Source organism: Bradyrhizobium sp. 23AC, from assembly GCF_054863025.1.
In genome coordinates this window covers 169376-225694 of the sequence record NZ_JAVAYN010000001.1, presented here as the reverse complement: position 1 = coordinate 225694, position 56319 = coordinate 169376, and the positions used below count along the sequence as shown (strand labels likewise).

The following is a 56319-nucleotide window of genomic DNA, read 5'->3' as shown; positions in this document are numbered from 1 at the left end:
CGCGGTGAACTGGTCGGTGCCCGGCGCGCGGCCGAGCCCAAGATCGATCCGCCCGGGGTAGAGCGTTTCCAGCGTGCCGAACTGCTCGGCAATGACCAGCGGCGAATGGTTCGGCAGCATGACCCCGCCGGAGCCGACGCGGATCGTCCTGGTGCCACCCGCGATATGCCCGATCACCACCGACGTCGCCGCGCTCGCGATGCCCGTCATGTTGTGATGCTCGGCAAGCCAGAACCGCTTGAAGCCCCAGCCTTCCGCATGCCGGGCGAGATCGAGCGAATTGCGGAACGCCTGCGCGGCGTCGCCGCCTTGGCAAATCGGCGCGAGGTCGAGCACGGAGAAGGGGATCATGGTGACGGTCCGGGTGGAGGGCGATATGCGCCGGGCCTTCATATGTAGTGCCATCCAACGCGAATGTTAGCATGGCGCGGTCGCATGACCGTCGGCGCAACGATGCCATTCGAAATTGCCGTGCCGGCCGCTCCAGGAGGCGGCCATCACGTTCTTCCGCGCGTATCCTTCAAGAGGTCCGGTTTGACGCGACCGCCGGCGCCGAAAGCGTTGAGAACCTCGCTGCAGAACGCATCGATCTCGGTGGCATCGGCGCGCACTGCATATTCGGCATCTCCTTTTTCCCCGGCGATGTCTTTCGCAATCCCTTCCGGCGTCGCATGTTGCGAGTTTGGTCCTTTGCGCAAGAACTCGGTCCAGGATGATCGTCCTGTCGCGATGATCGCTTCCGCGGCCTGTGCGTTCGCCTCGATGCCCGGGCATTTGCCGGGGACGGCAAGTGCATAATACGCTGCGAAAACGGAGTTCAACGACTTGTCTGCACCGGGCTCCTGGTCCGGTCGCAGCCCGACTCCGGCGATCGCGTCGGCCTTCGTGCATCGGGCCAATGTCTCCGGCGGATCGCGCCGGGACAGGGACGTAATTTCAATGCCCTTGTCGAGCAACTTCACCCTGACGCGCCACCCCGACGGATTGCCGGGGCTTTTGAGATTGAGGATGTATCCGTTCTTCAGTTTCCGGTGCGACACGATGTCGGCGCCGCACATGGAGCCGCCGCAAAACTCGTAACTGGTCGCGCTGATCGAAGTGATGTCGTCGGGCTTGCGGTGGTAGGACTGGCACTGAGCCGGACTGTTGCCGTATTTGCCGATGAGATCGCGGGGGCCATTGGGATAGGCTTTTCCCTCTCCGGCCTCCGCCGCTATTTGTCCGGCGAAGACCGACAGCGCGGCGATCGCAAGCAGTTGCTTCATGGTCATATCCCCCAATCTTCGTACACGCTCCGGTGTCGTGTCCGGATGATGCCACCGTCTCCACGGAAAGCTACGGCAAAGCCGGCTGCCCATGAAGACGGATGCGCGGCATCGGAGCCTCGCGCGCGCCGTTCACAACACTGTTATTGCGACCCGTTGCGCCCTTCGCCGCAACTGGGCGTTTCAGGCCTGTTGTTGTATGTTTTGCGCAGCCATTGCCCGGTAGGCGCGTGTCCCGGACGCGGTGCAGCGTGAAACGCTGCTCCGCAGAGCCGGGACCCATCAGGCTAGGCCCCGGCTCTGCGGCGCATCACTGCGTGCTGCACCGCGTCCGGGGCACGAGAAATCATCGTACGGCGCGCGATCGCGCAGACCGCCCGGAGGAACTGACATGACCATTGTCGTACTCAACCGCCGCAATCTCCTCGTCGCCGGTGGCGCCGTTCTGGCAACCGGCGTGTCCGGCCTCCTGCTGCCGGCCCGTGCGGCTGGCCTCGCGCCGACCGAAACGATGTCGGGCGGCGCCAACAACTACCGCAAGGGTGCGGCGATCGTGGAGCGCATCGGCAAGGGCGGTTTCTGGATGAGCGGCACGGTGCGCCGCGCCGGCGACGGCGCGCCACTCGCCGGGCAGCGTATCCAGATCTGGGCCCACACGACCGAAGGCCAGGAGCACGAGCCGCAGAGCCACGGCGCCACGCTCACCGACAAGGACGGCAAGTTCCGGCTCGAGATGCCGCAGATCATTCCGATCTTCGGCCAGCCGCATGGTCACCTCGCCTATGACAGCGGCGAATTCAAAACCGTCTTTCTGCGGCCGGTGATGCGGAGCGCCAAGGAAACCAGCCTCGAAGCGCACTTCGTCCTGCAGCCGGCCTGATCGGGCCAGCGAATGACGGGGTGGAGATCGGCCCGGGCGATCCTGATCTGGGTTGCCCTCGCCCTGGCCATCGGCGTGCCGATCGCAGCTGCTGCGGGCAGCGAGCAACTCGCATGGCGTGGTCCGGTCTATATCCTCGCCGGATTCGCCGGAATCATTGCGCTCGGTCTCGTGCTGGTTCAGCCGCTGCTGATCGGCGGATATCTGACGCCGCTGTCGGCCTATCGCGGACGGCGTGCCCATCACTGGATCGGCGGCGTGCTGGCCCTCGCGGTCGTGATCCACGTCGCCGGCCTCTGGATCACCAGCCCGCCTGATATGATCGACGCGCTGACCTACGCATCGCCGACGCCATTCTCGCCCTTCGGCGTGACCGCGATGTGGGCGATCTTCGCCGTTGCCCTTCTAGCTCTTATGCGCCGGCGGTTAGAGCTGCGGCCGCGAACCTGGCGCTTGATTCATATGCCGCTGGCGATCGTCATCGTCGTGGGCAGCGTGGTCCATTGCCTGCTGATCGAGGGAACGATGGAGACGATCTCGAAGGCGGTGCTGTGCATGTTGGTCCTTGCGGCAACTGCAAAGGTCATGATTAACCTGCAGGTGTGGCGAAAGCGAAGGACGCTGCGCGGGGAAAGTGTCGCGCGGCAGTAGGCTGGATCGCGTAGGATGGGTGGAGCGACTTGTCCGTCGTAGCTCAAGGAGCGAAGGCGGAAGCGAAACCCATCTCGCTCTGTCTGCGCGGAAGCTTGACGGGCTTCGCGAGTGCTCTCCCCATCCTACGACACTGCGTCCGCGGCCGACAGCCCCGGATTACGCTAACGCTCCATCCAGGCTACGCCGCTCTGCTTGCCGCAGATAGCGGCGGGGCGTATCTTAGCGCAATGGTTGTCACGGCCCCCGATCTGGAAGCGTTCCTGCTTGCGACGCCGTTCTTCGGCGGCCTTCCGGAGCCAGGTCTCGACCTGCTGATGTCGATGCTGGTCGAGCGCCGCTTCGACGCAGGCGCAACCGTCGTGGCGGAGGGCGAGCCGGGCCGCTCGCTGTTCATCGTCAAATCCGGCCGGCTCGCGGTGAGCAAACGGACGAAGGCGGGGAGCGTCATCCCGATTTCCGTGCTGGAGCGCGGCGACTTCTTCGGTGAGATGACGCTGATCGAAATGCAAAACCGCTCAGCAACGGTTGTCGCGGAAAGCCCGACGGTGCTGTACGAGCTGACCGCCCAAAATCTCTACGCCTGCTACAAGGCCGACATCCACGCCTATGTGATCGTCCTGCAGAACATCAACCGCGAACTGTGCCGGCGGCTGCGTCGGGCAGATGAGCGGTTTGCGAGGCGTGCTGCGGGTAACGACAATTGATAGTGCGTAGGATGGGTAGAGCCCTTGCGAAACCCATCATGCTTCGTCACCACCCGAAAGGATTTGATGGGTTTCGCTTCCGTCTTCGCTCCTTGAGCTACGGCGGACAAGTCACTTGACCCATTCTACGGACTTAGGCCGCCCGTTGGCCCGAGTCGTTGAGCCCAGCCCGTAGAAGCGGCTGCGGCGTGCCGTACATGAGCGTTCGCCATAACCATTCGACGGGACCATATCGGTGCCGACCTAACCACCATCCGCTGAAGATGACCTGGGCGACATAGACCACGAGCCCGATCGCGAGCGCTTCGGCGGCGCCGAGATGACCGAAGAGCCCAAGGCCGTAGCCATAGAAGATCCACCCGAAGATGACGGATTGGGCGAGATAGTTCGTGAACGCCATGCGGCCCAGCGGCGCGGCCCAGCCCAGCAACGCTTTCCCCCTGGCCGAGCTGGCGATAGCGATGATGATGGCACCGTAGCCGAGCGCAAGCAGGATCGTGCCTGCGGGAGTGGCCAGTACGTCGAAACTCGTGCCGGCCATCGCGTTCCCTGCTCTCAACAGGATCATGGCTGCAGCGAGACCAATGCAGCCGGCCCCCGCCGTGAGCAGGAGGACGCGATTCGGCTTTTGCAGGACGCCGCTGCGCCACACAAATGCACCCAATAGAAACAGGCCCAGGGTGCGAGGGAAGACATAGATGTGCAGCGGGAGGATCAAAGCGATTTCGCGAAGCCGGAACGCCAGCACCTCACCGAAGGTTCCAGTTGCATAGACGCGGTTCGCCTCTTCCACATTGCTTTGGATCGACGCGAGACTGGGGAACAGCCCGGGTGGCGACCATATCTGCATCGTCAGGTAAAGCCCGAGAAACGCGGCCGCGCCGGCCAGCAAGAGCCAGCGGGGACCAAACAGGAACGGCAGAACGACGAGACCTGCTATCGCATATTCGGTGAGAATGTCGCCATTCCAGATCAGGCACAGGTGAATCAATCCGATTATCAGCAATACGAGCAGACGGCGAAACAGCAGAAGCGCGCGACGCGAGTTCGCCGCAAGATGCTCGAACTGGATTGCGAGTCCCACGCCGAACAGGAGCGAGAACAGCGCAAACGCCTTCATGTCCACGGCCAGCATCAAGACCGTCTCGACAGCTCGATCCAGAGACGATGCAGGCAGTTCAGCCGGCAGGAACTGCTGGAAGATCGAGACGCGGAATTCGGTAACCAGGTTGATCGCCAGAACGCCAAGCAGGGCCACGCCACGAAGTGCATCGATGCTTTCGATGCGGTCGGAAGGGCTTATGGGGCCGGGGAGGCTTTCGTGGATCGGAGCCAAGACCATTGTGCCACGACTATAGATTGTGGCGCGGCTTTGGGCACCCTCATTTCGCCTATGGCCCCCTGCACCGGTGCTCTACGCGCAGAACTCTTCGCGCGTGGGATGGATAGCGCACCTGCGAAACCCATCACGCTGCGTCACCACCCGTAAGGATTTGATGGCGTTTCGTTTCCGCCTTCGCTCCTTGAGCTACGGCGGACAAGTCGACACCCATCCTGCGAGCCGGCGCCCTGATACGGCTACAGCAACGCCAGCGCGTGCAGCGAGTTTCTATGAAAGCCGAAGGCAACGATGCCGGAGAGCAGCAACGCAATCCCAGTCACGATCAGGCAGCACGCAAACACTATCGAAGCCTCTGGTTCGTCATCCACGACAAAGACGATAATAGATAAAATTTTACCGACAATCGAAAGGAAGGATTAACCTTACCAGCGCGGCCAAACCGGCCGGAGCTCGGTATCAGCGCGTAGGATGGGCGGGGCGCAGCGAAACCCATCGTGCCTTAGCCCGAACAAACGGCTGCGCGGGCGGATGAGCGGTTCGCGGCACTGCAGATGAATGGCCGAAAATGGATGGTGCGCAGGGGACAGAGCCGTTGCGAAACCATCATGTCGCCACGGAGATCGGCCTCGACGGATCTTGGCAGTCACGACTTGTCGTGCGCGTACTTCTCCAAGACCAGCCGATTATACTCGTCCCTGACGGCTCTGCGGGAAATATGTCCCTTCCGGTCTTTGGCGATTTTCAGAAGATCAGGGTCGGTCGGTGCCTTCGATTTCCGCCGAAATCTCGCAAAGAGAGGGGTCGTCGGCTCCGACATCCTTACAAACAGGCGGTCGAACCATCCCATTGTGTCCTCCCGGACAGGCCGCGAGCTAAAAGACTATCACCATGAAACGAGGGGTCAACGTACAGTGCGACGGCATCTTTTCAAAAAAAGCGCGCCAGCACACAGTTTGCAGCGGCCGTCCGCGAAAGCGTGACCTGCATCGGGTCAAAACCCGATATTGACCGCAACGCTTCTGACCCGTCGGGCAAAACACCCAAAATCCGTCAATCCCTCCCCGCAAAGATATTCCACTTTACCGAAATTCGGAATTGCGGCATATTCCCGCCATCCCGGCCCGAGGAGAGGGGCGATCGTACGTCGCAACGAACGTGGGCCGGGGTGCGGTGGACGCGGCTGCGTCGGGCACGGGAAGGCGGGACCAGGGCGGGTGAACCTCGTGAGGTCCTTCTCCGTGTGACGAACGAAGCAGTCGCGTACGGCTAAACCATGTGGTCCTGGCTGTCGTTGCTACAGCCAAGCTTTCGCGAAGATGCATCGGCCAACCGGCGTGGTGCATCGCCTTTCGCGAGGTGACGGAGGCCAGCAGGAACTCGGCTCCGGGGAGAGCAGGCATAAGCCGTCAACCCATCGCGCAGGGAAGGCCGGGTGTTTTCCGGCCCACCTGTTTTCCGCCTGCGCATTTGCGTGTGCAAATTCTTCGCGCAGCGGGTCATGGGTGCCAGCCGGCACCCGGTCTTCCCTGCGCCCTCTTCAAGGAAGAGGGGCAAGGACAGCAGCAAAACTCGGACGCTTCGCGCCGCGAGAACGTTGCTTGATGTGTAAACACAGGAATGACGCGCGTTCTCGCGCGAATATAAAAAGGACCGGGCGTTCTCGCCTCGCCCGTGTCGCTCCAGTCAGCGGCGGGCGGCGATCGCCGTCAGCTCCAGCTTGACGCCCGGGCCGAGATCCGCAACGCCAACGGCCGCACGCGCCGGCAGGTGGTCGGCGGTGAAATAGCGCTTCCACACCTGGTTGAACGCCGCCTTGTCGGCGAGATCCGCCACAAAGATCGTCACCTGCAGGACGCGGGAGAGATCGGAGCCGGCTCCTTCGAGCAGGGTCTTCAACTGGCGCAGTACATCGTCGGCCTGGCCCGTCATATCGAGCCCCGCATCTTCAGGGACGATGCCGCCGAGATAGAGCACGCCATTATGCTCGACGATCTCGTGGAGCAGTCCTTCATAGGGCAGGGAACGTGTGATCACGATCGCATCCGTGGGTGTTGCTGGCTCGCTTCGATGGGAAAAATGGTGCTGCCAGACAGGATTGAACTGTCGACCTCTCCATTACCAATGGAGTGCTCTACCACTGAGCTACGGCAGCATGTGCTGGTGAAAGAATCGGGCGCCCGAGGGGCGCTACCAAGCGGGCCGATATCTGCCACAAGCCCCCCTCCTGTGCAAGCTTGCTAGGCCCGTCAAACCGAGAAAATCGGGCCGATATCGAGGGCAAAATGCCCTTTTTGGCGCGAAACCACCGACTTTCCGCCGATTCGGGCTCTGATATCCCCCGCCAACTGGCCAGTTGCCCCAGGCCTCGGATTCGATCCATTTCGCGTTTCGCACGAATGGATCGCGCAGGCCTCTTGAGCTGTCGCCATTCGGTGGCATCCTGCCGCCGATCGCTGATATGGACCCGTGATGGCCGACGAGACCGACAAGAGCACGAACCAGGCGAGGACGTCCCGGGACGACCGCTTGAAATCGGCGCTGCGCGAAAACCTGAAGCGGCGGAAGCTGCAGGCGCGCGAACGCGCCGCAAGCACCGACCCCTCGCAGAACGACGATGGTTCCCTAAATGAGGGGGCCGCCGGGAAAGCCGGCACTTAAGAAATTTGAATGAGTGAGCATGACGATGGGGCAGAACGGACAGCAACCAACCGGTGACGAGGCGCTGATGTCGCGCTTCACCCGCCCCGAGCAGACCTTTCCGGCGCTGACGCCGGCCGAGATCGAGCGGATCAGGCATTTCGGCGAGGTCCGCAGCTACGCGGACGGCGAGTTCCTGTTCGAGACCGGCAAGCCCGGGCCCGGCATGTTCGTGGTGCTGAAGGGCCATGTCGCCATCACCCAGCGCGATGGCCTCGGCCACGTCACCCCTGTCATCGACCAGGGGCCGGGGCAATTTCTGGCCGAGCTCAGCCAGCTCTCCGGACAGCCGGCGCTGGTCGACGGCCGCGCCGAGGGCGATGTCGAGACGCTGCTGTTGCCGCCGGACCGGCTGCGCGCGCTGCTGGTCGCCGAGGCCGATCTCGGCGAGCGCATCATGCGCGCGCTGATCCTGCGCCGGGTCAATCTGATCCAGGGCGGCATCGGCGGTCCGGTGCTGATCGGCCCGTCGAACTCCGCCGGCGTGGTGCGGTTGCAGGGATTTCTCACCCGCAACGGTCAGCCGCATCATCTGCTCGATCCCGATCGTGATCCCGACGCGGGCGAATTGATCGCGCGTTATTCGCCCAAACCCGAAGACTGGCCGCTGGTCGTCGCCGCAAGCGGCGCGGTGCTGCGCAACCCCAGCGAGACCGAGCTTGCCCGCGCCATCGGCATGATCGGCGGCGCCAAGGACGGCCGCATCTACGACGTTGCGATCGTCGGCTGCGGACCGGCCGGGCTCGCCACCGCCGTGTATGCGGCTTCCGAAGGGTTGTCCGTCGCGGTGCTCGACATCCGCGCCTTCGGCGGCCAGGCCGGCGCCAGCGCGCGCATCGAAAATTATCTGGGCTTTCCGACTGGCATCTCGGGCCAGGCGCTGACTGCGCGCGCCTTCACCCAGGCGCAGAAGTTCGGCGCCGACATCATGATCCCGGTGACGGTGAAGTCGCTCGACTGCACGCGCAAGGACGGCGCATTCGCGGTGGCGCTGGACGGCTGCGATCCCCTGCGCTCGCGCGCGGTGGTGGTCGCAAGCGGCGCGCGCTATCGCCGGCCGGAGATCGACAATCTCGACAAGTTTGAAGGACGCGGCGTCTGGTACTGGGCCTCGCCGGTCGAGGCGAAGCTGTGTGCCGGCGAGGAGGTGGCGCTGGTCGGTGCCGGCAATTCGGCAGGCCAGGCCGCCGTATTCCTGTCGGGTCACGCAAAGCGCGTCCTGATGATCATCCGCGGCGGCGGCCTAGGGGCCAGCATGTCGCGCTATCTCATCGAGCGCATCGAAGCGACGCCGAACATCGAATTGATGTTCAACACCGAGATCACCGCGCTCGAGGGCGACGAGGCCGCGCTGCTGCGGCGCATCCGCTGGAAGAGCCGGCTGTCCGATGACGAGGATTCTGCCGACATCCGCAATCTCTTTTTGTTCGTCGGCGCCGATCCCGCCACCGCCTGGCTCGACGGCTGCGGCGTGACGCTCGATCGCGGCGGCTTCGTCGTGACGGGCGCGCAGTCCGAACAGAACCAGGGCAGGCTGGTGGCGCCGCTGGAGACCTCCGTGCCCGGCGTCTATGCCGTCGGCGACGTCCGCTCCGGCTCGGTCAAGCGCGTCGGCGGTGCCATCGGCGAGGGCGCGCAGGTCGTGGCCTCCCTGCACGGCTATCTCGGCGACGCCGCAAAACCGGCGCTTTAGTCAAGGACAAGACAAGCGAATGGCAAGTCGAATGAGGCTTGCCATCGTGCCGCGTCCTGCGGACTATCGCGGCACCCGCGAGGCGTATCGCCCGCGGAACGAACAAGAGATCAATCGGGAGGACTAAATGGCTGAAGTCGTCGTGCTCTACAAGACACCCAAGGATGCTGCCGCCTTCGACAAGTACTACGCCGAGACGCACATTCCGCTCGCCAAGAAACTTCCCGGCCTGAAGAAATACGCCGTCAGCAAGGGCCCGGTCGCATCTCCCGCAGGTCCCTCCGGAATCCATCTCGTCGCCATTCTCACCTTCGACAGCGTGGGCGACATCCAGGCGGCCTTCGGCAGTCCGGAAGGCAAGGCCACCGGCGCCGACGTGCCGAAATTCGCCAGCGGCGGCGCTGACCTCTTGATCTTCGACACCAAGGAAGTCTGAGAGTTCGATTCAACTTTCGTCGAAAACTGCCGTCGTTTGTGACAGCGGTGCAAAAAATTCAGCCATGCGTTTGTCGATTCGCACGACGACGCATGGCTTCGCACATGCATGTGACGACAACGCAGGTGGCAATCCCATGAGGGTCGTAATACTACTCTCCTCAATCTTGACGCCAGACGAGTAGGAGAGATGTCATGGTCCTCGGCTTGAGCTTGCCCGCCCTCACGTTGGTCCATGTCGTCATCAGCCTGATCGCAATCGTCGCCGGCCTCGTCGTGATGTTCGGCCTGCTCGGGTCGAAGTCGATGCCGGGCCTCACGGCGGTCTTCCTGTTGTTCACGATCCTGACCAGCGCCACCGGCTTCCTGTTTCCGTTCGAGAAGCTGCTGCCCTCGCACATCATCGGCATCATCTCGCTGGTGCTGCTCGCCATCGCCTGCTTTGCGCTGTACGGCATGAAGCTCACCGGGGTCTGGCGTCCGGTCTACGTCGTGACTGCGATGATCTCGCTGTATTTCAACGTTTTCGTGCTGGTGATCCAGTCGTTCCTCAAGGTGCCGGCGCTTGCCGCGCTCGCGCCGGCCGTGGCGCCGGCGCCGCCGTCGGGGCCGGTGTTCGCGGCGGTGCAGGGCATCGTGCTGGTGTTCTTCGTCGTGCTCACCATCGGCGCCTGGCGCCGCTTCAAGCCGATGGCGTTTGCCTGATCACACGATTCTCAACATTCCCTGTTGATGCCCGGCATCGCATTCGCGGTCTCGCGCGACTAGCTGCGCATCACCGGCGCGTGCTTGCGCAGGTGCAGCGTCACTGATCCTCACCGAAAGAGAGCAATCCATGCCCACCATCACCACCAAAGACGGCGTCGAGATCTTCTACAAGGATTGGGGAAGTGGCCAGCCGATCGTGTTCAGCCATGGTTGGCCGTTGTCGGCCGACGACTGGGACGCGCAGATGATTTTCTTCGCCAACAACGGTTATCGCGTCATCGCCCATGACCGCCGCGGCCATGGCCGCTCGTCGCAGGTTTCCGACGGCCACGACATGGATCATTATGCCGACGACCTCGCGGCCGTCACCGCGCATCTCGACCTCAAGAACGCTATCCATGTCGGCCATTCCACCGGCGGCGGCGAAGTCGTGCACTACATCGCTCGCCACGGCGAGAGCCGGGTGGCGAAGGCGGCGATCCTGTCCGCCGTGCCGCCACTGATGGTGCAGACCGCAGCCAATCCCGGCGGCCTGCCGAAGAGCGTGTTCGACGATCTCCAGAAGCAGCTCGCGGCCAGCCGCACGCAATTCTATCGTGACCTCCCCGCCGGCCCGTTCTACGGCTACAACCGTCCTGGCGCAAAGCCGTCGGAAGCGGTGATCCAGAACTGGTGGCGCCAGGGCATGATGGGCGGTGCCAAGGCGCATTATGACGGCATCGTCGCATTCTCGCAGACCGACTTCACCGAGGATCTGAAGAAGATCCACGTGCCCGTGCTGGTGATGCACGGCGACGACGACCAGATCGTGCCCTACGCCGATTCCGCGCCGCTGTCGGCCAAGCTTCTGAAGAAGGGCACGCTGAAAACCTACAAGGGTTTCCCGCACGGCATGCCGACCACGCACGCCGAAACCATCAACGCCGACCTGCTGGCGTTCTTCAGGGAGTGAGCGGGATGACTCTTACCCTCTCTCCTTGCGGAGACGGGTGAGGGGTCTCTCTCCGCGTGTGCGGAATCGTAGGGTGGGCAAAGGCGCACTTGCGCCGTGCCCACCACCTGCCATTTGAATACGAAGAAGACGTGGGCACGCTTCCGCCTTCGCTCTGCGAGCTACGGCGGACAAGTCGCTTTGCCCACCCTACGATACTGGAGGGTGAACGCACCATTCACTTCAAGATCGCCCTTATCGCATCGAAGGTGCGCTTGACGAAAGCTTCCGGCCGCTCACGCGCGCCTTCGCCGATCCAGCTCTCGCCGCCGACGCGCATCGCGCCGGTGGCGATCATGGCGACGAGCCGGGCCTGCAGCCGGTCGGATTTGGTTCGCCCGCGTTGGGCAAGGCCCTCGGCCAACGCGCGCTCGAGCTTCTCGTATTTGAGCTGATCGCGCGCCTGCAGCGCGGGATTGTCGCGCTTGAGCCGCGACATTGCCGCGGCTTCCGCCGGATCGAGCCGCTTGACCGCCGCCGCGATCGCATTCTCCGCCGCCGTCAGCATGGATTCGTCCGCGGGCCGCGCGACCACCTCGGCGACCAGCGCGCTGGCGGCATTTTCCTGCCAGGCCGCCACTACGTCCTCTTTCGACGCGAAATAGTGGAAGAAGCTCCGCCGCGACACCTCAGCCGCCGCCGCGATGTCGTCGATGGTCGTGGCCTCGAAGCCGCGCTCCAGGAACAGAGTCATCGCCGCCCGGGTCAGCCGCTCGCGGGTCTGTTGCCGCTTGCGCTGGCGCAGGCCGGGCACGGCCGGGGATTTTCCGCCCCCGGACAATGACTTGACGCGCTTCCGGACCACCTTCGAAGCCTTCAAATTGGTTCGCCTCTTGCAAAATTGCACTAAGTGCACATTTAGACCGGTCGCGGGCCTCGTTCCAGCCCCGAACGGAGACATGGCATGACCGACTGGACCACGGCAGACATCCCCTCTCTCAGCGGCAAGACGGCCGTCGTGACAGGGGCGACGGGTGGCCTCGGTTACGAGACGGCGATGGCGCTGGCAGGCGCCGGTGCCATTGTCATACTCACCGGACGCAACGACGCAAAGGGCCTGCGGGCGATCGAAGGCATCTGCGAGCGTTTTCCCAACGCGCTGATTGCCTATGAGCCTCTCGATCTCGCAAGCCTCGCCTCCGTCGCCGATTTCGCCAGGCGCTTTGCCGCCGGCAACGAGCAGCTAGACCTCCTCGTCAACAATGCCGGCGTGATGGCGCTGCCGAAGCGCCAGCAGACCGAGGATGGTTTCGAGATGCAGCTCGGCACCAATTATTTCGGCCATTACGCACTGACGGCCCATCTGTTGCCGCAGCTTCGCCGCGCGAAGGCGCCTCGTGTCGTCAATCTCTCGAGCCTTGCGCACCGCTCCGGCACGATCAATTTCGACGATCTGCAAAGCAAGCATTCCTATCGTCCGTGGCGCGCCTATTGCCAGTCCAAGCTGGCGATGCTGATGTTTTCGCTCGAATTGCAGCGCCGTAGCGACGCCGCCGGCTGGGGTGTGAGCGGCATTGCCGCGCATCCCGGCTTTGCGCGCACCGACCTCGTTGCGAACGGGCCGGGCGCCGACACGTTCCAGTGGCGGATCGGCCGGCTGCTACAGCCGCTGTTCAGCCAGTCCGCTGCCGAGGGCGCACTGCCAACGCTGCTCGCCGCGACGTCGCCCACGGCAGAGCCTGGCGGCTATTACGGCCCGAACGGATTCTACGAAATGAAGGGGGCGCCCGCGGCGGCGAAGATCATGCCACACGCGAAGGATTTCGCCACCGCTGCCATGCTGTGGGATGTCTCGGTGACGCTGACCGGTGTATCCTTCGACGAGATCGCGGCCGCGGCATGAGCCGCGAGCCCGCCAGGAACATCCCGATGCGAGTGATCATCTTCGGCGCGACCGGCATGGTCGGGCAGGGCGTTTTGCGCGAATGCCTGGTCGACACCGGCATCGCCCGTGTGCTCGTGGTCGGCCGCAGCCCGACCGGGGTGCGCAACGCCAAGCTCACCGAGATCATCCACGACGATTTTCTGGACTATTCGGCGATCGAGGCCCAGCTCACCGGCTTCGATGCCTGCTTCTTCTGCCTTGGCGTCTCCTCGATCGGCATGAGCGAAGATCGCTACCGCCATCTCACCTATGACCTCACGCTTGCGGCTGCGACGACGCTGGCGCGCCTCAATCCGCAGATGGTCTTCACCTACGTCACCGGCGCCGGTACCGATTCCACCGAGCAGGGTTCGCGGATGTGGGCGCGGATCAAGGGCAAGACCGAGAACGATCTCTTGAAGCTGCCGTTCCGGGCCGCCTACATGTTCCGGCCCGGCGCGATTCAGCCCTTGCACGGTGCCCGTTCCAAGACCGCCTGGGTGCAGGCAGTCTATGCCGCAACCGGGCCGCTCTGGTCGGTGTTGCGCCGGCTCTCGCCGCGGCTCGTTACCTCGACCGAGCAGATCGGCCGCGCCATGATCCGCGTGGCCCGGGAGGGGTATCCGCGGAACGTGCTGGAGATGGAGGATATCAATAGCCTCTAGCCTGTCGGCCCGTTAGTTTGAGCGGAAATTTCGGGGCCTGTGCGCGTTGAGCCCTGTCCATTTCGAAGGAGAAGCGTCGGCGATGTCGCCCCAGCTCAAACTGATCGCACTCGACGCCGACGATCTCGCCGTGATCTCGACCCATGTCCAGGATGCCCGTGTCCAGGCTTCCGACATCATCTGGCGACAAAGCGAGAAGCGGCTTGTGGTCGGGATGAGCCGGCTGGACTGGGAGCAGACGCTGGAGGGCGAGGCCGAGCCGCGCCGGCTGGTCGCCGCGCTCCGCTTCGACCGCGTGCTCGCCTGCAAGTCGCGCAACATCGAGCTCGCGGCTCCCGACAAGGTCCTGGACCTCGTCGGCATCGAGTTTCATCCCCGGGACGGGCGCGACGAGGAGCCTGGCGGCAGCGCCCTGCTCTTGTTCGCCGAGGGCGGCGCCATCCGGCTCGACGTCGAATGCCTGGAATGTGAGCTGACCGACCTCGGCGCCGACGCGCTGGGAACGGGGTTGGAGATCGAAGGGGAGGGATGAGGTGACCTGTATACCAGCCGCACCGGCTCAGGCCTGCGCCAGAACGGCGGCTTGCGAGGGTTGACGCCGCTTCCCCGCCGCGCCATTGAGCAGGGGACCTGGGGCGCCAATCCGCCCCAAAGACCAGCCAGAAGCCAAGCCAGACATGCCCGTTCGCCTCGACCGCAGCAGCGCCGATTTTGACCAGCGATTCGCGGCCTTCCTCGCCGCCAAACGCGAGGTCTCGGCCGACGTCGAAGCCGCCGCACGCGCGATCGTCGACGACGTGGCCAAGCGGGGCGATGCCGCGCTGCTCGAGGCCACCGCAAAGTTCGACCGCTTGACGCTGGATGCATCCGGCCTTCGCGTCACCGCGGCCGAAATCGAGGCCGCGAACAAGGCGTGCGATGCCGCGACACTGGATGCGCTCAAGCTCGCGCGGGACCGCATCGAGATCTATCACCGTCGGCAGCTGCCGCAGGACGAGCGCTTCACGGACCCGCTCGGCGTCGAACTCGGCTGGCGCTATACCGCGATCGAATCCGCCGGCCTCTACGTGCCCGGCGGCACCGCCGCCTATCCGTCCTCGGTGCTGATGAACGCGGTGCCCGCGAAGGTCGCCGGCGTCTCGCGCCTGGTGATGGTAGTGCCCTCGCCGGACGGCAAGCTCAATCCGCTGGTGCTGGCGGCGGCCTCGCTCGGCGGCGTCACCGAGATCTACCGTGTCGGTGGCGCACAGGCCGTGGCGGCGCTGGCGCACGGCACTGCGACGATCGCGCCGGTCGCCAAGATCGTCGGCCCCGGCAATGCCTATGTCGCCGCCGCCAAGCGGCTGGTGTTCGGCAAGGTCGGCATCGACATGATCGCCGGCCCCTCCGAGGTGCTGGTGATCGCCGACGACACCGGCAATGCCGACTGGATCGCCGCGGATCTCCTGGCGCAGGCCGAGCATGATGCCAGCGCGCAGTCGATCCTGATCACCGATTCCGCACGCCTTGCCGCCGACGTCGAAAAGGCGGTCGAGGCGCAGTTGAAGACGCTGCCGCGTGCCGCGATTGCCAGCGCGTCCTGGGCCGATTTCGGCGCCATCATCATGGTGAAGAACTTAGGCGATAGCATTCCGCTCGCGGACGCGATCGCCGCGGAGCATCTCGAGATCATGACGGCTGATCCCGATGCGCTCGCTGCGAAGATCCGCAATGCCGGCGCGGTGTTCCTCGGGCCCCATACGCCGGAGGCGATCGGCGACTATGTCGGCGGCTCCAATCATGTGCTGCCGACGGCGCGCTCGGCGCGATTCTCCTCAGGGCTGTCGGTGCACGACTTCATGAAGCGCACCTCGATCCTGAAATGCGGCCCGGATCAGCTGCGCGCGCTCGGTCCTGCCGCGATGACGCTCGGACAAGCGGAGGGGCTGGACGCCCATTCGCGTTCGATTGGATTGCGCCTCAATCTGTCATGACAGTGCTGCCCGAACAGGACGACTCGACCAATCGCATCGTCGGCGTCACGCTCGACGAAGAATCGATCGGCCGTTCCGGGCCTGATATCGAGCATGAGCGCGCGATCGCGATCTACGATCTGATCGAGCAGAACCTGTTCGCGCCCGATGGCGCCGACGGGAAGGGCCCGTTCACGCTGCATATCGGCATCACCGGCAATCGCCTGATGTTCGACATCCGCCGTGAGGACGGCACGCCGGTCGTCGCGCATCTGCTGTCGCTGACGCCGTTCCGTCGGATCGTGAAGGACTATTTCATGATCTGCGACAGCTACTACCAGGCGATCCGCACCGCGACCCCCGACAAGATTGAGGCCATCGACATGGGCCGGCGCGGCATCCATGACGAGGGATCGCGCACGCTGCAGGAGCGGCTGAAAGGCAAGGTGCGGGTCGACTTCGAGACCTCGCGCCGGCTGTTCACGCTCATTACTGTCCTGCACTGGAAGGGCTAGGCGCGATGGCGGGTCCGCCACGCGCACGCGATCCGCAATCGGTGCTGTTCGCCTGCGCGATGAACAGCGTGCGCTCGCCGATGGCCGAGAGCCTGTTGCAACACATGTTTCCGCAAGGCCTCTACGTGAAATCGGCGGGCGCGAGGCGCGGCGAGCTCGATCCATTCGCGGTGTCCGTGATGGCCGAGCTCGGCCAGGACATCTCCGCCCACAAGCCGCAGACCTTCGAGGAGCTGGAGGATTGGGAGGGGCTGAATTTCGACCTCATCATCACGCTCTCGCCCGAGGCGCACCACAAGGCGCTGGAGCTGACGCGGACGCTGGCGGCCGACGTCGAATATTGGCCGACGCAGGATCCAACCACCATCGAGGGCAGCCGCGACCAGAAGCTGGCAGCCTATCGCGACGTCTGCGACCAGCTGCTGATGCGCATCCGCCGGCGGTTTGCCAAGGTCGGCGCGGCGAGCGGGTAGCATTCGGCACCCGTAACACCGGCGTCACAGACTGAGGGCACACGCATCTCGGCATCCCCTCGAATCACCAAAGCTCGGGTTCCCGGGTTGTGAAATCAGCCCCCTTCCGATAGGTTCCGCGCGCAATTCACCCCCTGCTCATCCCCCAAATCACCTGATGCTTGGCCGCCCCAAATTCGTACTTGCCTCCGGTTCGCCGCGGCGCCTGTCGCTGCTCAACCAGGCCGGCATCGAGCCGGACGCGCTCCGGCCGGCCGACGTCGACGAGACGCCGAAGCGGGGCGAGCTGCCGCGCGCCTGTGCCAATCGCCTCGCAAGGGCCAAGGCGGACGCGGCGCTCAAATCGGTACAGCTGGATGACGAGCTGCGCGGCGCCTTCATCCTCTCCGCCGACACGGTGGTGGCGGTCGGCCGCCGCATCCTGCCCAAGGCCAATCTGGTGGACGAGGCCGCGCAGTGCCTGCGGCTGCTGTCGGGTCGCAACCACCGCGTCTACACCGCGATCACCCTGGTGACGCCGCGCGAGGCCTTCCGCCAGCGGCTGGTCGAGACCCGCGTCCGCTTCAAGCGCCTCTCGGAAGACGACATCCAGGCCTATATCGGCTCCGGCGAATGGCGCGGCAAAGCCGGCGGCTACGCCGTGCAGGGCATCGCCGGCTCGTTCGTGGTGAAGATGGTGGGGTCCTACACCAACGTCGTCGGCCTGCCGCTCTACGAGACCACCACGCTGCTCGGCGGCGAGGGCTTTCCGATCCGCTTCGGCTGGCTCAACGCCACCGCGGTGTGAGCCGGCAAGCCGCGGCCCAACAAAATCGCGAAAACAAGCCCATGCACAGTAGAATGGCCTGAGGGGGCGCACGCGCCGCCGGTACGAGGAACCTGTTTGCCGACAGGCTCTTGAACCCCTTCACCCCGTGCAAGCCGCCGACATCATGGACGACCACGTCAAAAAGCCCGCCAGCCCGCTCAAAACCTGCCCGATCTGCGGCAAGCCGCAGTCCGAGGCCACCCGTCCGTTCTGCTCCTCGCGCTGTCGCGACGTCGACCTGAACCGCTGGCTGAAAGGCTCCTACGTCATCCCCGGCCGCGATGACGACGTGGACGATATCGAATAGCTAAACAATATCAATATCTTGGTTGAATGATCGTCGCGCCGCGCGCCAGCCGCGGCAAGCCCGGCGCAGCTTGTGCACAGCCGGGCCGCGCCCGGCGAAGCCACTTGGCGAAGCCGGGTGGACAGGCCGCTTCCGGCCCACTATAAACCGCCCGCTCGATGGGCTTTGGCCCCTCTCTTGGAGCACGCCCAGGTAGCTCAGTTGGTAGAGCATGCGACTGAAAATCGCAGTGTCGGTGGTTCGATTCCGCCCCTGGGCACCAACTCTACGATTTTCTACGCCAAATTACGACTTTGCGCGATTTTGTGCGCTTGACGGTACGCCTGCGGGCTCCGTGAGAGAGGCTTGCGTGGCGGAGCTGTCCTCCCAATGGCCAGAGCGAATTGGAAGAGTGCTCGGCGCTCCGCAAACGCGACTAATCTATTTCCCGGTCAGACCCGGTTGGGATGATCCCGCGCATGGCCCTGACGAGCTTGGTGCCGCTCTGAGCTCGTGGCTGCGCCGATACCATTCGAGGAACGCCTGTCGTGATTGGCGACGATGATCGACAGGAGCTCGCGGCGGGGGCGTCGGTCCGAAATTCACCCATCCTCTGACCCTCGCGGATCACCTCGTTGAGGCCGTCTTAGAATTTTCGACAGGCGAATTATCGGCCACTTCAGCAAGCAGTACGGCAGAAGGCTAGCGGCCGGAGCCGCTGGCGTGAATTTAATTGCGGCGACGGGATGCGAGACAGCAGCTTAACGAAATCTCAGCCTGCTTGGAACCTCTGCCTGTGCTGCGTGTTGCGTGCAAAAGTCTGGCTTCAACATTCGGCAACGGCGAAGGTCCTCCGCGCAGCGGGACCAGCGGATCATTCAATCCTGCTATCGGAACTGAGGCTAAGGCCCAAACGAGCGCCTTTTTTCTTTGAACTATGAGCACGAGAAACGGGGTCAACCGACCAGGACCCGCAAAGGTAGCTTGGCGGTGCATTTTGCGCCTGCCTGTGCTGTCCTCGTTCCGAAAAGACCCGCACCATTCAAAGGAGCGCACCCATGGCTAAGCTGTGTGATATCTGCGGTGTCCGTCCGGCAAGTGTGCGCGCCCGGGTAACGACCGGCGACGGGCAAAGCCAGACACTCGACCTGTGCGAGATCGACTATCGCCGCTTGGCGCGGCAGCAGCGTCCGAGCTCTCGCTTGGAGTCGTTGTTCGGGGGACGCGGGAGCCTGCTCGACGACTTCTTCGGCGATGACTTCTTTGGCGGGACCCCGTTCGGCGATCGAGCGGGGCCGACCGGCCAGTCCATCCCGATCGGATCGAGCCGCGGGCGTCGGACCGGCGATGCAGAGGAGCGCCTGAGCGAACACGCCAAGGAGCTGTTGCAGGTGGCGGCGCGCCGCGCCGTCGACTTCGGACGGCGGGAGGTTGACACTGAACATCTGCTTTTGGCACTCAGCGAGAGCGACGTCGTCCGCACGGTGCTCGGCCAATTCAATATCTCCGTCGACGAACTGCGCCGACAGGTCGAACAGGACGCGCCGCGCGGCGACACCAAGCCAGACGAAAGCGCCGAAATCGGTGTCACGCCGCGCCTGAAGAGCGTTCTCGGTCACGCTTTCAACGCCTCCCACGATCTCGGCCATTCCTATGTCGGCCCCGAGCACTTCCTGATCGGCCTCGCCGAGGAGGAGGAAGGCATTGCCGGCGAAGTGCTGCGCCGCTACGGGCTCACGCCGCAGGCGATCAGGCAGCAAATCGTCAAGGTAGTCGGGCGTGGAGCCGAGACAGGTCAGGTCGAAACGCCCACCAATACGCCGACCCTCGACAAATACTCCCGCGATCTGACGAAGCTCGCGCGCGAAGGAAAGCTCGACCCCGTGATTGGGCGCGCCCACGAGATCGAGACCACAATCGAGGTGCTCGCGCGGCGCAAGAAGAACAACCCCGTGCTGATCGGCGAGCCCGGCGTCGGGAAAACGGCAATCGTCGAGGGGCTGGCACAGCGCATCGTTGCGGGAGAAGTGCCGGAGACGCTGCGAGACAAGCGTCTTGTGGAACTGAGCATCAATTCCCTGGTGGCGGGCTCGAAATACCGCGGCGAATTCGAGGAACGCGTTCAGCAGGTGCTCATGGAGGTGACGGAGCGCCAGGACCAGCAGATCCTGTTCATCGACGAGATTCACACCATAGTCGGGGCCGGCCAGGGTGGCGGCGAAGGCGGGCTCGATGTCGCCAATGTGTTCAAGCCGGCGCTTGCGCGGGGCGAGCTCAATCTCATTGGCGCCACCACGTTGAACGAATATCAGAAGCATGTTGAGAAGGATGCCGCACTGGAACGCCGGTTCCAGCCCATCTTTGTCCCGGAACCAAGTGTTGCGCAGACCATCATGATCCTGCGCGGCCTGCGCGACACGCTGGAGGCGCATCACAAGGTGACTATCACGGACGAAGCGATCATCGCGGCCGCGGAACTCTCGGATCGCTACGTCACCGGCCGTTTCTTGCCCGACAAGGCGATCGATCTGATCGACCAGTCCGCCGCACGGGTGAAGATCTCCGCGACCGCGCGGCCGGTCGACGTACAGGAACTGGAGGCGGAAACGCGGCAGCTCAAGCGTGAGCAGGACTACGCCACCTCGCGCAAGCAGTTCGACCGCGCCGCCGAGATTCAGAGACAGCACGAGGCCAAGAGCAATGAATTGCAGCAGGCGAACGAGCGTTGGCGCCGCAGCCGGGGCTCCGGAACCGCCGAGGTGCGCAGCGAGCATATCGCGCAGGTGGTCTCCAAGCTCACCGGCATTCCCGTCAGCGAGCTGACAACCGAGGAACGCGAGCGGCTGGTCAAGCTCGAGGAGCGGCTGCACCAGCGTGTGATCGGACAGGATGAGGCGGTCAAAGCCGTGAGCGACGCCGTGCGGCTCGCCCGCGCAGGCTTGCGCGAGGGTCGCCGGCCGATCGCCACCTTCCTGTTCCTGGGTCCGACGGGTGTCGGCAAGACCGAACTCGCCAAGGCACTGGCGGAGGCGGTGTATGGCGACGAGGATGCCATCGTGCGGCTCGACATGTCGGAATACATGGAGCGGCACACCGTCGCCCGGCTGATTGGCGCTCCGCCGGGCTATGTGGGCTATGAGGAAGGCGGGCAGCTCACCGAACGCGTGCGCCGGCGGCCCTACAGCGTGGTGCTTCTCGACGAAATCGAGAAGGCCCATCCGGATGTCTACAATGCTCTCTTGCAGGTATTCGATGATGGCCGGCTGACCGATGGCAAAGGCCGCGTCGTCGACTTCACCAATACGATCATCATCGCGACGAGCAATCTCGGTGCCGAGATCATCCAGCGGCAGCTGCGCATGGGAGAGAGGGACGCGGACGACCAGGCGAAGCTGCGGCGCGAGCTGATGGATATCTTGCGCGGGCATTTCCGGCCGGAGTTCCTCAACCGCATCGACGAGATCATTGTCTTCCATGCGCTCGATCGCGAACAGATCCGCAGCATCGTCGATCTGCAGCTTGAGCGCGTGAAGCGGACCGCGCACGGGCAGGGCGTCACGCTTGAGATCGATGACTCGCTGATCGAGCACGTTGCCGCCGCGGGCTTCCGACCGGAGTATGGCGCCCGCGAATTGCGTCGGCTAATCCGCTCCGAACTGGAAACCGAGCTGGCCCGTGCGCTGCTCGCCAACGATGTGCACGAGGGTGACATGGTCCTGGCACGGTGGGACGGCATTCGGCAGGCGGTTGTGCTGGAGCGACGTGCGACGTCGGAGCGGGGCAAGGCGGCCGCTTGAGCGACAGCGTGCCCAGAGCTTGGAAGGGAACGACCTATGGACGTTCAGTTGGGATCTCGGAGACGAGCCGATCTCGAACGCACCGACCAACCCGCTCGCGAGGATGACGAGACCAGGCGAGGGGACGATCGGCGGACGGAACAGAAAGAGATCCCGACGCTCGATTCGGTCGAAGAGGCGAGCATCGAATCCCTTCCGGCGAGCGATCCTCCGGCCTGGACCGGCGTGATCGTTCGCTGAAGGGTGGAGTCAGCCCGCTCTTGCCCGGCAGCGCAAGCCACGTGCCGATCCCCGCTCGGCGAGTACCCGCAGTCTCGCTTCAAGGTTTAAGCAAGAGCCGATCGCGGAGATCGACGACCGGACACCGATTCTGGCTGATCTCGGACGCAAAGCGACCGCGCAAGTGAAGCAAGCGCACGGGTTTCGAAGATGGCCAAGGACCCTGGCTTCCCGTCGATAGGAAGATGCCAAGGGAGATGCTCAAGTTGAGGGGCCGGCGCCGAGTCGTCAGTCGTCGTCTTGGAGCATGAAGGGGAGAGGAGGCGCCTAATGTCGCTGAGAGAGGTGTTCGCTGCCGCGCGTGCGGAATGGACATTGATGACATTCTATCAGAGATTCGAGCACCTCGTGATCCTCGTGCTGACGGGGCTGATCGCTATTGTCGTCGTGTTTGCGGTGTGGAATTTGACGCTGAAGATTCTGATCAGCATCCTGTTGACGAGTTCGTTCGATCCGACCGACTATTCGATTTTCCAGGCGATATTCGGAACGATCCTCACGGTCATCATTGCCCTGGAATTCAAGCGATCGCTATTGGTCGTGGCGGAACGACGCGAAGGTGTTGTGCAAGTCCGCACCGTCATTCTCATTGCTCTTTTGGCCATCGTCCGAAAGATGATTATTATCGATCTCGCGAGCACTGATGCGACGCACCTCTTTGCGCTTGCTGTATCGATTCTGGCACTCGGTGGCGTCTATTGGCTTGTCCGAGATCAGGACAGACGCGAAGATATTTATCAGCGAGAACGCAATCGCCCTTTGCCTCCACGCGCGCAAGGCTAATGGAGGAGTAGCTGGGCGAGGGGAAGCTACGAGCTTGGTCGTATCGGGCAGCCATCTGCAACGACGAACCCCAGCCTCTCCGGCCCGGCGACTGCCATTTGCGTCGCCGACGCGGACTAGGCTCACACTGCTCGCAAGGTCTCCTTCGGCGTTTCGCGGATCAGCGCGTCGAGATCGCTCTGCTCAAGCGTCTCCTTCTCGAGTAGCTTCTTCGCGGCCCGATCGAGGATCGCACGCCGCGCGTTCAGGATGCCCTGGGTACGCTGGAACACGCGCTCGACGATCGCGCGTACCTCGTGATCGACGGCTGCCGCGGTCTCTTCCGCATAGTCGCGCTCGCGCACGGGATAGGCCCGGTCGGCGCTGGCCAGCAAGCTGCCGGGCTCGTGATCATAGGCGACGCTGCCGAGCTTTTCCGACATGCCGTAGCGCGTTACCATGCTGCGCGCGATGTCAGTGACGCGGCGGAGGTCGGCTGCGGCACCGGTCGAGAGATGGCCGAATACGATCAATTCGGCCGCGCGGCCGCCAAGCAGCACCGCCATCTTGTTCTCCAGCTCCTCTTTGGTCATCAGGAAACGGTCCTCGATCGGGCGCTGGATGGTGTAGCCGAGCGCGCCGACGCCGCGCGGAATGATCGACACCTTGTGCACGGGATCGACGCCCGGCAGTGACAGCGCCACCAGCGCATGCCCCATCTCGTGATGGGCCACGATCTCACGCTCCCTGGCATTGAGCAGGCGGTTGCGCTTTTCCAGTCCCGCGACGATGCGTTCCACCGCGTTGCTGAAATCGGTCATTGCGACCGCCTCGGCGCCGCGTCGGGTCGCCAGCAGCGCCGCTTCGTTGACGAGGTTGGCAAGGTCGGCTCCGGTAAACCCGGGCGTCAGAGATGCGACCGCTTCGGCATCGACGTCCGGGGCCAGCTGCACCTTCTTCATGTGCACCTTGAGGATTTCGATGCGCCCCTTCTTGTCGGGTCGGTCGACCAGCACCTGACGGTCGAAGCGGCCGGCGCGCAACAGCGCGGGATCCAGGATTTCCGGCCGGTTCGTGGCCGCGAGAATGACGAGGCCGGAACGCGAGTCGAAGCCATCGAGTTCGACCAGCAGCTGATTGAGTGTCTGCTCCTTCTCGTCGTGTCCGCCGGCGAACGGGCCGATGCCGCGTGCCCGGCCGAGCGCGTCGAGTTCGTCGATGAAGATGATGGCGGGGGCTTTTTCGCGTGCCTGCTGGAACAGGTCGCGCACCCTTGCCGCGCCGACGCCCACGAACATCTCGACGAATTCCGATCCGGAGATCGAGAAGAACGGAACCTTGGCTTGGCCGGCGACGGCCTTGGCCAGCAGCGTCTTGCCGGTTCCCGGCGGTCCCACCAGCAGAACGCCCTTCGGCATGCGTCCGCCAAGCCGGCCATATTCCTTTGGATTCCTGAGGAAGTCGACGATTTCGCACAGTTCGTCCTTCGCCTCATCGACGCCGGCGACGTCGGCGAAGGTCACGCCCGTATCCGACTCGACATAGATCTTGGCCTTGCTCTTGCCGATCGCCATCAACCCGCCGCCAAGCCCCTGGCCCTCGGCAACGCGCTTGCCGATGTACCACCACAGCCCGAAGAACAGGAGCACCGGCATCACCCAGGACAGCAAATCGCGCAGGAACGTGCTCTCGATCTGGCCGGTGAATCGGACGCCGTACTTTTCGAGCTCACCGGCGAATTCCGGGTCGACCCGCGTGGTGACGAATTGCTTCTGACCGCCCGGCAGCGGCTCCTTCAGCGTGCCTTGCAGGAAGCGGTCGGAGACGCCGACGCTTTCGATCTTGCTCTCGCGCAGCAGTTGCTTGAACTGGCTGTAGGGAATCGGCGCCACCTGGCTTGCCGTGGCGACGAAGTACTGGATCAGCAGAATGCCGAGCAGGGCGGCGATCGTGTAGCCGATGTTGAAGCGGGTTTTGCTGGTCATCTCAAATCACTCCGGCCAAACATTCACGCCGCCTCTTGCGATCGAGTCGGCGTGGCTGTTGCATCGCGATGCGCCGCTGTGTCGATGGGGCGCTTGGCAGGATCGTGTGGGATCGCCCGAAGTTCTGGATCCCGCCCGGGTGATCCCAGCATGGTATAAGACAGGCCCTGCCGGTTGGCGTAGGCGATCGCCGATTTCGCCGACGGAAACGAGAGTTCGACCTGCGCCAGGGGATCGTCATCCTCGGTCCAGCCCATCAGGGGTTCGATCCGCAGCGGCGAGCGGCGCTCGAATCGCAGCTTCCACTCCTGCCGGCGCAAAGGGGCCGAGGTCATCGGCGAACGAGCCGGTCGGTAGATCAGCGCGTGCGCGTCGCGGGGAAAAATCGATCGGGTGACGGGCCGGGCCGCGTCATGCGACAGCGAGGTTGAGTTCAAAAAGGCTGAATGAAGCACGTTCATCGGAGCCTCCATCGGGTAAAAGGCGGCGGGCGGGAGCAGCGGGCTGCTCCCGCCCAACCAGCCTTAGTTGCTCTTGATCGCAATCTTCTTCACTTTTTCCTTTGCTGTCGGCGACTTCGGAAGCTTGACCGTCAGAACGCCGTTGTGGAACGACGCGTCAACCTTGTCAGTCTCGATTTCGTCGACAGGGATGCGCCGCTCGAAACGCCCGTAATAGCGTTCGCTGAAGCGACGCTCCTTGTCTTCGGTCTCGCTCTTCTTCTCGCCGCTGATGGTCAGCATGCCGTTGGCGAGTTCGACCGCGACGTCCTTCTGCTCGAGACCGGGAAGCTCGGCCGTCACCTTGACTTCCTTGTCGGTCTCGCTCACCTCGACATTCGGCCAGCCCATTGCGTGAGCCGATCCGAACGGGGCGACATCGAAGGACCGAAATGCGTCATCGAAGAGCCGGTTCATTTCGCGGTGCAGTGACAGGAAAGGGTTGCCCTCACCGCGGTAGGAGCCCAACTCACGAGAGCCGTTGTTCCACGGCATGAGATCGCGAAGTGCCATGTCATACTCCTTTCATTTTTTCTCGACTGTTCCATTCCCAAGGCACGCCAAGCCGCGCGCGGCATCGGCCGACGGCCTGCGCTGCCGCAGCTTGACGAGCCAGTCGTCAGGCCGCGCTCTTCTCGATCTTCCGGTTGTCGTTGCCGGCAACGTCGATCGCGATGCGACGCGGTTTCATCGCTTCCGGCAGCTCCCGCACCAGGACGATCCTGAGCATGCCGTTCTCGAAATGCGCATCCTTCACCTGGACGAATTCGGCCAGGTTGAACACGCGGCGGAACGGCCGCAGCGAGATGCCCTGATAAAGATAGTCGTGATCAACCTTGTCGGCCTTGCGGCCTTCCACCGTGAGCATGTTCCGCTCGGCGGTGACGGTGATCTCATCAGGAGCGAAGCCGGCCAGTGCCAGCGAGATTTCGTAACTGTCCTCGCCGATGCGCTTGATGTCATACAGCGGATAGCTATCGCTGTCGTTCATCGCGCCGTTGACCAGGTCGAAAAGGCGGTCGAACCCGACGGTCGAGCGCCAGAGGTCGTTTAGATCATAGGCTCTCATAGCCACATCCTCCTTTGAGCAACATGGATACAAGTACCCCCGGGGAGTTCCCGTTGGCGTTGGCCGGACCCGTATGGCATCCGGCGCCACGTCACCGTGGCGAGGGATGAATTAGAAAGATCGGATTTCGTTTCAAGGGGGCTAAGTGTATTGCGCGGCAAGGACCCTGACCTAAATCCACGCTGCCGCGTTGAGTAAGGAACGAAACCCGGCGCCAGTGCAGTATTTGATCCATAGCCGCTTTTTTTGCGTTTTTTGCGCAGCCAAGGCGACCGCGAGGCGTCACCATGCGCGACGAAGACCTTGACCTCGCCCTTGAATAGACATTCCCGGCAAGCGAAAAGATACTCCCCGGTGAGCGCCATTATGCGCGGCGTCCTTGAATCTTCTGCAACCGCCCTTAGTGGGCCTCCGCTACCGTGCCAAGCGCTCACGCCACCATACTAAGGACAAACAGCGGTTCGTCGTGTCGGTGGTTGCGTATGATTCCCTCCCTGGGCACCAACTCTACGCTTTTCCACGCTGGAGCACGATCTTGTACGATGGCGCCTCGCCAGATGATCGGCTCGTTGGCGTCGACATCACAGACTATCGCTTCGAGTGAGGTCGGCCGTCGGGACTCAGGCCTGGACGAGGTCTCCCAGCAAATTGGCTGCCACCGTCAGCTTGGCGAGCGTCAAGCCGCTGGCCGCGATCTCCTCGACCAAGCGGCGAACGCGCATCGCTTCAGGATGAGCCGCAAGCCAGTCGCCGGTAGCCTGCTGGCCGGATTCGCCGTTTGCCAGCATGTTGGCGACCAGTGCTCTTTCCGCGGCCGCGATCTGGCCAACGGCACGATCGATGGCGAGACGTTCGTAATTATCGTTGGCCGGCACGCTGCGCGCGGCGGCGATGATCCGATCGAGTCTGAATTCGGCCTCGGCGGCGAAGAAGGTCGTGGCGGCGTCACCGATGGCCCGGTTGGTGCGCTCCGCGACGGTGACGATATCCGGTGCGGAGAGGAGCGCATCGAGATCGGCGAGTTCTGCGGCAAGGCCCGCCGGGACACCGGCATCGATCAGATCCTGCCGCCGCCTGGTGCGCCCAGCCTGCGAATCCTGCGGCAGGGTCTTGTCGAGCCCGGCGGCGATCTCTTGGATTCCGGGGCCGAAGCGTGCGATCACGGCGTCCAGACCGGCCTTGAAATCAGCATTGCGCACATACCAGACCATGCGTGAGAGCAGGAGATCCTGGATCGCCGCGTAGAGGCCGAGTTGCAATTGCCCGTCGATGCGGGTGTCGAGTGCATCGATCCCGGCATTGAGCCGCTTGAGGCCGTAGGATTCGTCCACCGCCACGAAGGCCATGACGATGGTGGCGATATCGGCGTCGGTCTCGTCGGTCAGGCGCACGACACAGGCCGGGCCGCCCCGGTTGATCACGGCATTGGCGAGACTGGTGGCGATGATCTCCCGCCGGAGCCGATGCAATTGTACCGCTGTCGGGAATTGCTCCTGCACCTGGCGCGGAAAATATTGGGATAGTTCGCGGGCGAGATAGGGATCGTCAGGTACGCCAGTTGCAAGCAGGTCGTCGTACAGCGTCAGCTTGGCGTAAGCGAGCAGCACGGCAAGCTCGGGCCGCGTCAGGAGCTGGCTGCGTCTCGTACGCTCAGTGATCGCCGCATCGTCGGGCAAGAACTCCACGGCGCGGCTGAGCAGGCCGCGCTGCTCTAGCGACTGCATCAGTCGGGTGAGGAAGCCGATCTCGGCCACCCCTTTCCGTTCGGCCAGCGAAAGCGCCAGCGTCTGAAGATAATTGTTGCGCAGCACCAGCGCGCCGACCTCCTCGGTCATCGCGGCGAGCAGGCTGTTGCGGTCGCCTGGACTGAGGCGCCCCTCGCGCTCGGGGCGCGCCAGCGCGATCTTGATGTTGACCTCGACGTCGGACGTGTTCACGCCGGCCGAATTGTCGATGGCGTCGGTGTTGAGCTTCACGCCCTTCTGCGCCGCCTCGATCCGGCCGCGCTGGGTGACGCCGAGATTGGCGCCTTCGCCGATCACCCGGGCGCGGACATCGGCGCCTGTGATGCGGATCGGATCGTTGGCGCGATCGCCGGCCTGATCATCGCTTTCCGAGGACGAGCGGATATACGTGCCGATGCCGCCAAACCACAGGAGGTCCACGCGGGCCTTGAGGATCGCTGTCATCACCTCGAAAGGCGTGGCCTGCGGCTTGTCGAGATCAAGCAGTGTGCGCACTTCCGGCGCAAGCGGGATCGCCTTGAGCGAGCGCGAGAACACGCCACCGCCTTGCGAGATCAGGGACTTGTCGTAGTCCTGCCAGCTCGATCGCGACAGGCTGAACAGGCGCTTGCGTTCGGCGAGGCTGACCGCCGGATCAGGCGAGGGATCGATGAAGATGTCGCGGTGATCGAACGCCGCGACGAGCTTCGTCGCCGGCGAGAGCAGCATGCCGTTGCCGAAGACATCGCCCGACATATCGCCTACGCCGGCAACCGTGAACGGCTTGGTCTGGATGTCGGTGCCAAGCTCGCGGAAGTGACGCTTGACCGCCTCCCAGGCGCCTCGCGCCGTGATCCCCATCTTCTTGTGGTCATAGCCCTGACTGCCGCCGGAGGCGAAGGCATCGGCGAGCCAATGGTGCTTCTCGGCCGAGATCGCATTAGCGATGTCGGAGAAGGTGGCGGTGCCCTTGTCGGCGGCGACGACCAGGTAGGGGTCGTCGCCGTCATGCCGCACAGTCGAGTCGGGCGGCACGATGGTGTCGCCGTCGAGATTGTCGGTGAGTTCGAGCAGCGTGCGAACGAAGATACGATAGGCTTCGGTGCCTTCCGCCATGAAGTGGTCGCGACTCGAGGGTGACGGCAGGCGCTTGGGCACGAAGCCGCCCTTCGCGCCGACCGGCACGATCACGGCATTCTTCACCTGTTGTGCCTTCACGAGGCCCAGGATCTCGGTACGGAAATCCTGCGGCCGGTCGGACCAGCGCAGACCGCCGCGCGCGACCTTGCCAAAGCGCAGATGAATGCCTTCGACGCGGGGCGAGTAGACGAAAATCTCGTACAGTGGTCGCGGTGCCGGCAGGGCCTCGATCTTGCGGGCGTCGAACTTGAAGGAGATCACCGGATGCGGATGTCCATCCTGACCGACCTGCCACAAATTGGTGCGGATGGTTGCCTGCACGAGATTGGTGAAGCGGCGTAGGATGCGATCTTCATCGAGCGAGGCGACGGATTTGAGCTGCTCCTCGATCTCGGCGACGAGAGCCATCTCGCGCGCCGAGCGCTCCGCAATCGTGAGTCCAAGGCGCGGATCGAGGCGGCCCTGGAACAGGGAGACGATGTTGGCGGTAATCGCGGCGTTCTTGCGCAGGGTCTCCCACATGTAGTCCTGGGTGAACGGAGCACGGATCTGATGGAGGTAGCGCGACAGCGCGCGGATCGTCGATACTTCCCGCCAACTCAGGGCTGTGCGCAGGATCAGTGCGTTGAACCCGTCGGATTCGGCGCGATCGCGGACCACCGCCATGATCGAGGCTTCCAGACGGTGGTTGAATTCACGGCTGATTGCGATCGGCTTGCCGTCGCTGGTCTCGATCGTCATATCGTGCAGCCATACCGGCGCCTGCCTGGTGCGCGGCACGATCTGATAGGTGCGTTCGTTGACCACGTTCAAGCCGTGATTTTCAATCACCGGCACGCGATAGGATAGCGACAGCGGTGCGGCATCCGAGAAGACCTTCAGGCCGAATCGTCTGGGATCGTCGTCCCCCGCGAGGCGGTAAACCGAAATCGTCACCGGTCGGGCTGAGGTGAGCTTTTCGATGGTGGTGATGTCGGCGATCGCCTGTTCGGCGCTGAATATCTCGGTGTAGCCGCCGGAAAAGGCCTGGGCATAGCGGCTTGCGAGCATGCGCGCCCGCATGCCGTCGGCAGACGCTGCGAGCGCGACCTTCAACTTGTCGGCCCAGGTCTCGGCAATGGCGCTGATCCCGGCTTCGAGTGTCTCGCGCTCGACGACCGGGGTCTTACCTTCATATCGCCCGATGATGTAGTGGACGCGCGCCAGTGATCCTTCGGGGAAGGACACGTAGGAGGCTGACAGGGTCCCCTTGTAGACCTGCGAGAGGAAGGCGCCGACGCGCGTGCGCACGTCGGTATCGTATTTGTCGCGCGGAATGAAGCAGAGGATGGAGACGAAGCGATCGAACTTGTCCACGCGTGCCAGCGCCCGGACCCGGGGGCGCTCATAGAGGATCAGGATCTCCATGACGAAATTGTAGAGCGTGTCGACGTCGATCTGGAACAGATCGTCGCGCGGATAATCTTCGAGAATATGCGTCAGCGCCTTGCCCGAATGGCTGTTCGGGTCGAAGCCGGCGCGCTGTAGCACCTGCGCCACCTTGTGGCGGGCGTAAGGGATTTGCTTGACCGATCGGGTATAGGCGCCGGACGTGAACAGACCGACGAGGCGCAATTCTCCTTCGAGCCGGCCGTCGGGGCTATAGAGCTTGATGCCCACATAATCCATCCGGATGCGGCGATGAACGCGGCTGGACACGTTGGCCTTGATCACGATGAGAAGGCTCGGCTCCCGCATGAACTCGCGAATTTCCGACGTCATCACCACCATTTCGCGACCGCGGCGCAGGACCTTCACCTCGGGATCGCGCAGGATGCCGAGGCCCTCGCCGGTCGTGATGTCATCCGACGCATCGCCGTCGGGGGAGAAGCGATATTCGCGCACGCCCAGGAAGGTGAAATTGTCCAGGCATAGCCAATGCAGGAACTGGCTGGCTTCGGCGATCTCGTCGATCGGCAGCGGCGGCGGATTTGTGGAGAAGATCTTGATCGCCTCCTCGATGCGGGCGCGCATGGGCTTCCAGTCGGTGACGCAGGCACGCGCGTCATTCAACGTCATGGTCAACCCATCGACCAGCTTTTGGCGGTCGGCGTCGACGTCCATGCGGGCGATGTGGAGATGGATGAGGCTTTCGCGCGTGCCCCTTGCTCCCGCCGGCAGGGTTTCGCCATGGAAGCGCATCAGCTTGCCTTGCTCGTCGCGCTCCACGGCGATGATCGGATGGGCGACCAGGGCGACCTCGATGCCCTGCTCGGCTAGCTCGGCCAAAGTGGAGTCGAACAGGAAGGGCATGTTGTCGTTGAGAATTTCGAGCACGGAGATCTCGCGGCCATCCGGCATCGTCGGATTGACGATGCGGATATCGGCGTGCCCCGCCGTGCGCCGCTGTACATGTTCCCAGGCCTGCTCGGCCAGGAAGGCCAGCGAAGCGGCGTCGTGGTTGGCGAGATCCTCGCTATTGGTGTGGCCGAACAGGAGTTCGGCAAAAGTCCGGGGCGCGTTGCCTAGCTGCACGTTGGCCGCAGCATTGCGAATCAGGGTCGACCGGGCCTTGTCGTCACGCCACGCTTCCATAACGTCCTCCATCTCTCGCATCGTCCGATCGCAACCGCGATCATCAGTTTGCTTCTGGAGTTCATCGCTTCGAGCGCCGTTATCTTGACCGAGATCCGGCGCCGCGAAATCTGCCCTCGGCACCTCATCTTACCACCCCGGCGGCCAAGGCGCGCGGAGCCGCGGCAAAAAGGCCTGCGACACGGCCGGGTCGCAGATGCCGCGAGAAATCATAAGTGTATTCAATGACATGCGAGTTCGCAGTTTTGTTCGGAGTGGCGCACCATCCCTCTCAGTTTCGGACGCCCCTAGCTTCGCCGCATGCGTTCGCTGTACGCGTAGGGCCACAGCTGATATGCTTTTCGCCATTGGGTGAACGGCAGCTCGCCAGCCGACTTTTTGCGAGGCCGGCCTTCTGATCGGATTTCGATCCCGCTCGCGGCTCTACGTTTCGCTTCGACATAACGCTGAACAAATTCGTCTCCGGCTGCCGCGTCCCCGCTCACATTGGGAGATGTGCCATGGCTGCATCGGACTGGCGTCTCGAAGGCGAATGGATGAAGAACTGCACCTGCGCGTTTGGCTGCCCCTGCGATTTCAACGCACGGCCGACCCAAGGCTATTGCAAGGGATTGGTCGCCATGCGGGTCACCAAGGGACATTTCGAAGGGACCAGGCTCGATGGTCTCTGCTTTGCGATCACGGTCGATTTCCCTGGGCCGCTTCACGAGGGCAACGGGACGATCCAGCCCATCATCGACGAACGCGCCACGGCGGAGCAGCGTCAGGCGTTGTTCGATATCTTTTCCGGCAAGCATTCGGCCGAAGGCACGCTTTTTCAGATCGTCAGCATGATCGTGACCAAGATCCACGATCCGGTGTTTGCGCCGTTCGAGTTTTCCTTCGACAAAGAAGGACGCGTTGCAAAACTCGTCGCCAGGGGCGTGCTCGAGACCGATGTCGAGCCGATCAAGAATCCGGTGACCGGTGATCCGCACCGCATCCAGGTGGTCATGCCCGAGGGGTTCGAACATCGGGCGGCCGAGGTCGCATCCGCCAACATCCGCTCGACCGGCGCGATCTCGTTCGAGACCCAGGGTACGCATAGCTCGCTCGCCAATGTCGTGCAGACGCCCGAGGGGGTTGCGGCATGATGCGGCGCTGACACCGACACAAAACCTCGGTGTCAGCTCCTCATCGCTATGGACAAGTCGATGCAGGGGCGCTCAATACTGGAACACCTGCTCCACCGCGACCGGCTGATCGTCGCGATCGGGACTGCCGCAGTGGTGGCGCTCGCCTGGGCCTATCTCGCCGCGGGCGCCGGCATGGACACTGAGATGATGGCCGATATGCCGGACATGGCGCCGATGCCGTGGACGCCATTCTATGGCGTGCTGCTGTTCGTGATGTGGTGGGTGATGATGGTCGCGATGATGGCGCCGAGCGCGGTGCCCACCGTTCTCTTGTATGCGACCGTCAAGCGCAAGCAGGAGACTGCCTCCCGCGCCGCAATCGATACCTGGATCTTTCTCGCCGGCTATCTCGTGACGTGGGCGGGGTTCAGTCTCGCCGCGGTCCTGGTGCAAGGAGCGTTCGAACGCTTCGGATTGCTGTCGATGGCGATGGCAAGCACCAGCGCGATTCTGGGCGGCGGCGTTCTGATTGCAGCAGGGGTTTATCAGTTCACGACTCTCAAACAGGCGTGCCTGCGCTACTGCGAGAGCCCGCTGTTGTTTCTCAGCCGACATTGGCGGCCCGGCACCCGCGGCGCATTGCGAATGGGACTTCGCCACGGCAGCTACTGCGTCGGCTGCTGCTGGTTTCTGATGGTATTGCTGTTCGTCGGCGGCGTGATGAACCTGGCCTGGATCATCGGCATCGCGCTCTATGTCGCCGGCGAGAAGCTGCTGCCGTTCGGCCGAAGATTGAGCTATGCGGCAGGCGGGGTCCTCATCCTGTCCGGCACGATCGTTCTTGCGCGCGCAATCTGAAAAGCCGGTCCAAAGGCGGCCAAAAATGTGCGGCTTTCGACATGCCCATGTACCTGGTTGCTCAAGGCCAGCCGACCTCCGTGATGATACGGATGCCTTAAGCTGAAGAATTGAGCTTTGCCCAAACACAAACTTAAGGCTGTTTCAGCTACCTTTGCGCTATGAGCAGCACCCGCGCGCCGCTTTCGGCCGCGGGTGTCCCTGTGCAGTCGACGCGGAGACAAGGCGATGCCAATACTGCGGGCGAGCGCAGTTCTGCCCTGGCGGCCGAGGCGGGGGTGCGCGTCGTGATTCCCGCAGGGGCAGTCCGCAAAGCCGGAAGAACGATCCTGCGGAATGGTCCGCTGCAGATCGCATTGTTCTTTCTGCCCCTGGTCTGGATCGGCTATTTCGCAATCACCGCGTCGGAGCGGATGGATGCGGTCGAGCAGGCGCGGTCGCACGGCGACAGCGTCGCCGAACTGTTCGAGGAAAACACCGAACGCATCTTCGAGCGCGTCGATCAGTCATTGCTGGTGGTACGAGCGCTCTACGCCCAGGATCCGCTCACCTTCAGCTTGAAGTCATGGTCGGACAAGGCCCGCATTGCGACCGGCGACGTGGTTCAGCTCGCATTGATCGGATCGGGCGGATACATGATCGAGACGACCGCGGGCTATTCCGGCCCGCCGCTTTATCTTGGCGATCGCGAGCACTTCATCAATGTCATGGCGCAAACCGACGATCGCCTCTACGTCGCCAAGCCGGTGCTGGGACGGGCCTCGAACAAATGGACGATCCAGCTCGCAAGAAAGTTGTTCGACCTCGAGGGGAATCCGGCCGGGGTGATCGTCGGCTCGATCAGCGTCGACGTGGTCGGCAGGTTCTATGACACGGCAAAGCTCGGCGTCGGAGGAACGCTGGTGCTCAGAAATGCCAATTACGTCGTGCTCGTCGCCCGGGGCGTGGACCAGGGCTCCGTGCTGGGACAACGCACACCCAGCCGCGTCGAGGGCGAGCTCGGTGACGGCTTCTATGTGCAATATTGGAACGAGAACCGACCGAACCGCAGCGACCGGCTGATCACGGCGCGCAGGTCGCGCGCGTTTCCGCTCATCTTCACCGTCGGCATTTCGGAGCAGGAGATTTATTCCCGCTCCGCCGTCAGGCAGAAGGTCTATCTCGGCGGCGCGCTGCTGCTGACGTTCATTATCCTCGCCGCGACGACATTCCATTGGCGACGGCAGCAGGCGCTGGATCGCGCTCACCGCGAGCGGCGCGATTTTGCCAGCAAGTTCGAGGATGCGCTCAGGAACCTTCCCCAGGGCCTGAGCATGTTCGATGGCCGTGACCGTCTGATCGCATTCAACCGGCAATGGTTCGAACTCTATGGCCTCCTGCCGGAAGACATTCGGATCGGCATGCATTTCCGGGATATATTCGCAAAACAGACCGCCGTGCTCGACGTCGAGGCCTATCTCGTCGATTTGAAGAACCGGCTCGCCCGGTCGGAGCAGATCTCGAACACCGTGCAGTTTCCCGATGGACGGGTCGTCTACATCTCCTACGGCCGGCGCGAGGGTGGCGGCTGGGTCGCTACTCATGAGGACATCACCGAGCGCAAGGCGTCGGCGGACCGCATCGAGCGGCTGGCGCATTACGACAGCCTGACCGGCCTTGCCAACCGCAACCTGTTCAAGGAGCGCATCGACGAGGCGCTGGCCAGTTCGCGCCGGCTGGAGCCCGGGTTCGCCGTACTCCTGCTCGATCTCGACAAGTTCAAGTCCGTCAATGATGCGCTCGGCCATCAATGCGGCGACGCGTTGCTGAAGCAGGTCGCCGACCGGATCAAGGCGCAGATTCGTGATGCCGATACGGCGGCGCGAATTGGCGGCGACGAGTTTGCCGTGATCGTGGCCGCGATGCGCGACGGCGCTGCAAGCCTGGCCGAGCGGCTGGTCCAGGCCATTGCCGAGCCCTATCACATCGATGGCCATCCCGTCGTGATCGGCTGTAGCATTGGCCTTGCGCTCGTGCCCGAGCACGGCACGCGGGTCGATGAGATCCTTCGCAACGCCGATCTTGCGCTCTACAGGTCGAAGAATGCCGGCCGAAGCTGCTTCCACCTCTATTCAGCGGAGCTCAAGGCGGAAGCGGATCAGCGCAACGTGCTCGAGATCGAGCTGCGCGAAGCGATCTGGCGCGAGGAGCTGGAGGTATTTTATCAGCCCGTGATCGAGCTCGGCACCGGCCGGGTAAAATCGGTCGAAGCCCTGGCGCGCTGGCATCACGGCACCAGGGGCTACATTCCTCCGGCTGAGTTCATTGCGGTTGCGGAGGCGGGGGGCTTGATCGTCGAGCTCGGCAATCAGGTGCTCGCCCGGGCCTGTCGCGATGCGATGAGCATGCCGGCCGACGTCAAGGTCGCTGTCAACCTCTCTGCCCTGCAATTTGCCGGCACCAATCTCGTCGACACCGTGACGTTTGCGTTGGCGCAGAGCGGCCTTCCGCAAACCCGGCTCGAGCTCGAGATCACCGAGAGCGTATTTCTCGCCGACACCGAGGAGAACCTCAAGACGCTCCAGCGCCTCAAGGCGCTCGGCGTCTCCATTGCCCTCGACGATTTCGGTGTCGGATACTCGTCTTTGTCCTATTTGACGGCCTTTCCTTTCGACAAGGTCAAGATCGACAAATCGTTCATCGACAGGATCGATCGCTGCGAGACCGTCGCCGTGCTGAAGTCCATCGTGCAGCTCGCGAAGACGTTGAAGCTCTCGATCGTCGCCGAGGGGGTCGAGTCCTCCGAGCAGGTCAAACGGCTCCAGTCACTCGGCATCCCGCTCGGCCAGGGATTTCACTTCAGCAAGCCCGTGCCGGTCGCCGGCCTCTCGTGGCAAGGCCTCCCGGCGCGACGGAAACGGCGGGCGGCGTGAGCGAGTGCCTCCGGCGTTTGTCATCATCGCCCGCCGCCCAAGAGCAGGAAAGCTGAGCAGGTGAAGCCTCCCTATTAATAGCTTGGAAGGGAGGAAGACCTGGTGGTCCCCTGGCACGTTCAGCTTCCGCTGAGAGCCGAAGGACCGCACCGCGCGGAGCCAATTCCCGAGCCAAATCGCACCTGCCGATCCTGGCATTCTGCTTGCTCAGTCATGACCAAAGCCGGGCCTCGGCAGAGAGGCCCGTTTCAGGTTGAGGCATGCGATGCAAGAAATGTCCCGTTCTGGTACTGCCGGAGAACTCCGGCTCGATGCGTTGATCGCCGATTTGTGGTGGCGCGTTCGGCTGTTGAATACCGACATTCTCGAGGAGGAAGCCAAAGCCGGCGTGTTCGACGTGCTTCAGCCGACATATCCGCTGCTAGCCCTTAACCTTCGAGCGCGGCGCGACAATCTGGTCTCGACGATCGGCGTGCTCGAGGAGCGTGCGAAATCAGTGTCTGAGGCGGCTTGAGGGCGATCTCCGGTGACACCGGAAACGTCAGCGAGCGTCGCGAAAATCGTGTCGCGCGTCTGTCCTTCGCAGATGAGCTCGACGGACAAGCCGCCATGCGCTTCGTGCTGCGGATGACGCGTGATCGCCAACGTCCCGATCGTCGCCGCGTGATCGACGACACATATCATTCTCACAGGTCGACCTAGCTTGGCGTCAGGTGGTTCGCAGTGATCCACCAGACAAAGGACAAGACTTATGCGCAATACCATCCTTGTGGCTTTCGCGGCGATCACCTTGGCAAGCGCGGTGACGCCCGCGAGCGCGCGGACGATCGTCCGCGATCATCGCGACCCGCCGATCGTGCGCGACCATCGCAATCAGACCATCGTCAGGGACCACCGCACGCAGCCCGAGGTCCGCGATCATCGCCACTAAACGTCCCGGCGGCGGAGCCGAACCGAACTGGTTCGGCTTCGTCGTCTTGTCGAAAAGCCCGACAATCGTCCCGCGCACAACGCCGGTGTCCATTCGCGATTGTGAGGCCTGAGCACGCGCCAGGTTCCCGCTGCCGTGCTATGGCTGTCCCCGCAACTTGCCGCGAGGACACCATGCTTCCGATTCCCGCCGACATCTTCACCGAGCCCGAGGACGTCTCGCCCGACGGCCTTGCCAATCTCGGCCCGCTTCGCCGTCTCGCAGGGCATTGGCAGGCGGACAAGGGCATCGACATCAATCCGAAGGCGGAGGGGCCGGAGCGGCGGACCTTCATCGAGCGCATCCGCATGGACCCGATCGATCCGCAGGCCAACGGGCCGCAGCTGCTGTATGGGCTGCGCTATCACATCCACATCAACACGCCCGAGGAAGACATCACCTTCCACGACCAGGTCGGCTACTGGCTGTGGGAGCCCGCGACCGGGCTGATCATGCAGACGCTGGCGATTCCGCGCGGCCAGGTGTTGCTGGCCTCGGGCAAGGCCGGGCCCGATGACAAGACGATCTCCGTCACCGCAAAGCGCGGCGAGACCGCCTACGGGATCTGCTCGACCGACTTTCTGGAACAGGCGTTCCGCACCGACTCCTACCGCTGCGACATCACCTTCAACGACGACGGCAGCTGGACCTATCTGATCCAGACCGAGTTGTTCGTGCGCGGCGCGCCGTTCGACCATCGCGACACCAACACGCTGCAGCTCGTCGCGCCGCCGAAGCTCAATCCGCTTGCGGTGATCCTGAACGATCGCGCCGGGAGCGATGAGAAGGGCGATGAGAAGCGCGATGGGCCGGTGGCCTCGGCCTGAGCGATACTCGGAGACTTTGCATGAAGCCCTATGTCATCTGTCTGATGCACTCCAGCCTCGATGGCCGCACGCATCCCAGCCGCTGGCGCCCGAAGGGGGCGGGCACGGACTGGTTCGAGAAGATCCATGACGAGCTCGGCGGCGATGCCTGGGTGATCGGCCGCGTTACCGGGTCGGAGTTCGCCAAGGGCCAGCCCTATCCCGCGACGAATGACGCGAAACTGCCGCGTGAAAACTGGTTCGCGCGGCGGGACGCCAAGACCTATGGAACCGTGCTCGACGCGCAGGGCAAGATCGGCTGGGGGCGCTCGGACATCGGCGGCGATCCGATCGTCGTCGTGCTGACCGAGAGCGTGCCGGATTCGCATCTCGCGGGCCTGCGCGGCGAGGGCGTGTCCTACATCTTCGCCGGCAAGTCCGAGCTCGATCTGGCGCTGGCGCTGGACATTCTCAGCCGCGAGTTAGGGGTGAAGCGCCTGCTGGTGGAAGGCGGCGGCGTCGCCAATGGCGCGTTCCTGCGTGCCGGTCTGATCGACGAGTTCAATCTGATTCTCAGCCCCGCGATCGATGGCGCAGAGGGCGCGCCCTTCGTGTTCTCTTCAACGGAGGCGGACAGTGACAAGCGCGCGCCGATCACCGCGATGACGCTGGAGAGTACGCGCCAGCTCGGCGGCGGTGTCCTGTTGCTGCGCTATCTGATCAAGAACGATCCGCAAGCCGCGAGCCGGTAACGCGCGGCCATGCCCGAGACAACAGAACATATCGTCATCGTCGGCGCCGGCGCGGCGGGCCTGATGGCGGCGCGCGAGCTGGCGCGGACCGGCCGCAAGGTGACGGTGCTGGAGGCGCGCGAGCGCTGCGGCGGCCGTATCCTTCCGCTGCCGGTTGAGGGGTTCGGCTACCCCGCCGCGGGCGGCGCCGAATTCGTCCATGGCGAGGCGCCGGTCACGCGCGGGCTGCTGCGCGAGGCCGGGCTGTCCCTTCATGAGATCGAGGGCGAACAGTGGAGCTTTGACGGGATCAAGCTCACGCGCGAGGAGCGCGACGATCCGCACGAGGCGGAGCTTCAGGCCGTGCTGAGGGACTTGAAGGACGATCTCCCCGTCGCCGAATTCCTGCGCCGGCATTTCGCCGGGGATGACTATGCGCCGATGCGCCAATCGATCGAGCGGATGGTCGAGGGCTATGACGCGGCCGACCCCGAGCGCGCCTCGACACTGGCGCTGCGCGAGGAATGGATGGATGGCGGGCACGCTACGCAGGCGCGCATCGATGGCGGCTATGGCGCGCTGATCGACTATCTGGCGGCCGACTGCCGCCAGTGCGGCGTGACCATCCATCTCGGCTGCGTGGTGTCGGCGATCGGGGAGGACGGCGACACGGCGGCCGTTCGCTGCGGCGGGGGCGATGTCCACGCCTGCGATCGCGTCATCCTCACCGTGCCGCTGCCGCTGCTGCGCGAGATGGCCCTGCCGGCGAGCGCGCGCGCGAGGCTTGCTGCGGCGGGCGACATCGGCTTCGGCAACGTCATCAAGATCCTGCTACGCTTCGCGCGGCCGTGGTGGCGCGAGCGGCACCAGGATCTCGCAGCCATGACCTTCCTGTTGTCCGACCGGACCATCCCGGTGTGGTGGACGCAATATCCGAGCGGGCAGGCCGTGCTCACCGGCTGGTTCGGCGGCCCGCGCACGGCGGAGCTGGACAGCCTCGATCCACAAGGACTGATCGGCGCCGGGCTCGATTCGCTCGCTCACATCTTCAAGCTGCCGCGCGAGGACGTCGCGCGCGAGCTCGTGGCGGCCACGGCGACCAACTGGGCGCATGATCCCTTCGCCCGCGGCGCCTATTCCTGGGCGACGCCGCGGACGCGCGCGGCACAAGCGATCCTCGCGCGTGCCGATGGCCTGGTGCTGTTTTCCGGCGAAGCGCTTTATCGCGGCCGTGACATGGGCACGGTGGAAGCAGCGCTGGCGAGCGGCCTGGAGACGGCAGAGATGATTTTGCGGGGGTAAGAAAAAGGCCCGCATCGCGGGCCTTTCCTTTTACCAGCGGCTGCCGCCGAAGCCGAACGTCACGGAGGGACCGCCGCCGCCGTAATACCCGTACGGCCCGCCGCCGTAATAGCCGTGATGCCGCGGGTAGTAGCCGTAGTTCCTGTGGTGCGGACGATAGTAGCCGTGATGGTGGTGATGATGACGCCAGTGATGATGGTGGCGATGGCCGTGGTGCCGGTGCTGTGCGCTGATGTCGGTCGATTGGGCCGCCGGCGCGTTCTGCTTCGCGCCTGAATTATTGGCCGCGTTCGCCGCCGATCCGCCGGCAAGCGCCGCACTACCGACCGCCATCGCGACAATGAGATACTTCATGGTGCCATCACTCCAGTTGAATGTCGTGTGACAACAGATGGGCGCTCGCCGCGTTCCGGCCAGTGCGGGCGTCGAAACGACGCAGGATTGCGACGCCCGATTCGCTCGCATGAGTGTGCGTTGTGAGATTTATTGTCGCATCATCCGCATTGATCGCATTGCTGCCATCACTTGGCCGCGAACGCGGCGATCACGTCGTCGCGGGTGACGATGCGCGCGAACTCGCCATTGAGGTTCGACAGCGTCATCGCATGGATCTCCTCGGCGGAATGCCTGTCCCCGTCGGGCCCGCTGCGGTCGAACGTCCATGTCGCATCGCGCACGAGGTGCGTGTCGAAACCGAGATTGCCGGCCATCCGCGTCGTCGTCTCCACGCAATGATTGGTGGTGGCGCCGCAGATCACGAGCGTACCGATGCCGGCTGCGCGCAGGCGCTTTTCCAGGTCGGTGCCGATGAAGGCACTGTTGACGCGCTTGATGATGACCGTCTCGCCCGGCTGCTCGCGTGCCTCGTTCTTGACGGCGTAGCCGGAACGCGATGGCAGAAACGATGAATTCGGCTTCGTGCCTTCATGGCGGATATGAAAGATCGGCGCGCCGCGCGCTCTGAATGCCTGCAACAGACTGGCGATCCGCGCCACCGCATCCGGATTGTTGCGCCGCTGTCCCGCCGCCTCCCATTCGTCGAACGCGCGCTGGACGTCGACGACGATGAGAGCGGGGAGAGGGCTGGTCATGATCGGACCTTTCGGGCGGGTGTGGTGGCGAATATGCGAGGCGACAGGGACGGTGCGCAATGCCGATCTTCCCTCGTTTCGCGACGTTGCCTGTAGCCCGGATGAGCGCAGCGATATCCGGGTCCGCTGGTCCCGGATTGCGCTGCACTCCATCCGGGCTGCGGGACCCCTTTCTACGGATGCGGATCGGGAAAGCCGTGGCGTTCGGAGAGCGCGGCGAGGATCGCGTCCTTGTCGGCGATGAAGGCGCGGCCGTGATGACTGCCGGTCTGATGCGGCGAGGTCGCTCCGTCAGTCAGAACGAGCAGCGGCAGCGACTGGTTCTCTTCGCCGAGAAGTGCGATCACCGGCTGCCGCGGTCGCGGCCACGCGATGCGCTCGACATCCAGCTTTTCGGCGAGCTGCGGAAATGAAGCCAGCACGCCCTCGATCAGCGCGCAATGCCAGCAATAGAACAGGCGTCCCGGAAAGGCCGGATCCTCGAAACCGGGGCGCAGCAGAAACAGGCGGTCGCGCGTCATGGTCGCTCCTTGCATGGCCGCCTTGCTGAGGATCAAAGCGGCAAGGGCTGGCCGGCCTAGTGTCGAGGCACCAAATGGTTGGGAATCGATGAGATGCGAGAGGACGCCATGCCGGGGCCGACGAGTCAACCGGACGGACTTGCCGGGATCAGGACGCTGCCGCAACTGCTGCGCTGGCGCGTCGAGGCGACGCCGGCGGCGGAGGCCTATCGCCATTTCGATGCGACCGCGCAGCGCTGGGTCAGCCAGTCCTGGCACGAGATCGATGCGGGATTCGAGCTGTGGCGGCGCGCGCTCGCCGCGGAGGAGTTCGCGCCGGGTGAACGCGTCGCCATCCTGATGCCGAACGGCATTGCGCATATCGCCATGGACCAGGCGGCGCTGTCGCGCGGCCTCGTGCCGGTGCCGATGCATGCCGTCGACAACCCCGACAGCATCGCTTACGTCCTCGTCGATTCCGGCGCGCTGCTCTTGTTCGTCGATACGCTGGAGCGCTGGCAGGCGATCGTTGCGACCGGCCAGCCGCTCGACCATCTCAAGCGCGTCGTCTGCGCGGACGCAGGCGGACTCATCACGCCGGACGCGCGCATCGTCGGGCTCGACCACTGGCTCGCACAAGCACCCGGCGCGACCGCGCCGCTGCCCGATGTCGCGATCCAGCCGGACGATCTCGCCGCCATCGTCTACACCTCGGGCACGACCGGGCGGCCGAAGGGCGTGATGCTGTCGCACGGCAATGTCGTCGCCAATGTGAAGGCGATCGCGCGTCGCATCGCCGCCGAACCGCACGACGTCTTCCTGTCCTTCCTGCCGCTTTCGCACACCTTCGAGCGCACCGGCGGCTACTACTATCCGATCGCGGCCGGCGCCTGCGTCGCCTATGCCCGCTCGGTGCCGCAACTCTCGGAGGACCTGAAGCGTGTGCGGCCGACGGTGCTGGTCTCGGTGCCGCGGATCTACGAGCGCATCTACGCGCTGATCATGCAGCATCGCGCATCAGCAAGTTACATCGAGCGCTTGCTGCTCGATCTCACCATCGCCGTCGGCGGGCGGCGTTTCGATGCACGGCAGCGGCATGGCGTGCCGTCGCTGCTGGACCGGCTGGCCTGGCCGCTGCTCAAACGGCTCGTCGCCGACAAGGTGCTGGCGCGGCTCGGTGGCCGCCTGCGCGTCGCGATCTCCGGCGGCGCGCCGATCGCAGAGCCCGTCATTCGCCTGTTTCTCGCGCTCGGGCTCGACGTCCTCCAGGGCTACGGCATGACGGAGACCTCGCCGGTGGTCTCCGTCAACACCATCGAGGACAATGATCCGCACTCGGTCGGCCACGTCCTCGACGGCGTCGAGGTGAGGTTAGGCGAGAACGACGAATTGCTGGTGCGCGGCCCCAGCGTGATGCTCGGCTATTGGCACAAGCCGGAGGAGACACGCCGCGTCAAGGACGCCGACGGCTGGCTGCACACCGGCGATCAGGCCCGCATCGAGAACGGGCGCATCACCATCACCGGCCGCATCAAGGACATTCTGGTCACGTCCACCGGCGAGAAGATCGCGCCGGTCGATCTGGAGACCGCAATCCTCGCCGATCCCTTGTTCGAACAGGCGCTGGTGGTCGGCGAGCAGCGGCCGTTCCTCACCGCGCTGGTCGTGCTGAATGCAAAAGCCTGGGTGCAGGAGAAGGAAAGACTGGCGGCGAGCGGCAAGCAAGGCGGTGCGGCGGAACGGGCTGCGCTGCTGGCCAGGATCGCGGCGGCCGTGAAGGCCTATCCGTCCTACGCGACGCCGCGCGCGGTGTGGTGGACGCTGGATCCCTGGACCATCGCGAGCGGCCTGCTCACGCCGACGCTGAAGAACAAGCGGCCCGCGCTCGAACGCCGCTTCGCAGACGAGATCGAGCACGTCTATGCGAAGAAGCCCGCGGCGATAACGCCGACGTGATTTCGCCTCTCCCCGCGCTTGATCCAGCGCAACCTCGGCCGCTGCCTCGCGATGCAATGTCGCCGCGAATTCGAACGGCAATCGAGGCAAGTCATGAAGGCGTATTTCATCGGCGGCGGCATCGGATCGCTCGCGGGCGCGGCGTTCCTGATCCGCGATGCGCAGCAGGCCGGGCGCGACATCGTGATCTACGAGGCGCAGCCGCTGGTCGGCGGCAGCCTCGACGGCACGCTGCTCGCGAACGGCGCCTATTCACTGCGCGGCGGGCGAATGCTGACCACCGATCACTACGAATGCACCTGGGATCTGCTCTCCAGCATCCCTTCGCTCGAGCATCCCGGCCTGAGCGTGCGCGAGGAGACCATCGCATTCAACCTGGAGAACCCGGCGCACTCGAAGGCGCGGCTGGTCGATCGCAACCATTTCAAGGTCGACGTCTCGCATATGGGTTTCTCCGCGCGCGACCGGCTCGAGCTGCTGCGGCTCACCGAGGCCTCGGAGGGGACGCTCGGCAACAGCCGCATCACCGACTGGCTCTCGCCGAAATTCTTCGAGTCCAATTTCTGGTACATGTGGCAGACCACCTTCGCGTTCCAGCCCTGGCACAGCGCGGTCGAGCTGAAGCGCTATCTGCACCGCTTCATGAACGAGTTTCCGCGCATCGAGACGCTCGCCGGCGTCAAGCGCACCGTCTACAATCAGTATGACGCGATCGTGCGGCCGCTTGCGGACTGGCTGAAGCGGCAGGGCGTGCAATTCGTGCGCGGCACGCGCGTCACGGACATGGCGATCGAGCGCGAGGACGGACGCTTGCGGGTGCGCCAGCTCGTGCTCGACCGCGACGGCCGCATCGCCAACGTCCGGCTCGAGGACGGCGATCTCGTATTCTTCCAGAACGGCTCGATGACGGACGCCTCGAGCCTCGGCACCATGACCGAGCCGCCGCCGCATCTGACCAAGAAAGACAGCCAGGGCTGGGCGCTGTGGGAGACGATCGCGAAGGAGCGTCCCGAATTCGGCAATCCCGCCGCGTTCAACAGCTCGATCCCCGAATCCTATTGGCTGTCCTTCACCGTCACCTGCCGCGATCCACACTTCTTCGACCGGATGGAGGCGTTCTCCGGCAACAGGGCCGGCACGGGTGGCTTGGTGACGTTCAAGGATTCCAACTGGCTGATGTCGGTCGTGCTCTATCACCAGCCGCATTTCGCCGGACAGCCGAAGAATGTGCAGGTGTTCTGGGGCTATGCGCTGCATCCCGACCGCGTCGGCAATTTCGTCGCCAAGCCGATGTCCGATTGCGGCGGCGCGGAGATCCTGAAGGAGCTGTGTGGCCATTTGAATTTCGATGTGGGCGTGTTCGAGGACGCAATCTGCGTGCCCTGCCGCATGCCCTACATCACCAGCATGTTCATGCCGCGCAACCTGACGGATCGGCCGCTGCCGGTGCCGAGCAATTCGGTCAACCTCGCTTTCGTCAGCCAGTTCGTCGAAATCCCCGACGATGTCGTGTTCACCGTGGAATATTCGGTGCGGGCGGCGCAGATGGCGGTCTATCAACTGATGAAGATCGATCGCCCGGTGCCGCCGGTGACGCGTCACGACAAGTCGCTCGCGGTGATCTTCGCGACGCTGGAAAAGGCGTTCGCGTGACCGCTGGCCAGCATCGCTGGCGCCTGCGATAGGAGCTATCGCAACGCTGCCAGCGGCAGGCTGACGTGAAAGACGGCGCCCCCTGACGGTACGTTCTCTGCCCAGATGCGCCCCCCATGCGCCTCGACGATAGTATGGGCGATCGAGAGGCCGATGCCCATGCCTTGCGTCTTGGTCGTGAAGAACGGCTCGAAGATCTCCGTCATCTTCTCCGCCAGGATCCCGTCGCCGGCATCGGCGACCGAGACGAGGGCCACATTACCGTCGGCAAGACTGGTTCGGCCGATGACGCGGCGCCGCTTGTCCGGGAGATGCGCCACGGCATCGATGCCGTTCACGACGAGATTCAGGATGGCCTGCTGGAGCTGAACTTTATCGCCCCTGACGCAGATATCCGCGGATGAGGGTTCGGTCATGAGTTCGACGTCGTGGGTCAGGGCCTGCACGGAGAGGAATCGAAACACCTCGCCAACCATCGCATTGAGATCGAGCTCGCGCCGTTCGGTCGGGTCTCGCTTCAGAAACGAGCGCAGCCGGCTGATGACGTCGGCGGCCCGCTGATCGTCCCGGCGAATGTGGTCCAATATGTCCCCGATCTCGCCGAGGTCGGGCGCCGGATTCCGCAAGATCTGCTGGGCCGTCTCGGCATTGATCAGGATGGCGGCGAGCGGCTGGTTCAGCTCGTGGGCGAGCGAGGCGGACATCTCACCCGCGGTGGCGCGGCGATTCATGTGGGCGAGCTCCGACATGCGTTGCCGCGCCTCGACCTCGGCCACGAAGCGCAAGCGGCGCTCGCGCAGCAGAATGGCGATCATCACCGCCTGCACCAGAACGACACTGGCGACGATGGTGGCGTGCCAGTGATACTTCTCCCAGAAGGTTGGTTCACGGAAACGCACCTCGCTGCCGGGAGGCAGATGGGCCTCGTCCACGTTCCAGCGTTTCAGCTCCCGCCAGTCGAAGATCGGCCTCACGTTATTCCCGCCGAAGGGGACGATGCTCGACGGGGCCTCGCCGCCGAGAATCCGCATGGCGACCTCGCCGGCTTCCCGTCCGATCATTTCGGGCAGCAGCAGGAAGCCGCCCACGCCCGAGCGCCCGAGGAACGTATCGGACGTGATGATGATCGGGCGGTTGGCGCTCTCGGCGATGCGTGCGAGCGCGGCGGCCGGGGAATAATAGGTGCCTTCGCCGTCGGAATACATCGCCGAGGTCAAGATCGCGGAGCGGGCGGGCAGGGACGCGACGTGAGCGCGGACCTCGCGCAGCGCCGCGCCCGACAGATCGGTGACTTCGAGGTCGGGCATTGCCGCCGCGAAGTCCTGCTTCCAGTGTCCGTATGTCAGCGGATTCTTCCAGGCCTCGCCGACGAGAACGACCCGGTTGAGGTCGGGAACGACAGCGCGGGCTGCGGTCAGCAGCTGCGCCGGTCTCACCCGTGCGAAGACGGTCGTCGTGTTGGGCAGGAACAGCGCGCGCGTCTCGGGCAGATCGGGCACGAAGCCGTAGACGACCGGCGCATCTGGCCAGATCTCCTGCTTGCGCTTCCGAAGGAATTTCGCCGATGAAACTCCGATCGAAACGATGACGTCGATCGGCTGCTGCGCATATTTGGTCTTGAAGTGACCGACCAGGCTCTCTTCGTAGTCCGGTCCCGGGAAGCGGGCGAGATCGAGGCTCTCGCCGTAGGTCACCGTGTGACTCGTCCCGTTCGGCTTCGCGACGGCGCGGATGCCGGCAAATATCTCGGAATAGAAGGGCGAGCGAAAATCAGCCTCTTCCAGAACCAGGATCGAACGCTGCCGCTTGCCGTCGGCCGCGATGCTTTCACGCGACAGGCTTGCGAGCAGGCAGATGATCAGGATGCGCATGAGCCCGGTGATCATACGCATTGCCGGGCTCTCGGCCCCGCCTCCAGTTGCAATCGGGCTTCCTCGATGAGGACGCGCGCGAGAGCATACAAGCCGGACCTGGAGTTTCAAACGGAAGGATGCGCTTTCACTTCGCTGACACGGCAGGCGAGACGAAGTGCCGCTACTTGAACGGGTCCTGGATCGAGGGCAGCGATTGCCGGATGCGGCGCACGCTCACCGGCGTACCGTCGGAGACGAACAGCAGTTCATATCGCCGGCCCTCACTGTCGGTGGCGGAGCAAGTGACGTCGGTCACCTTCCTGGCGGCGAAATTGCCGGTCTGGCGGCAGAGGCCGGTGGAGGTCTGCTCGGCCGGCACCGGCAGGCCGTCGACCCTGGGCCGGTCCTTGGAGTTGAGCAGCATGCGGTCGATCGGCAGCTCGTAGGAATTGTCGTCGGCGCGTTTGCCGTTCTCGCCGGAGAACGACACGACGTGGCTGTCGTCGGAGGGATCGTCGACCGCGACCGCGAAATTGACCCGGCCCTTGTCGCCATGGGCGTAGGCCACCGTCTTGCAGGCGAAGGTGCGCCCGGCGACCTTGAAGGTCTTGCAGTGGCCGGACATCAGCGCGAGCAGGTCGATGAAGGCATTCTGGGGCGCCGGCGGATTGTTGACCGGAATTGGTTTGGAAGTCTCGGCAAAACAAGGACTTGCCAAAGCGGCAAGGATAGCGGCCAGCAGCGGTCGGCAGAGGCGCATTGGAAGGCTCACGTGCCAGGGAACCACGGTTAGGTTCCGCACCATAACCATCGAACCGCAAATTGGTTGCGATCCCGTTTGTCCTGCAAGTCCCGCCTGGAATACCACCGCGCCACCCCGACGGCGATTCATCCTAATCGCCCAAACCGTCCCGCAGGCACTTGCCGTCAGGCCGGTGTTTTTTTCGTGGCGGAGGCGAAGCATGATCCGGAAAAGTGGGCAGCGGTTTTCCGAAAAGATCATGCGCAAACAACAAGCTAAAGCGCGCGCTTTAGCCCAGCGCCGCCTGCCAGCGCGCATCGCGAAGTGAGGGCCGGCGGTGCAGGCGGGCGTCCAGCACGGCGCGGGCGCGGGGCAACTCGCCGCCGCGCATGAGGGCGACGATATAGGTGTCCTCGACCAGTTCGCGCTGGGCGTGGCTGCCGCCGATCCGCACGACCTCGGTGAGAACCGGCGCGAGCGCTTGTGCGCAAGTCCCGTAATCCTCATCGGCAAAGGCCGCCAGCGCGCGGAAGATCGCCGGCACCACGGGGCCGGCCGGCAGCTTGCCCTCGGCGAGGCGCTGCTCGATGGTCATAAGGCGCGTGGTGAGCGCCGCGTGGTTTTGCGTCGCCGCCGCGAACAGCGCCATGTGGATGTCGGCGAAGGACAGGCTCGACTTCGGAAACAGTTTTTGCGCGCTGGCGTCGGCTTCCAGCCACAGCGTCCTCGGCACGGAATGGCCGTAAGCCGACACGCGCCAGAGCAGCGAGGCGGCGTCGGTGATGACGTTGAGCGGCGGCGCTTGCGTGACTGACGGCTGGAGCACGTCGGCATAGATCGACAGTGCGCGTGCCGCATCGCCATGCTCGAGCGCGCCGAGCGCCTGGTGCCAGCTTATATGGCCGTGCAGGATTCCGGCGCGGTCGTAAGTCGGAATCCAGTCGTCGACGAGGCGGTCGGCCGCCTCGATCGAGCCGTCCTCGAACATCGCATGCAGCACCGCGTGTGCGGCGTGGGCATTCTCACGGCGCAAATTGAAGCCGCGCTCGGTCATGGCGCGACCGCGCGCGACGTCGCCATTCTCGGTCATCGCCCAGCCGGCCATGGTGAGGAACCACCAGTCCTCGCCATAGTGCTGCGCGAGCCGCTCGCACAGCTCATGCCGCGCGCGGTCGTGGTCGGCCATGCCGGAGAAGGCGAACAGGCCGAACGCACCGAGCGGCAGCGACAGCACCAATGCATCGCGCGGCCAGCTCTCGATATGCTTCAGCGTCGCTGCGATCGCCTCCGGCAGCCGACCCTCGATCGCCAGCGCCAGCGTCTCGACATGCGAGCGCTCGCGCTCGGTGCCGCGCTTGGCGACCAGCTCGCGCGCGAGCGCCGCCTTGCTTCGGGCGAGGTCGCCCTGCTGGTAGAAGGCGTGCACGCGCGCGCGGGCGATATAGGGAAGCGCAAAGTCCGGGTCGGCCGCGATCGCGCGCTCCAGCATCTCCGCCATGCCGGTCCAGCCCGCAAGCATGAGGTCGACGCCTTCGCGATAAGCGTCAGCGGCCGCATCGGATGTGGTGGAGAGCGGCAGGCCGTAGCGGTCTTGATGCGCCATCGTCGTCTCCCGGTTTCACGCCGTCCGCGCGCGGCGGCCTTCGATCGGGTAGGCGGGATCGTTGTAGCCCGGCGTCGAGGGATGGCCCGGCACGACCAGCCGGTCGATCAATGCCTCGTCATCCCCAGTGAAGCGATAGTCGAGCGCGCTGATGTAGCCGTCCCATTGCTCCTCGGTGCGGGGCCCTGCGACGATCGAGGAGACGAAGGCGGAGTTGAGCACCCAGGCGACCGCGAACTTGCCGGCGGTGATGCCCTTTTTCTCGGCGTGAGTCTTGATCTCCTGCGCGAGCTGAAGCGATTCCGGCCGCCATTCGGTCTGCATCATGCGGGTGTCGTTGCGGCCGGCGCGCGTCTCCTTGTCGGGGGCTGCATCGGGCTTGTACTTGCCGGTGAGAACGCCGCGCGCCAGCGGGCTGTAGGGTACGATGCCGAGGCCGTAATAGGAGCAGGCCGGAAAATGCTCGACTTCGGGCATGCGGTTCATGGCGTTATAATAGGGCTGGCTCACCGCGGGCCGGTCGATGCCGAGGCGGTCGCAGATGTTGCAGATTTCGGCGACGCGCCAGGCGCGATAGTTCGAGACCCCGAAATAGCGTACCTTGCCGGCGCGGATCAAATCGCCCATCGCGCGCACCGTCTCCTCCAGCGGCGTCGAATGGTCTTCCTTGTGCAGATAGTAGATGTCGATGTGGTCGGTGCCGAGCCGCGTCAGGCTTTCGTCGGCGGCCTGCAGCACCCAGCGCCGTGACAGCCCGCCGCGATTGGGATCGTCGCCCATTGGATTGGCGAGTTTCGTGGCGAGCACCCAGGCGTTACGGTTGCTGGCAATGGCGCGGCCGACCACCTCTTCCGAGGCGCCCTTCGAATAGGCGTCCGCGGTGTCGATGAAGTTGATGCCGGCATCGCGCGCCTTGTTGATGATCCGCTTTGACGTGGCTTCATCGGTCGGCCCGCCGAACATCATGGTGCCCAGACAAATCGGCGACACTTTCAGGCCGCTGCGGCCGAGCTGACGGTATTGCATGGGCGGGTCCTCGATATCTTTATGGAGCGCAGCATAGCCAGCTCCCGCCGTCATTGCGAGCGCAGCGAAGCAATCCAGAACTGCATCCGCGGAAGGATTCTGGATTGCTTCGTCGCAAGAGCTCCTCGCAATGACGCGTGACGGAAACTGCCCGCCATACTCACAACTGTCATCGCCGACTTGATCGCGCGATCCAGTATTCCAGAGACGGCTATGGTTGACCCGAGAGGCTGCGGCGTACTGGGTCGCCCGGTCAAGCCGGGCGACGACGGCGGAGTGTGTGGTGGGCTGCGGGGGCAGCCCGACGGCGCGCTACCCCGGCCCCTTCAGAATCTTGAATACGCCGTTGGCCATCACGATGCAGCGACCATCCACGGTCACCTCCGTGCTCATGAAGATCAGGCTGCGGGTCGAGCGCACCACGCGCGGACGGGAGATCAGGATGTCGCCGATCTGGCCGGCCTCGACGAAATGGGTGTCGAGCTGCACCGTCGCCATGAACTCCTTGCCGGAGACGTAGCGGGCGGTCATGCCGCAGGTGCGGTCGGCAAAGGTCATCATCACGCCGCCCTGGACCATGCCGCGACGATTGTGGTGCTTGTCCTCGGTCGCGAGCGCGAATTCGTAATGACCGTCGACCTTGCGCTCCCACAGGGGGCCGATCAGGTGCATGAAGCCCGTGGTCTCCAGGATGGTCCAGCCGTCTGATTTCAGCCTTGCGGCGGCCTTGTTGGTCATCTCGTTGTCCATTCCGGTGCGGGCCTTGCGATCCCGTTTCATCGAGGCCGGACGTGGTGTAGTCAAGCATCATGAGACCGTTCGACGATGCCACGCGGCGGAATATCGCGAATGCCTGCGCGGCCTTCATGCGGCTGCCGGCGGGTGAAGCACCGACGACGCTGAAGCGTGCCGCGGTGGCGGTTGCGCTGACCGCGAGCGAGGACGATGACACCGCATTCCTGCTCACGCTGCGCGCATCACATCTGCGCGCCCATCGCGGCCAATGGGCGCTGCCGGGCGGCCGCTGCGATGCCGGCGAGACGCCGGTCGAGGCGGCGCTACGCGAGCTCGACGAGGAGCTTGGCCTTCGCCTCACCGGCGCGGAAGTGCTCGGTACGCTCGACGATTATCCGACCCGGTCCGGCTATCTGATCACGCCCGTCGTGGTCTGGTCCGCCGACAGTGCCGCGATCAGACCGAACCCGGACGAGGTGGCTTCGGTCCATCGCATTGCGCTCGACACCATCGAGCGCGATGACGCCTTCGATTTCGTCGCGATCCCCGAGAGCGCGCGCCGCGTCATCCGTTTTCATCACCAGGAAAGCCTGATCCACGCGCCGACGGCGGCGCTGATCTACCAGTTCCGCGAGGTGCTGGCGGGCCGGCACACCCGCGTCACCGAGCTGGAACAGCCGGTGTTCGCCTGGAAGTGACGATGGTAAACGGTGCGTTAACGTGACGGTTACCGGATGCCTGCTAAGAGGGCAGCATGCATCATTCGATTCGAAACAGCCTCTCTCGAAAAAGCCTTGCGCTGGTTCAGCTTGCGCTCGTCCTGCTCGCGCCCGCCGCGCGTGGCGGCGAGATCGACGCGCTGCCGCCCGCCGTTCGCGATGCCAACGCCCAGCTGCTGTCGCAGTTTTTTGCGCAAGGCGGGGGAGCCTCGCCGGCCGTGCTCGAATATCGCCGCAAGCTCGCAGAGTATCAGGCGGCGCGCGCGGCCTTCGACGCCGAGGCCGGCGCCTATTGGAGCCAGATCTCCGAGAAGCGGAAAGGCCGCAACGCCAAGCGGCGCAGCGGGCAGCAGGTGACGCTCGACGACTACGTGCTGGAACATCCGCCGCTCTATAGCGGGCCGAAGAAGCCGGTGAATCCCGACCCGGAGGAAACGCCGGACCGTCCTCCCAAAAAGCCGATTCCCGTGGTTGCCGATTTCCTGCGCGCGGCGCAGGAGCTCTATCAATTCACGCCGCAGCGCCCGGCGAGCGAGATCGAGTTCAAGCGCGCTTATGCGCGCTACGCGCTGGCCTCCGGGCTGACGCGCGAGCAGGCCGTGCGGGTCTATTCGTTCGAGACCGGCGGCACCGGCAGTCACGACGTGCAGGCGGGAATCGAGCATGGCGGCAAGCGCGCGATCTCGACCGCGATGGGCTACAACCAGCTCCTGACCACCAACAGCGTCGAGCTACTGGCTGAGCAGGGCCACGAACTCATTCGCGCGCTTTCCGAGAAGGTGGCGCGGACATCAGGACCGGCGCGTCAGTCGCTCGAGCACAAGCTCGTCGTGCTGAAGAAAATGGTGGCGCATGCGAAATCGGTGCCCGACACATGGTCGGAGCACGAGAAGATCGGCAACACCGCGCAGGGCTGGGCCATGCATGCGATGGTGCTCGACATCGATGTCGGTCCGATGCTGCAGACCCACAAGCTCCTGACCTCGGTGCTGTTCGCCCGCGCCAAGGGCTACAGCCGTCCGCTGACGGCGGCCGAGCTCGAGATGATGAACCTCACTGGCGACGGCACCGGGCTCGACATGGTGACGATGCCGCAGGCAATGCGCGAGCAGGTGCCGACCTCGAATTTCTTCCAGCGCGGCGGCTACGAGCGCAACCCGGTCGCGATTCGCCACAACACGGTGGCCAAGCTGCTGGCGGTGACGGACGACCGGATGGATTCGAACAGCAGCAAACCCGGTGCAAGGGAATTGGCGGGCGCGTTTTAGCTCTTAGCCCTGCTACATCCTCCGCTGTCATGCCCCGGCTTGACCGGGGCATCCAGTACGCTGCGGCCTCTCGATTCAATCATAACGGCCTCTGGAATACTGGATCACCCGCTTTCGCGGGTGATGACACCGAGTGTGTGGCGGCTCTGTCGCCCGTCGCCGCACCTATTGATCCGGCCCGAACTTGAACTTGCCGTCGCCTTCGAGGTACGGGCCGCTGCGCATGTAGAGCTGGCCGTTGTGGCCGATGAAGAACAGCGTGCCCTTCGGGACCTTCTTGGCGCCCTTCAGGAGCTCGCCAGCGTTGCTGGTGCCCATCTTGTAGGAAAAGGTCTTGCCCTCCCTGTCATAGGCGTAGCCGGTGTCGGGCTTGAGCTCCCACGGCGTTGCCGGGGCTTGCGCGACAGCGGGCGCGGCGAACGCGCCGAGCACCGTTACGAGTGCAGCCGATACAAGTGCAAATGTCTTGGTTGAAAATGCCATCATCCATCCTCCCCCGTCGCTGGGGTACCCGACTTGAACAAATCACGAACGGTGCATCCGGGTCAATTTGCGAAAGCGCCGCAGCGCATCACGTCTTGCCCAGCAGTTTGTGATTTTCCCTTCGTCCCCTCGCGACTATGTTCCGCTTTCCGTCTAGAACGCAACTCGACAAAATTATGGGTGGGGATGATTCGGATGCGCCATGTGATTAAACTTTGCTGGGCTGCTGCATTGTCGTTGACGGCGCTGGCGCCGGCCGCTCGGGCCGATGATTACCAGCTCAGCCACAACCAGCGGATTTCGTGCAGTCGCGGCCTTGCCCCGGGCAAGCTGAACACGGCGACCTGCAAGTCCTACACCTACCTCTTCAACACCAAGACCTCGGAATATTTCCGCTGCCAGGTCTCGCTGGCGCTGACCCGCGACAACAAGGAAGTCATCAACGTCCAGACCGACGGTGGCTGCACCAAGAAGCCGCGCATCTTCGAGACCGACGGCAAGTATGATTTCGACGCGACCGAGACCGAGCCGCCGAACACCAATTCGTTCTTCGGCCCCGGCGGTTATTCGGTGTGGGCCGCCGACGTCGGCGCGCAGAAGGTGCGCGGCTGCATCATCATCTCCTCCGGCCTCGGTTCCGACATCTCCAAGTGCCTGGACATGACGTTCCAGTGAAACGTCGATGGCGATGGCGCCGCTCCGGACTACGGCTGCGCCACCTCGCCGCACCCACAGGTTCCCAAAAATCCCAGCCGGATCGGCCGTTTACCGCAGTCCTGTTTTGTCTTTTGGATGGGTTGACCCGCATCCCTCATCCGGCCAATTTCGCCGCCGGTTTGGGGAGAACAACAACCATGAAACGGACCATTTTCGGCGCGGCCGCGGCTCTTGCTCTGGCGGCGTCGGCACCTTGCGCGCAGGCGCAATCCTTCATCAACGTGCTGACCGGCGGCACCTCCGGCGTCTATTATCCGCTCGGGGTCGCGATCGGGAAAATCTACGGCGACAAGATTCCCAACGTGAAGACGCAGGTGCAGGCCACCAAGGCGTCGGTCGAGAATTTGATCCTGCTGCAGCAGGGCCGCGGCGAGCTGGCGTTCACGCTGGGCGATTCGCTCAAGGCCGCCTGGGACGGCGAGGAGGAGGCGGGCTTCAAGACCAAGCTCGACAAGCTCAGGACCATCGGCGCGATCTATCCGAACTACATCCAGATCGTCGCGACCACTGAATCCGGCATCAAGACGCTGGCCGACCTCAAGGGCAAGAGCCTCTCTGTCGGTGCGCCGAAGTCGGGCACCGAGCTGAATTCGCGTGCGATCCTGGCCGCCGCCGGCATGAGCTACAAGGATCTCGGCAAGGTCGAATATCTGCCGTTCGCCGAATCCGTCGACCTCATGAAGAACCGCCAGCTTGCAGCGACGCTGCAATCGGCCGGCCTCGGCGTCGCCTCGCTGAAGGATCTGTCGACCTCGAGCCCGATCACGGTGGTGTCGGTGCCGAAGGAAACCGTCGACAAGATCGGCCCGCCCTTCGTCTCCGCAATCATTCCGGCCAACACCTATACCGGCCAGGACAAGGACGTGCCGACGGCGGCCGTGATCAATTATCTCGTCACGAGCTCCGCCGTGTCCGACGATCTCGCCTATCAGATGACCAAGCTGATCTACGAATCGCTGCCCGAATTGCAGAACGCGCACGCGGCCGGCAAGGAGATCAAGCTCGAGACCGCCGCGACGGGCAGCCCGGTTCCGCTGCACCCCGGCGCGATCCGCTATTACAAGGAAAAAGGGCTGATCAAGTAACTTCCTCCGTCGTCATTCCGGGATGGTCCGAAGGACCAGACCCGGAATCTCGAGATTCCATGGTGCGCAATTGCGCACCATGGTTCGATGCTCCGCATCGCCCCGGAATGACGGTGGAGAGATTGTTCGCGAATGCCCGGGATCGTCCCGGGCATGACGTTTTTGGGGCCCTGTGCCAACGCTATTGGGCATGGACAGGCTGAGGACGAGATAGATGCTGGAAAAGGCAGAGGGCACGGCGACGGCGCCCAAGAAGGTCAAGGTCGAGTTCGACAATTTCGAGCACGGTTTCCCGGAAGGTTTCGGTCCGGGCTGGTGGGGACAGCTCGCCTACTGGATCGGCATCGCCTTCGCCACCTTCCAGCTCTATGTCGCCGCCTTCAACTATCTGCCGAGCCAGGTGGTGCGCGGCGTCCATGTCGGCTTCCTCGT

Annotated in this window: 53 protein-coding genes and 2 tRNA genes (2 of these 55 only partly in view); 35 read left to right on the top strand and 20 right to left on the bottom strand. The window is 64.1% G+C overall.

Annotated features, from left to right (window positions below):
- Both RAD10_RS01050 and RAD10_RS01045 read right to left on the bottom strand, forming a co-directional pair.
- Positions 1-351, bottom strand: partial view of an LLM class flavin-dependent oxidoreductase gene (locus tag RAD10_RS01050; protein WP_461615970.1) — the beginning only. The gene continues 657 nt to the left of window position 1, outside the view; the window shows 351 of its 1008 coding nt (coding positions 1-351); its start codon is at positions 349-351; its stop codon lies off the left edge, out of view.
- A gap of 146 nt (positions 352-497) precedes the next feature.
- Positions 498-1358: a hypothetical protein gene (locus RAD10_RS01045; RefSeq protein ID WP_461615969.1), complete on the bottom strand. Its 861-nt coding sequence runs from the start codon at positions 1356-1358 to the stop codon at positions 498-500.
- A gap of 298 nt (positions 1359-1656) precedes the next feature.
- On the opposite strand from RAD10_RS01045, the gene RAD10_RS01040 reads away from it, so the two are divergent.
- The 3 genes from RAD10_RS01040 (at position 1657) to RAD10_RS01030 (ending at position 3503) form a co-directional block, all read left to right on the top strand.
- A complete protein-coding gene (locus RAD10_RS01040) occupies positions 1657-2145 on the top strand; it encodes a Twin-arginine translocation pathway signal (RefSeq protein ID WP_461615968.1) in 489 nt (162 codons plus the stop codon).
- A 12-nt stretch (positions 2146-2157) separates the two neighbouring features.
- On the top strand, positions 2158-2796 hold the full coding sequence (locus tag RAD10_RS01035; RefSeq protein ID WP_461615967.1) for a ferric reductase-like transmembrane domain-containing protein: 639 nt from the start codon (positions 2158-2160) through the stop codon (positions 2794-2796).
- Positions 2797-3026: 230 nt separating this feature from the next.
- Positions 3027-3503, top strand: coding sequence for a cyclic nucleotide-binding domain-containing protein (locus RAD10_RS01030; RefSeq protein WP_461615966.1), 477 nt, complete (start codon positions 3027-3029; stop codon positions 3501-3503).
- A gap of 133 nt (positions 3504-3636) precedes the next feature.
- On the opposite strand, the gene RAD10_RS01025 is transcribed toward RAD10_RS01030, so the two are convergent.
- From RAD10_RS01025 to RAD10_RS01015, 3 genes are all read right to left on the bottom strand, one after another.
- A complete protein-coding gene (locus tag RAD10_RS01025) occupies positions 3637-4845 on the bottom strand; it encodes a DUF418 domain-containing protein (RefSeq protein WP_461615965.1) in 1209 nt (402 codons plus the stop codon).
- Positions 4846-6528: 1683 nt separating this feature from the next.
- A complete protein-coding gene (locus RAD10_RS01020; protein WP_461615964.1) occupies positions 6529-6879 on the bottom strand; it encodes a RidA family protein in 351 nt (116 codons plus the stop codon).
- Between the two features lie 43 nt (positions 6880-6922).
- Positions 6923-6997: transfer RNA gene (locus tag RAD10_RS01015), tRNA-Thr, on the bottom strand.
- 317 nt (positions 6998-7314) lie between these two features.
- Between RAD10_RS01015 and RAD10_RS01010 the strand changes: the two genes are divergently transcribed.
- From RAD10_RS01010 to RAD10_RS00990, 5 genes are all read left to right on the top strand, one after another.
- A complete protein-coding gene (locus tag RAD10_RS01010; RefSeq protein ID WP_461615963.1) occupies positions 7315-7503 on the top strand; it encodes a hypothetical protein in 189 nt (62 codons plus the stop codon).
- A 19-nt stretch (positions 7504-7522) separates the two neighbouring features.
- Positions 7523-9235, top strand: coding sequence for an FAD-dependent oxidoreductase (locus tag RAD10_RS01005; protein WP_461616561.1), 1713 nt, complete (start codon positions 7523-7525; stop codon positions 9233-9235).
- Positions 9236-9362: 127 nt separating this feature from the next.
- The gene (locus RAD10_RS01000) at positions 9363-9671 is read left to right on the top strand and encodes an EthD family reductase (RefSeq protein WP_026202518.1); all 309 of its coding nucleotides are present in this window, start codon (positions 9363-9365) and stop codon (positions 9669-9671) included.
- Between the two features lie 194 nt (positions 9672-9865).
- Positions 9866-10375 (top strand): hypothetical protein, encoded by a 510-nt coding sequence (locus RAD10_RS00995; protein WP_461615962.1) that lies wholly within the window; start codon positions 9866-9868, stop codon positions 10373-10375.
- 130 nt (positions 10376-10505) lie between these two features.
- Positions 10506-11330, top strand: coding sequence for an alpha/beta fold hydrolase (locus RAD10_RS00990; protein ID WP_461615961.1), 825 nt, complete (start codon positions 10506-10508; stop codon positions 11328-11330).
- Positions 11331-11547: 217 nt separating this feature from the next.
- Here RAD10_RS00990 and RAD10_RS00985 read toward each other — a convergent pair whose 3' ends face one another.
- Positions 11548-12189, bottom strand: coding sequence for a TetR/AcrR family transcriptional regulator (locus RAD10_RS00985; RefSeq protein ID WP_461615960.1), 642 nt, complete (start codon positions 12187-12189; stop codon positions 11548-11550).
- An 84-nt stretch (positions 12190-12273) separates the two neighbouring features.
- Between RAD10_RS00985 and RAD10_RS00980 the strand changes: the two genes are divergently transcribed.
- The 12 genes from RAD10_RS00980 to RAD10_RS00925 all read left to right on the top strand — a co-directional run bounded on the left by RAD10_RS00980 (position 12274) and on the right by RAD10_RS00925 (position 22791).
- The gene (locus RAD10_RS00980; RefSeq protein ID WP_461615959.1) at positions 12274-13212 is read left to right on the top strand and encodes an SDR family oxidoreductase; all 939 of its coding nucleotides are present in this window, start codon (positions 12274-12276) and stop codon (positions 13210-13212) included.
- A gap of 26 nt (positions 13213-13238) precedes the next feature.
- The gene (locus tag RAD10_RS00975; RefSeq protein ID WP_461615958.1) at positions 13239-13898 is read left to right on the top strand and encodes an NAD-dependent epimerase/dehydratase family protein; all 660 of its coding nucleotides are present in this window, start codon (positions 13239-13241) and stop codon (positions 13896-13898) included.
- An 82-nt stretch (positions 13899-13980) separates the two neighbouring features.
- Positions 13981-14430 (top strand): DUF2948 family protein, encoded by a 450-nt coding sequence (locus RAD10_RS00970; RefSeq protein WP_018321264.1) that lies wholly within the window; start codon positions 13981-13983, stop codon positions 14428-14430.
- Positions 14431-14575: 145 nt separating this feature from the next.
- On the top strand, positions 14576-15871 hold the full coding sequence (gene hisD, locus RAD10_RS00965) for a histidinol dehydrogenase (RefSeq protein ID WP_442548052.1): 1296 nt from the start codon (positions 14576-14578) through the stop codon (positions 15869-15871).
- A complete protein-coding gene (locus tag RAD10_RS00960; protein ID WP_104463562.1) occupies positions 15868-16365 on the top strand; it encodes a UPF0262 family protein in 498 nt (165 codons plus the stop codon). The genes hisD and RAD10_RS00960 overlap by 4 nt, the downstream gene beginning before the upstream one ends.
- Positions 16366-16370: 5 nt before the next feature.
- Entirely contained in the window at positions 16371-16838 is a 468-nt protein-coding gene (locus tag RAD10_RS00955) for an arsenate-mycothiol transferase ArsC (RefSeq protein ID WP_018321267.1), read from the top strand.
- A 157-nt stretch (positions 16839-16995) separates the two neighbouring features.
- Entirely contained in the window at positions 16996-17625 is a 630-nt protein-coding gene (locus RAD10_RS00950; RefSeq protein ID WP_007597557.1) for a Maf-like protein, read from the top strand.
- A 145-nt stretch (positions 17626-17770) separates the two neighbouring features.
- A complete protein-coding gene (yacG, locus tag RAD10_RS00945; protein ID WP_461615957.1) occupies positions 17771-17953 on the top strand; it encodes a DNA gyrase inhibitor YacG in 183 nt (60 codons plus the stop codon).
- Positions 17954-18139: 186 nt separating this feature from the next.
- Positions 18140-18215, top strand: a tRNA-Phe gene (locus tag RAD10_RS00940).
- A gap of 775 nt (positions 18216-18990) precedes the next feature.
- On the top strand, positions 18991-21729 hold the full coding sequence (locus RAD10_RS00935; protein ID WP_461615956.1) for an ATP-dependent Clp protease ATP-binding subunit: 2739 nt from the start codon (positions 18991-18993) through the stop codon (positions 21727-21729).
- A 36-nt stretch (positions 21730-21765) separates the two neighbouring features.
- Entirely contained in the window at positions 21766-21969 is a 204-nt protein-coding gene (locus RAD10_RS00930; protein WP_091955718.1) for a hypothetical protein, read from the top strand.
- Positions 21970-22278: 309 nt separating this feature from the next.
- Complete coding sequence (locus RAD10_RS00925; RefSeq protein WP_091955721.1) at positions 22279-22791, top strand: phosphate-starvation-inducible PsiE family protein; 513 nt, start codon at positions 22279-22281, stop codon at positions 22789-22791.
- A 122-nt stretch (positions 22792-22913) separates the two neighbouring features.
- Here the strand turns inward: RAD10_RS00925 and ftsH are convergent, their stop codons facing one another.
- From ftsH to RAD10_RS00900, 5 genes are all read right to left on the bottom strand, one after another.
- Positions 22914-24755, bottom strand: coding sequence for an ATP-dependent zinc metalloprotease FtsH (gene ftsH / locus RAD10_RS00920; RefSeq protein ID WP_461615955.1), 1842 nt, complete (start codon positions 24753-24755; stop codon positions 22914-22916).
- A gap of 23 nt (positions 24756-24778) precedes the next feature.
- Complete coding sequence (locus RAD10_RS00915; protein WP_461615954.1) at positions 24779-25216, bottom strand: NADH dehydrogenase ubiquinone Fe-S protein 4; 438 nt, start codon at positions 25214-25216, stop codon at positions 24779-24781.
- A gap of 63 nt (positions 25217-25279) precedes the next feature.
- The gene (locus tag RAD10_RS00910; RefSeq protein WP_091955725.1) at positions 25280-25768 is read right to left on the bottom strand and encodes an Hsp20/alpha crystallin family protein; all 489 of its coding nucleotides are present in this window, start codon (positions 25766-25768) and stop codon (positions 25280-25282) included.
- 106 nt (positions 25769-25874) lie between these two features.
- Entirely contained in the window at positions 25875-26324 is a 450-nt protein-coding gene (locus RAD10_RS00905; RefSeq protein ID WP_104465882.1) for an Hsp20 family protein, read from the bottom strand.
- 620 nt (positions 26325-26944) lie between these two features.
- Positions 26945-31774 (bottom strand): NAD-glutamate dehydrogenase, encoded by a 4830-nt coding sequence (locus RAD10_RS00900; protein ID WP_461615953.1) that lies wholly within the window; start codon positions 31772-31774, stop codon positions 26945-26947.
- A 488-nt stretch (positions 31775-32262) separates the two neighbouring features.
- On the opposite strand from RAD10_RS00900, the gene RAD10_RS00895 reads away from it, so the two are divergent.
- The 8 genes from RAD10_RS00895 to RAD10_RS00860 all read left to right on the top strand — a co-directional run bounded on the left by RAD10_RS00895 (position 32263) and on the right by RAD10_RS00860 (position 40456).
- Positions 32263-32895 carry a DUF1326 domain-containing protein gene (locus RAD10_RS00895; RefSeq protein WP_461615952.1) on the top strand — a complete coding sequence of 211 codons (633 nt, stop codon included), beginning with the start codon at positions 32263-32265 and terminating at the stop codon, positions 32893-32895.
- 60 nt (positions 32896-32955) lie between these two features.
- A complete protein-coding gene (locus tag RAD10_RS00890) occupies positions 32956-33735 on the top strand; it encodes a DUF2182 domain-containing protein (protein WP_461615951.1) in 780 nt (259 codons plus the stop codon).
- A gap of 356 nt (positions 33736-34091) precedes the next feature.
- Positions 34092-36647, top strand: coding sequence for a bifunctional diguanylate cyclase/phosphodiesterase (locus RAD10_RS00885; protein WP_461615950.1), 2556 nt, complete (start codon positions 34092-34094; stop codon positions 36645-36647).
- A 265-nt stretch (positions 36648-36912) separates the two neighbouring features.
- Positions 36913-37161 (top strand): hypothetical protein, encoded by a 249-nt coding sequence (locus RAD10_RS00880; RefSeq protein WP_028140731.1) that lies wholly within the window; start codon positions 36913-36915, stop codon positions 37159-37161.
- Between the two features lie 237 nt (positions 37162-37398).
- Positions 37399-37578, top strand: coding sequence for a hypothetical protein (locus RAD10_RS00875; RefSeq protein WP_461615949.1), 180 nt, complete (start codon positions 37399-37401; stop codon positions 37576-37578).
- A gap of 173 nt (positions 37579-37751) precedes the next feature.
- On the top strand, positions 37752-38444 hold the full coding sequence (locus RAD10_RS00870) for an FABP family protein (protein WP_461615948.1): 693 nt from the start codon (positions 37752-37754) through the stop codon (positions 38442-38444).
- Positions 38445-38464: 20 nt separating this feature from the next.
- Positions 38465-39175 (top strand): dihydrofolate reductase family protein, encoded by a 711-nt coding sequence (locus RAD10_RS00865; RefSeq protein WP_461615947.1) that lies wholly within the window; start codon positions 38465-38467, stop codon positions 39173-39175.
- Between the two features lie 9 nt (positions 39176-39184).
- Complete coding sequence (locus tag RAD10_RS00860; RefSeq protein ID WP_461615946.1) at positions 39185-40456, top strand: flavin monoamine oxidase family protein; 1272 nt, start codon at positions 39185-39187, stop codon at positions 40454-40456.
- 30 nt (positions 40457-40486) lie between these two features.
- Here the strand turns inward: RAD10_RS00860 and RAD10_RS00855 are convergent, their stop codons facing one another.
- From RAD10_RS00855 to RAD10_RS00845, 3 genes are all read right to left on the bottom strand, one after another.
- Entirely contained in the window at positions 40487-40810 is a 324-nt protein-coding gene (locus RAD10_RS00855) for a hypothetical protein (RefSeq protein ID WP_461615945.1), read from the bottom strand.
- 167 nt (positions 40811-40977) lie between these two features.
- A complete protein-coding gene (locus RAD10_RS00850) occupies positions 40978-41547 on the bottom strand; it encodes a cysteine hydrolase family protein (protein ID WP_461615944.1) in 570 nt (189 codons plus the stop codon).
- A 173-nt stretch (positions 41548-41720) separates the two neighbouring features.
- A complete protein-coding gene (locus tag RAD10_RS00845; protein ID WP_461615943.1) occupies positions 41721-42068 on the bottom strand; it encodes a DUF3088 domain-containing protein in 348 nt (115 codons plus the stop codon).
- Positions 42069-42176: 108 nt separating this feature from the next.
- Here RAD10_RS00845 and RAD10_RS00840 point away from each other — a divergent pair, with 108 nt between their 5' ends.
- Together RAD10_RS00840 and RAD10_RS00835 are read left to right on the top strand one after the other, a co-directional pair.
- Positions 42177-44003: an AMP-dependent synthetase/ligase gene (locus RAD10_RS00840; RefSeq protein ID WP_461615942.1), complete on the top strand. Its 1827-nt coding sequence runs from the start codon at positions 42177-42179 to the stop codon at positions 44001-44003.
- Between the two features lie 51 nt (positions 44004-44054).
- A complete protein-coding gene (locus RAD10_RS00835) occupies positions 44055-45656 on the top strand; it encodes an oleate hydratase (RefSeq protein WP_461616560.1) in 1602 nt (533 codons plus the stop codon).
- Between the two features lie 35 nt (positions 45657-45691).
- Here the strand turns inward: RAD10_RS00835 and RAD10_RS00830 are convergent, their stop codons facing one another.
- From RAD10_RS00830 to RAD10_RS00810, 5 genes are all read right to left on the bottom strand, one after another.
- Entirely contained in the window at positions 45692-47548 is a 1857-nt protein-coding gene (locus RAD10_RS00830) for a sensor histidine kinase (protein ID WP_461615941.1), read from the bottom strand.
- Between the two features lie 142 nt (positions 47549-47690).
- The gene (locus RAD10_RS00825; RefSeq protein WP_461615940.1) at positions 47691-48269 is read right to left on the bottom strand and encodes a hypothetical protein; all 579 of its coding nucleotides are present in this window, start codon (positions 48267-48269) and stop codon (positions 47691-47693) included.
- Between the two features lie 271 nt (positions 48270-48540).
- The gene (locus tag RAD10_RS00820; protein WP_461615939.1) at positions 48541-49854 is read right to left on the bottom strand and encodes a tetratricopeptide repeat protein; all 1314 of its coding nucleotides are present in this window, start codon (positions 49852-49854) and stop codon (positions 48541-48543) included.
- A gap of 15 nt (positions 49855-49869) precedes the next feature.
- A complete protein-coding gene (locus tag RAD10_RS00815) occupies positions 49870-50880 on the bottom strand; it encodes an aldo/keto reductase (protein ID WP_461615938.1) in 1011 nt (336 codons plus the stop codon).
- A gap of 312 nt (positions 50881-51192) precedes the next feature.
- Positions 51193-51618 carry a PaaI family thioesterase gene (locus RAD10_RS00810; RefSeq protein ID WP_201760233.1) on the bottom strand — a complete coding sequence of 142 codons (426 nt, stop codon included), beginning with the start codon at positions 51616-51618 and terminating at the stop codon, positions 51193-51195.
- Between the two features lie 71 nt (positions 51619-51689).
- Between RAD10_RS00810 and RAD10_RS00805 the strand changes: the two genes are divergently transcribed.
- Together RAD10_RS00805 and RAD10_RS00800 are read left to right on the top strand one after the other, a co-directional pair.
- A complete protein-coding gene (locus RAD10_RS00805) occupies positions 51690-52313 on the top strand; it encodes an NUDIX hydrolase (protein WP_461615937.1) in 624 nt (207 codons plus the stop codon).
- A gap of 56 nt (positions 52314-52369) precedes the next feature.
- Positions 52370-53602: a hypothetical protein gene (locus tag RAD10_RS00800; RefSeq protein WP_461615936.1), complete on the top strand. Its 1233-nt coding sequence runs from the start codon at positions 52370-52372 to the stop codon at positions 53600-53602.
- A 165-nt stretch (positions 53603-53767) separates the two neighbouring features.
- On the opposite strand, the gene RAD10_RS00795 is transcribed toward RAD10_RS00800, so the two are convergent.
- The gene (locus RAD10_RS00795; RefSeq protein ID WP_461616559.1) at positions 53768-54085 is read right to left on the bottom strand and encodes a hypothetical protein; all 318 of its coding nucleotides are present in this window, start codon (positions 54083-54085) and stop codon (positions 53768-53770) included.
- A gap of 195 nt (positions 54086-54280) precedes the next feature.
- On the opposite strand from RAD10_RS00795, the gene RAD10_RS00790 reads away from it, so the two are divergent.
- The 3 genes from RAD10_RS00790 to RAD10_RS00780 all read left to right on the top strand — a co-directional run.
- On the top strand, positions 54281-54760 hold the full coding sequence (locus RAD10_RS00790) for a hypothetical protein (RefSeq protein WP_038948879.1): 480 nt from the start codon (positions 54281-54283) through the stop codon (positions 54758-54760).
- Between the two features lie 179 nt (positions 54761-54939).
- Positions 54940-55887, top strand: a complete 948-nt coding sequence (locus tag RAD10_RS00785; protein ID WP_104466073.1) for a TAXI family TRAP transporter solute-binding subunit — start codon at positions 54940-54942, stop codon at positions 55885-55887.
- A 214-nt stretch (positions 55888-56101) separates the two neighbouring features.
- Positions 56102-56319, top strand: partial view of a TRAP transporter permease gene (locus tag RAD10_RS00780; protein WP_461615935.1) — the beginning only. 1903 nt of this gene lie beyond the right edge of the window; only the first 218 of its 2121 coding nucleotides appear in the window; its start codon is at positions 56102-56104; its stop codon lies beyond the right edge, outside the window.

What these genes read in the sequence shown, in the direction of transcription:
- RAD10_RS01045 (WP_461615969.1), bottom strand. Translation starts at nt 1,358, where the DNA reads ATGGGCAGCCGGCTTTGCCGTAGCTTTCCGTGGAGACGGTGGCATCAT.
- RAD10_RS01040 (WP_461615968.1), top strand. Translation starts at nt 1,657, where the DNA reads ATGACCATTGTCGTACTCAACCGCCGCAATCTCCTCGTCGCCGGTGGC.
- RAD10_RS01035 (WP_461615967.1), top strand. Translation starts at nt 2,158, where the DNA reads ATGACGGGGTGGAGATCGGCCCGGGCGATCCTGATCTGGGTTGCCCTC.
- RAD10_RS01030 (WP_461615966.1), top strand. Translation starts at nt 3,027, where the DNA reads ATGGTTGTCACGGCCCCCGATCTGGAAGCGTTCCTGCTTGCGACGCCG.
- RAD10_RS01025 (WP_461615965.1), bottom strand. Translation starts at nt 4,845, where the DNA reads ATGGTCTTGGCTCCGATCCACGAAAGCCTCCCCGGCCCCATAAGCCCT.
- RAD10_RS01010 (WP_461615963.1), top strand. Translation starts at nt 7,315, where the DNA reads ATGGCCGACGAGACCGACAAGAGCACGAACCAGGCGAGGACGTCCCGG.
- RAD10_RS01005 (WP_461616561.1), top strand. Translation starts at nt 7,523, where the DNA reads ATGACGATGGGGCAGAACGGACAGCAACCAACCGGTGACGAGGCGCTG.
- RAD10_RS01000 (WP_026202518.1), top strand. Translation starts at nt 9,363, where the DNA reads ATGGCTGAAGTCGTCGTGCTCTACAAGACACCCAAGGATGCTGCCGCC.
- RAD10_RS00995 (WP_461615962.1), top strand. Translation starts at nt 9,866, where the DNA reads ATGGTCCTCGGCTTGAGCTTGCCCGCCCTCACGTTGGTCCATGTCGTC.
- RAD10_RS00990 (WP_461615961.1), top strand. Translation starts at nt 10,506, where the DNA reads ATGCCCACCATCACCACCAAAGACGGCGTCGAGATCTTCTACAAGGAT.
- RAD10_RS00980 (WP_461615959.1), top strand. Translation starts at nt 12,274, where the DNA reads ATGACCGACTGGACCACGGCAGACATCCCCTCTCTCAGCGGCAAGACG.
- RAD10_RS00975 (WP_461615958.1), top strand. Translation starts at nt 13,239, where the DNA reads ATGCGAGTGATCATCTTCGGCGCGACCGGCATGGTCGGGCAGGGCGTT.
- RAD10_RS00970 (WP_018321264.1), top strand. Translation starts at nt 13,981, where the DNA reads ATGTCGCCCCAGCTCAAACTGATCGCACTCGACGCCGACGATCTCGCC.
- hisD (WP_442548052.1), top strand. Translation starts at nt 14,576, where the DNA reads ATGCCCGTTCGCCTCGACCGCAGCAGCGCCGATTTTGACCAGCGATTC.
- RAD10_RS00960 (WP_104463562.1), top strand. Translation starts at nt 15,868, where the DNA reads ATGACAGTGCTGCCCGAACAGGACGACTCGACCAATCGCATCGTCGGC.
- RAD10_RS00955 (WP_018321267.1), top strand. Translation starts at nt 16,371, where the DNA reads ATGGCGGGTCCGCCACGCGCACGCGATCCGCAATCGGTGCTGTTCGCC.
- RAD10_RS00950 (WP_007597557.1), top strand. Translation starts at nt 16,996, where the DNA reads ATGCTTGGCCGCCCCAAATTCGTACTTGCCTCCGGTTCGCCGCGGCGC.
- yacG (WP_461615957.1), top strand. Translation starts at nt 17,771, where the DNA reads ATGGACGACCACGTCAAAAAGCCCGCCAGCCCGCTCAAAACCTGCCCG.
- RAD10_RS00935 (WP_461615956.1), top strand. Translation starts at nt 18,991, where the DNA reads ATGGCTAAGCTGTGTGATATCTGCGGTGTCCGTCCGGCAAGTGTGCGC.
- RAD10_RS00930 (WP_091955718.1), top strand. Translation starts at nt 21,766, where the DNA reads ATGGACGTTCAGTTGGGATCTCGGAGACGAGCCGATCTCGAACGCACC.
- RAD10_RS00925 (WP_091955721.1), top strand. Translation starts at nt 22,279, where the DNA reads ATGTCGCTGAGAGAGGTGTTCGCTGCCGCGCGTGCGGAATGGACATTG.
- ftsH (WP_461615955.1), bottom strand. Translation starts at nt 24,755, where the DNA reads ATGACCAGCAAAACCCGCTTCAACATCGGCTACACGATCGCCGCCCTG.
- RAD10_RS00915 (WP_461615954.1), bottom strand. Translation starts at nt 25,216, where the DNA reads ATGAACGTGCTTCATTCAGCCTTTTTGAACTCAACCTCGCTGTCGCAT.
- RAD10_RS00910 (WP_091955725.1), bottom strand. Translation starts at nt 25,768, where the DNA reads ATGGCACTTCGCGATCTCATGCCGTGGAACAACGGCTCTCGTGAGTTG.
- RAD10_RS00905 (WP_104465882.1), bottom strand. Translation starts at nt 26,324, where the DNA reads ATGAGAGCCTATGATCTAAACGACCTCTGGCGCTCGACCGTCGGGTTC.
- RAD10_RS00900 (WP_461615953.1), bottom strand. Translation starts at nt 31,774, where the DNA reads ATGGAGGACGTTATGGAAGCGTGGCGTGACGACAAGGCCCGGTCGACC.
- RAD10_RS00895 (WP_461615952.1), top strand. Translation starts at nt 32,263, where the DNA reads ATGGCTGCATCGGACTGGCGTCTCGAAGGCGAATGGATGAAGAACTGC.
- RAD10_RS00890 (WP_461615951.1), top strand. Translation starts at nt 32,956, where the DNA reads ATGCAGGGGCGCTCAATACTGGAACACCTGCTCCACCGCGACCGGCTG.
- RAD10_RS00880 (WP_028140731.1), top strand. Translation starts at nt 36,913, where the DNA reads ATGCAAGAAATGTCCCGTTCTGGTACTGCCGGAGAACTCCGGCTCGAT.
- RAD10_RS00875 (WP_461615949.1), top strand. Translation starts at nt 37,399, where the DNA reads ATGCGCAATACCATCCTTGTGGCTTTCGCGGCGATCACCTTGGCAAGC.
- RAD10_RS00870 (WP_461615948.1), top strand. Translation starts at nt 37,752, where the DNA reads ATGCTTCCGATTCCCGCCGACATCTTCACCGAGCCCGAGGACGTCTCG.
- RAD10_RS00865 (WP_461615947.1), top strand. Translation starts at nt 38,465, where the DNA reads ATGAAGCCCTATGTCATCTGTCTGATGCACTCCAGCCTCGATGGCCGC.
- RAD10_RS00860 (WP_461615946.1), top strand. Translation starts at nt 39,185, where the DNA reads ATGCCCGAGACAACAGAACATATCGTCATCGTCGGCGCCGGCGCGGCG.
- RAD10_RS00855 (WP_461615945.1), bottom strand. Translation starts at nt 40,810, where the DNA reads ATGAAGTATCTCATTGTCGCGATGGCGGTCGGTAGTGCGGCGCTTGCC.
- RAD10_RS00850 (WP_461615944.1), bottom strand. Translation starts at nt 41,547, where the DNA reads ATGACCAGCCCTCTCCCCGCTCTCATCGTCGTCGACGTCCAGCGCGCG.
- RAD10_RS00845 (WP_461615943.1), bottom strand. Translation starts at nt 42,068, where the DNA reads ATGACGCGCGACCGCCTGTTTCTGCTGCGCCCCGGTTTCGAGGATCCG.
- RAD10_RS00840 (WP_461615942.1), top strand. Translation starts at nt 42,177, where the DNA reads ATGCCGGGGCCGACGAGTCAACCGGACGGACTTGCCGGGATCAGGACG.
- RAD10_RS00835 (WP_461616560.1), top strand. Translation starts at nt 44,055, where the DNA reads ATGCAATGTCGCCGCGAATTCGAACGGCAATCGAGGCAAGTCATGAAG.
- RAD10_RS00830 (WP_461615941.1), bottom strand. Translation starts at nt 47,548, where the DNA reads ATGCGTATGATCACCGGGCTCATGCGCATCCTGATCATCTGCCTGCTC.
- RAD10_RS00825 (WP_461615940.1), bottom strand. Translation starts at nt 48,269, where the DNA reads ATGCGCCTCTGCCGACCGCTGCTGGCCGCTATCCTTGCCGCTTTGGCA.
- RAD10_RS00820 (WP_461615939.1), bottom strand. Translation starts at nt 49,854, where the DNA reads ATGGCGCATCAAGACCGCTACGGCCTGCCGCTCTCCACCACATCCGAT.
- RAD10_RS00815 (WP_461615938.1), bottom strand. Translation starts at nt 50,880, where the DNA reads ATGCAATACCGTCAGCTCGGCCGCAGCGGCCTGAAAGTGTCGCCGATT.
- RAD10_RS00810 (WP_201760233.1), bottom strand. Translation starts at nt 51,618, where the DNA reads ATGACCAACAAGGCCGCCGCAAGGCTGAAATCAGACGGCTGGACCATC.
- RAD10_RS00805 (WP_461615937.1), top strand. Translation starts at nt 51,690, where the DNA reads ATGAGACCGTTCGACGATGCCACGCGGCGGAATATCGCGAATGCCTGC.
- RAD10_RS00800 (WP_461615936.1), top strand. Translation starts at nt 52,370, where the DNA reads ATGCATCATTCGATTCGAAACAGCCTCTCTCGAAAAAGCCTTGCGCTG.
- RAD10_RS00795 (WP_461616559.1), bottom strand. Translation starts at nt 54,085, where the DNA reads ATGGCATTTTCAACCAAGACATTTGCACTTGTATCGGCTGCACTCGTA.
- RAD10_RS00790 (WP_038948879.1), top strand. Translation starts at nt 54,281, where the DNA reads ATGCGCCATGTGATTAAACTTTGCTGGGCTGCTGCATTGTCGTTGACG.
- RAD10_RS00785 (WP_104466073.1), top strand. Translation starts at nt 54,940, where the DNA reads ATGAAACGGACCATTTTCGGCGCGGCCGCGGCTCTTGCTCTGGCGGCG.